The sequence below is a fragment of the Tamlana crocina genome, from assembly GCF_012037625.1.
The window spans coordinates 1-57,671 of sequence record NZ_JAAVJS010000003.1 but is presented as its reverse complement, the minus strand read 5'-3'; the positions used below and the strand labels follow the sequence as shown (position 1 = coordinate 57,671).

At 35.7% G+C, this 57,671-nt stretch carries 33 protein-coding genes (1 of these 33 running past the window's edge); 10 read left to right on the top strand and 23 right to left on the bottom strand.

From position 1 onward, the window contains the following. The 8 genes from HC176_RS02715 to HC176_RS02680 form a co-directional block, all read left to right on the top strand. Positions 1-1,765, top strand: the 3' portion of a protein-coding gene (locus HC176_RS02715; protein ID WP_167916655.1) for a GH92 family glycosyl hydrolase. Its footprint begins 485 nt before the window's first position; the window shows 1,765 of its 2,250 coding nt (coding positions 486-2,250); its start codon lies off the left edge, out of view; the stop codon is at positions 1,763-1,765. A 3-nt stretch (positions 1,766-1,768) separates the two neighbouring features. Then, positions 1,769-3,646, top strand: coding sequence for a sodium:solute symporter family protein (locus tag HC176_RS02710; protein WP_167916654.1), 1,878 nt, complete (start codon positions 1,769-1,771; stop codon positions 3,644-3,646). A 9-nt stretch (positions 3,647-3,655) separates the two neighbouring features. Further along, on the top strand, positions 3,656-4,624 hold the full coding sequence (locus HC176_RS02705; protein ID WP_167916653.1) for a glycoside hydrolase family 130 protein: 969 nt from the start codon (positions 3,656-3,658) through the stop codon (positions 4,622-4,624). Positions 4,625-4,629: 5 nt separating this feature from the next. After that, positions 4,630-5,694, top strand: coding sequence for a carbohydrate-binding family 9-like protein (locus tag HC176_RS02700; protein ID WP_167916652.1), 1,065 nt, complete (start codon positions 4,630-4,632; stop codon positions 5,692-5,694). A gap of 8 nt (positions 5,695-5,702) precedes the next feature. Further along, a complete protein-coding gene (locus HC176_RS02695) occupies positions 5,703-6,788 on the top strand; it encodes a family 10 glycosylhydrolase (RefSeq protein ID WP_167916651.1) in 1,086 nt (361 codons plus the stop codon). Positions 6,789-6,797: 9 nt separating this feature from the next. Next, the gene (locus HC176_RS02690) at positions 6,798-9,077 is read left to right on the top strand and encodes a GH92 family glycosyl hydrolase (RefSeq protein WP_167916650.1); all 2,280 of its coding nucleotides are present in this window, start codon (positions 6,798-6,800) and stop codon (positions 9,075-9,077) included. Positions 9,078-9,144: 67 nt separating this feature from the next. Then, the gene (locus HC176_RS02685) at positions 9,145-10,122 is read left to right on the top strand and encodes an isoaspartyl peptidase/L-asparaginase family protein (RefSeq protein ID WP_167916649.1); all 978 of its coding nucleotides are present in this window, start codon (positions 9,145-9,147) and stop codon (positions 10,120-10,122) included. A gap of 20 nt (positions 10,123-10,142) precedes the next feature. Beyond that, positions 10,143-12,398, top strand: a complete 2,256-nt coding sequence (locus HC176_RS02680) for a GH92 family glycosyl hydrolase (protein WP_167916648.1) — start codon at positions 10,143-10,145, stop codon at positions 12,396-12,398. A gap of 82 nt (positions 12,399-12,480) precedes the next feature. Here HC176_RS02680 and HC176_RS02675 read toward each other — a convergent pair whose 3' ends face one another. From HC176_RS02675 to HC176_RS02570, 22 genes are all read right to left on the bottom strand, one after another. Then, complete coding sequence (locus HC176_RS02675; protein WP_167916647.1) at positions 12,481-13,782, bottom strand: amylo-alpha-1,6-glucosidase; 1,302 nt, start codon at positions 13,780-13,782, stop codon at positions 12,481-12,483. A gap of 36 nt (positions 13,783-13,818) precedes the next feature. After that, on the bottom strand, positions 13,819-14,754 hold the full coding sequence (locus HC176_RS02670; protein WP_167916646.1) for an ROK family protein: 936 nt from the start codon (positions 14,752-14,754) through the stop codon (positions 13,819-13,821). Positions 14,755-14,803: 49 nt separating this feature from the next. Continuing rightward, entirely contained in the window at positions 14,804-18,214 is a 3,411-nt protein-coding gene (locus HC176_RS02665; protein WP_167916645.1) for a glycoside hydrolase family 38 N-terminal domain-containing protein, read from the bottom strand. Between the two features lie 54 nt (positions 18,215-18,268). Beyond that, positions 18,269-19,285: a LacI family DNA-binding transcriptional regulator gene (locus HC176_RS02660; protein ID WP_167916644.1), complete on the bottom strand. Its 1,017-nt coding sequence runs from the start codon at positions 19,283-19,285 to the stop codon at positions 18,269-18,271. A 239-nt stretch (positions 19,286-19,524) separates the two neighbouring features. Next, complete coding sequence (locus HC176_RS02655) at positions 19,525-21,831, bottom strand: hypothetical protein (RefSeq protein WP_167916643.1); 2,307 nt, start codon at positions 21,829-21,831, stop codon at positions 19,525-19,527. 6 nt (positions 21,832-21,837) lie between these two features. Continuing rightward, entirely contained in the window at positions 21,838-23,265 is a 1,428-nt protein-coding gene (locus tag HC176_RS02650) for a glycoside hydrolase family 125 protein (protein WP_167916642.1), read from the bottom strand. Next, on the bottom strand, positions 23,258-24,595 hold the full coding sequence (locus tag HC176_RS02645) for a glucosidase family protein (RefSeq protein ID WP_167916641.1): 1,338 nt from the start codon (positions 24,593-24,595) through the stop codon (positions 23,258-23,260). The genes HC176_RS02650 and HC176_RS02645 overlap by 8 nt, the downstream gene beginning before the upstream one ends. Before the next feature lie 27 nt (positions 24,596-24,622). Further along, positions 24,623-25,396, bottom strand: coding sequence for an SDR family NAD(P)-dependent oxidoreductase (locus tag HC176_RS02640; protein ID WP_167916640.1), 774 nt, complete (start codon positions 25,394-25,396; stop codon positions 24,623-24,625). A gap of 2 nt (positions 25,397-25,398) precedes the next feature. After that, complete coding sequence (locus HC176_RS02635) at positions 25,399-26,775, bottom strand: sugar porter family MFS transporter (RefSeq protein ID WP_167916639.1); 1,377 nt, start codon at positions 26,773-26,775, stop codon at positions 25,399-25,401. A gap of 135 nt (positions 26,776-26,910) precedes the next feature. Beyond that, positions 26,911-27,951 (bottom strand): mannonate dehydratase, encoded by a 1,041-nt coding sequence (locus HC176_RS02630; protein ID WP_167916638.1) that lies wholly within the window; start codon positions 27,949-27,951, stop codon positions 26,911-26,913. A 21-nt stretch (positions 27,952-27,972) separates the two neighbouring features. Then, the gene (locus tag HC176_RS02625; protein ID WP_167916637.1) at positions 27,973-30,150 is read right to left on the bottom strand and encodes a glucosidase family protein; all 2,178 of its coding nucleotides are present in this window, start codon (positions 30,148-30,150) and stop codon (positions 27,973-27,975) included. Between the two features lie 26 nt (positions 30,151-30,176). After that, the gene (locus HC176_RS02620; protein WP_167916636.1) at positions 30,177-34,502 is read right to left on the bottom strand and encodes a glycoside hydrolase family 38 N-terminal domain-containing protein; all 4,326 of its coding nucleotides are present in this window, start codon (positions 34,500-34,502) and stop codon (positions 30,177-30,179) included. 272 nt (positions 34,503-34,774) lie between these two features. Further along, positions 34,775-35,650 carry an AraC family transcriptional regulator gene (locus tag HC176_RS02615; RefSeq protein ID WP_167916635.1) on the bottom strand — a complete coding sequence of 292 codons (876 nt, stop codon included), beginning with the start codon at positions 35,648-35,650 and terminating at the stop codon, positions 34,775-34,777. Positions 35,651-36,084: 434 nt separating this feature from the next. After that, positions 36,085-37,878 (bottom strand): metallophosphoesterase family protein, encoded by a 1,794-nt coding sequence (locus HC176_RS02610; RefSeq protein WP_245234826.1) that lies wholly within the window; start codon positions 37,876-37,878, stop codon positions 36,085-36,087. Positions 37,879-37,885: 7 nt separating this feature from the next. Beyond that, positions 37,886-40,837, bottom strand: coding sequence for a glycosyl hydrolase 115 family protein (locus tag HC176_RS02605; protein WP_167916634.1), 2,952 nt, complete (start codon positions 40,835-40,837; stop codon positions 37,886-37,888). Then, positions 40,830-41,894, bottom strand: coding sequence for a phosphatidylinositol-specific phospholipase C1-like protein (locus tag HC176_RS02600; RefSeq protein WP_167916633.1), 1,065 nt, complete (start codon positions 41,892-41,894; stop codon positions 40,830-40,832). Before HC176_RS02600 ends, HC176_RS02605 begins: the two co-directional genes overlap by 8 nt. A 2-nt stretch (positions 41,895-41,896) precedes the next feature. Then, positions 41,897-43,336, bottom strand: a complete 1,440-nt coding sequence (locus tag HC176_RS02595) for a glycoside hydrolase family 125 protein (RefSeq protein ID WP_167916632.1) — start codon at positions 43,334-43,336, stop codon at positions 41,897-41,899. A gap of 37 nt (positions 43,337-43,373) precedes the next feature. Continuing rightward, the gene (locus HC176_RS02590) at positions 43,374-45,677 is read right to left on the bottom strand and encodes a GH92 family glycosyl hydrolase (RefSeq protein ID WP_167916631.1); all 2,304 of its coding nucleotides are present in this window, start codon (positions 45,675-45,677) and stop codon (positions 43,374-43,376) included. A gap of 4 nt (positions 45,678-45,681) precedes the next feature. Next, positions 45,682-47,310, bottom strand: a complete 1,629-nt coding sequence (locus tag HC176_RS02585) for a glycoside hydrolase family 28 protein (RefSeq protein WP_245234825.1) — start codon at positions 47,308-47,310, stop codon at positions 45,682-45,684. Positions 47,311-47,313: 3 nt separating this feature from the next. Continuing rightward, positions 47,314-49,398: a GH92 family glycosyl hydrolase gene (locus HC176_RS02580; RefSeq protein ID WP_167916630.1), complete on the bottom strand. Its 2,085-nt coding sequence runs from the start codon at positions 49,396-49,398 to the stop codon at positions 47,314-47,316. Positions 49,399-49,495: 97 nt separating this feature from the next. After that, positions 49,496-51,148: a RagB/SusD family nutrient uptake outer membrane protein gene (locus HC176_RS02575; RefSeq protein ID WP_167916629.1), complete on the bottom strand. Its 1,653-nt coding sequence runs from the start codon at positions 51,146-51,148 to the stop codon at positions 49,496-49,498. Positions 51,149-51,161: 13 nt separating this feature from the next. Next, positions 51,162-54,242 (bottom strand): SusC/RagA family TonB-linked outer membrane protein, encoded by a 3,081-nt coding sequence (locus HC176_RS02570; protein ID WP_167916628.1) that lies wholly within the window; start codon positions 54,240-54,242, stop codon positions 51,162-51,164. 273 nt (positions 54,243-54,515) lie between these two features. Here HC176_RS02570 and HC176_RS02565 point away from each other — a divergent pair, with 273 nt between their 5' ends. Next, the gene (locus HC176_RS02565; protein ID WP_167916627.1) at positions 54,516-55,388 is read left to right on the top strand and encodes an inositol oxygenase family protein; all 873 of its coding nucleotides are present in this window, start codon (positions 54,516-54,518) and stop codon (positions 55,386-55,388) included. A 30-nt stretch (positions 55,389-55,418) separates the two neighbouring features. Then, a complete protein-coding gene (locus HC176_RS02560; RefSeq protein ID WP_167916626.1) occupies positions 55,419-56,993 on the top strand; it encodes a solute:sodium symporter family transporter in 1,575 nt (524 codons plus the stop codon). A gap of 134 nt (positions 56,994-57,127) precedes the next feature. Here the strand turns inward: HC176_RS02560 and HC176_RS02555 are convergent, their stop codons facing one another. Further along, positions 57,128-57,364, bottom strand: a complete 237-nt coding sequence (locus HC176_RS02555) for an Arm DNA-binding domain-containing protein (RefSeq protein WP_245234824.1) — start codon at positions 57,362-57,364, stop codon at positions 57,128-57,130. Positions 57,365-57,671: the final 307 nt, after the last annotated feature.

Below are 57,671 nucleotides of genomic sequence, written 5' to 3'. Positions count from 1 at the left end.
ATACCATAAATATACTTTTAAAGAAGGCGATAAACAATCGGTGGTCTTAGATTTAGGGTTCTCCATTAATTGGGATAAGCCCACAGAAACAGCTATTAATATTGAAAATGATAGTACAGTAACTGGCTACAGATTCAGCACAGGATGGGCAAAAAACCAAAAGGTATTTTTTGTTGCTAAATTTTCAAAACCTATTAAAAATTCCAAGCTGTATATTGAAGGTAATTTAACAGAAAACAATACCGCCATAGGCAAAAAAACAGCTACGCAATTGATTTTTGATAGTCAAAATACCAACCAGCTTTATGTTAAAGTAGCGCTATCATCTGTAAGTATTGAAAATGCTAAAAATAATTTTGACTCGGGTAATTTTGATTTTGAAGCTACTAAACGAAATGCAGAGCATATTTGGGAAAGTGCATTACAAAACATAAAAGTAGAAACACCTGTGGATTCCCTAAAAACAATGTTCTATACGGCGTTATACCACAGTCAACTGGCACCTGTAACATTTAGTGATGCCAATGGTGCATTTAGAAAGGAGAACGACAGTATCGCTGTTGCTAATGATTATACCGCATATTCAACCCTATCGTTATGGGATACCTTTAGGGCAGAACACCCCTTACTTACGTTAGTCGCTAGAGATAAGGTTGCCCATTTTATTAATTCTATGCTGGCGTATTATGAAACCCGTAACATTTTACCCGTGTGGACACTATACGGCAACGAAACCAACACCATGACAGGTTATCATTCCATACCTGTTATTGTTGAAGCCTACTTAAAAGGTATTCGGGGTTTTGATGCCGAAACCGCTTATGAAGCCATGAAAACCACGATGATGCAGGATGAAAGAGGGTTAATCCAATACAAAACTTATGGCTACATTCCTTATGAGCTATTAGACGAGTCTGTAACCATTACTTTAGAGTATGCCTACAACGACTGGTGTGTAGCACAAATGGCTAAGGCACTAGGAGAAGATAACGACTATAATTTCTTCATGCAACGTTCTAAAGCATACACATATTTATTTGATAAAGACACTGGCTTTATGCGTGGCAAATCTAAAGATGGTAAGTCGTGGAACACGCCTTTCGACCCCAAACATTCAAATCATAGAGAACATACAGATTATACAGAAGGTAACGCATGGCAACACAGTTGGTTTGTACCTCATGCCGTTGAAGATTTTATTGCTATGCACGGCGGTAACGAAACCTTTACATCTAGGTTAGAACAGCTATTCACAGAAAACTCTGATATTACAGGGGATAATGTTTCTGTTGATATTTCAGGGCTTATAGGTCAGTATGCCCACGGTAATGAGCCTAGTCATCATATTGCTTACATGTTTAATAAAGCCAATAAACCATGGCGTACACAATACTGGGTAAACCATATTTTAAATACACAATATAACACAACACCAAATGGTTTAAGTGGTAATGAAGACTGCGGACAAATGAGTGCATGGTACGTGTTTAGTGCCATGGGATTCTACCCCATGAATCCAGCATCAGGTAACTATGAAATTGGAAGTCCTATTTTCGAGAAAACTACCATTAAATTAAAAGACAATAAAGTATTTATTATTGAAGCTGAAAATGTTTCGAATAAAAACATCTATATACAATCGGCAACCTTAAACGGTAAAGATTTTAATAGCACAATTATCTCTCACAAACAAATTCTAAACGGAGGCACTTTAAAGTTTAAAATGGGTCCAGAACCCAATAAAACCTGGGGTGTAAAAAATTGATTTATGAACGCTATTGATGTAACAATTATTGGAGTATATATTTTATTAACCTTAGGGGTTGGTATATGGATATCAAAAAGAGCATCCAAAGGTCTCGACTCATACTTTTTAGGTGGAAAAAGCATTAAATGGTACTACCTAGGGTTGAGTAATGGCTCTGGAATGTTTGATGTCTCAGGTACCGCTTGGATGGTAGGTATCTTATTTCTGTATGGTGTTAAAAGCTTCATGTTTATGTGGATGTGGCCTATTTTTAACCAAATTTTCGTTATGGTATTTCTGGCCGCCTGGATAAGGCGTTCTAACATTATGACAGGGTCAGAATGGATTTTAACTCGCTTTGGAGATGATAAAGCTGGCAGAGCATCCCATCTTATTGTTGCCATATTCGCCATTATTGCCTCTGTGGGTTTCATTGCCTACTTTTTTGAAGGTGTTGGTAAATTCTTAACAATAATCTTACCGTGGGATTTAAGCTTGATACTCAATGATTCGGTGTTGTTATCATCAGACCAAAGCTACGCACTAATCATTATTTTTCTAACCACAATTTATACCGTAAAAGGCGGTATGTTTTCTGTAGTAGCTACAGAGGTATTACAATACGGTATCATGGTTTTGGCTGGTATTTTAATAGCCACATATACTTTTATTTCAGTATCAGATATACAATTAGAGACTGTTATTTCAAAAGAATGGGGTACCGTGTTTTTTGGCTGGGAACTTGAAGGGTTTTGGAATGGGAAGTACGAAGCTTTTAATAATCTGATAGATACTCAAGGTTATAAAATGTTCGGTGCTTTTATTGGTATGTCACTGTTCAAAGGTTTTTTTGCTAGTATTGCTGGCCCCACACCAAGTTATGATATGCAACGTATACTCTCCACACGGTCTGTTAAAGAGGCCGCTTACATGAGCGGATTTACCAATTTAGTATTATTTATTCCTAGATATTTACTCATTGCAGGCATTGTTATTTTAGGTTTGGTTTTTATTGCACCAGATATGGCTTCATCAAGTACCCTATCTACAAATGATTTGGAAATAATTTTACCTAAAGTGATAAACCATCACGTACCCGTGGGTATTAAAGGTATCCTTCTAGCAGGGCTTTTAGCTGCATTTATGTCTACATTTTCTGCTTTTGTAAATTCCGGACCAGCATATATTGTAAATGACATTTATAAAAAATATTTTAAACCAGAGGCAACGCCCAAACATTATGTAAAAGCAAGCCACTTAGCATCTTTCGGTATTGTAATTTTAGGTGTTATCATGGGCTTTTTTGCAGATTCTATTAACTCTATAACGTTGTGGATTACAAGTGCATTATATGGTGGTTATGTTGCTGCAAACCTATTAAAATGGATTTGGTGGCGTTTTAACGGCTGGGGCTATTTTTGGGGTATGACGGCTGGTCTTATTATTGCAACATTTCAATTTATTATAGAGCAAAATCAAAATAATTTTGAAGTTGGTTCTATAATGTATGAGATAGCCACACTTCCTGTGATTTATGCATTTCCTGTGATATTATTAACATCACTAGTTGGAGCGTTTTTAGGAACATTTTTAACGCCACCAACAAATATGAACACCCTTAAAAGCTTCTATAGCAATGTAAAACCTTGGGGTTGGTGGAATCCAGTTTTTAAAACGATTAAAGAAACTAATCCTATTTTTGAGAAAAATAAAGATTTTCCAATCGATATGTTTAACTGTATCATTGGTATTATTTGGCAATCCAGTATGATATTATTGCCGATTTACTTTATGGTACGAGATTACTCTAACATGTTTTGTGTTTTAGTGCTGTTTGTAGTAACTTCTCTGATTTTAAAATTTACTTGGTTAGATAAAGTAAGGAAGTATAAAAATTAATTGAAAAAGATGAACCTAATTCCTTGGGAAGAAAGACCTAAAGGGTCAAAAGATGTAGTGTGGCGTTATAGCCAAAATCCGATTATTAATCGTGATGCGATTCCAACATCCAACAGCGTTTTTAATAGTGCTGTAGTGCCATATAAAGATGGTTTTGCAGGTGTGTTTAGATGCGATAACAAAGCTGTGCAAATGAATATTTTTGCAGGTTTTAGTGATGATGGCATCAACTGGAAAATTAATGAGAATCCCATAAATTTTGAAGCACACGATAAAGGTCAAATACTTGGAGATTATAAATACGACCCAAGAGTGGTGTTTTTAGAAGACCGTTACTGGATTACATGGTGCGAAGGGCATAATGGCCCTACTATTGGTATTGGGTATACCTTTGATTTTAAAGAATTTTTTCAGTGTGAAAGTGCATTTTTGCCCTTCAATAGAAACGGAGTATTACTCCCTGAAAAAATAGATGGAAAATATGCTATGATGAGTCGCCCAAGCGATAACGGTCACACCCCTTTTGGAGATATCTACATGAGTTACAGCCCCGATATGAAATACTGGGGAGAACATCGGCACATGATGTCGCCTACACCTTTTAAAGATAGTGCGTGGCAGTGTACAAAAATTGGTGCTGGCTCTGTGCCCTTTTTAACCAATGAGGGTTGGCTAATGTTTTATCATGGGGTTATAAATACCTGCAACGGCTTTAGGTATGCCATGGGCTCAGCAATTTTAGATACAAATCAACCACATATCGTAAAGTACAGAACACAACCCTATTTGCTCACACCATCTAAAACCTATGAGCAAGTAGGCGACGTACCCAACGTAATTTTCCCCTGTGCTTCCCTGCAGGACGTAAAGAACGATAAAGTTACCATCTATTACGGAGGTGCAGACACCATTGTAGCCATAGCATTTGGTTACATAAGTGAAATATTGGCATTTACAAAAAACAATAGCATCATATAAAAAGAATGAGATTAATAGCATCAATACTTGCTCTTTTGAAAAAAGGCTTATGGAACATAAGTCTTTTTTTTCTTGGGCTACCAATATATAGTTGCGCACAAGATAATATACCCGCTATTCCCAAAACATATATAGCAAATTTTGTTGATGAACCCTTAAAAATTGACGGCTTGGGGAACGAAACCTCATGGAGAAACGCTCCATATTCCGATGTGTTTATTGACATAAAAGGTGTTGAAACTCCCAAGTACAAAACACAAGTAAAAATGCTTTGGGACAATCATCATATTTATTTTTTTGCTCAGTTAGAAGAGCCTCATGTATGGGGAACGTTAAAAAAAAGAGACACAATAATTTATCATAATAACGATTTTGAAATTTTTATTGACACTGATAATGACACCCATAATTATTACGAATTTGAATTTAACGCCCTTAATACACTCTGGGATTTATTTTTAACAAAACCCTATCGTGATGGAGCCTTAACAATTAACGATTGGGATGCAAAAGGTTTAAAATCCGCTGTTTATATTGATGGCACATTAAACAACCCAAATGATACAGATAAGGGTTGGAGTATTGAAATTGCTATTCCATTGAATGTTTTTAAAACATCCTATTTTGAGACTATTGATTTATCAGATATCTTTTGGAGAATCAATTTTTCAAGAGTACATTGGGATTTTCAACTAGAAGAAGGAGTTTACCAAAGAAAAAAAGATGCTAAAGGCAAACACCTTCCAGAATACAATTGGGTATGGTCGCCACAAGGCGTTATAGCGATGCATCAACCCGAAACATGGGGGTACGCCTATTTTTCAAAAGAAAATAAAAGTTTTACCATTCCTAAGGATGAGCATATCAAGTGGTATTTATCCGAGTTGCATAATGCTTTAAAACACAAAACTATCACTATTGAAGACGTTAGTCAATCAAGGCAAATTCTGAATAAAACGATAACTCCTCACTACGACAATCATAAAACAGGCTACAATATTTGGGTGGAAAGCCCTTTTTCAAATACAACCATCATTATTAATCAACATGGTAAAATCATGGTAAAATAGTGTTCCATATGAAATCAATATATCAATTACTCATCATCATTTTCATAGTAACAGTATCTTGTTCAAAAGAAAAAAAAGGCATCAATACTGCGCAAACCGAAAGCACACCACCACCTTTTAAATATTGGGTTTGGTATGGTGCTGGAGCTAATGTTGCAGATAGTATTCATATTAAACAATTCAAAAAATATGCGAGTTCAGGCATTAATGCTGTGCTTATTGATACCAGGGCAGATGCCGATTATTTATCTAAAGTAGCGCCATTAGCCATCAAAGAAGGTTTAGAGGTACACGCATGGATGTTTACCATGAACAGACCCGGAGATACCACTGCATTAAAACACCCCGATTGGTATATGGTAAGCCGTAGTGGAAAATCATGCTTTGACGACCGCCCATATGTAGACTATTACCAATGGTTATCCCCAAGTCATCCAGAAGCGCGCCAACATATTTGGAATTTAGTGGAAGGTTTAGCCAAGGTTGAAGGTATTAAAAGCGTACATTTAGATTATATACGATATCCAGATGTTTTTCTTCCTGTGGGCTTGTTACCAAAATATAATTTGGTGCAAAACGAAGAATTACCAGACTTTGATTTTGATTATTCTATGGCTTCCGTAGATAAGTTTAAAAAACTATTTGGAAAAGATATAACCCAAGCTGAAGTCCCCGCTATAGATATTGAATGGAAACAATTTAGACTCAACGAAATTAAAGCTGTAGTTGATGGTGCTTACGATATTGCCCATAAACACGGTAAAGACCTAACCGCCGCTGTATTTCCTTATCCTGAAATGGCAGACCACATGGTGCGCCAACGTTGGGACAAATGGAATATTGATGCAGTAATGCCGATGATTTACAATAATTTTTATAACGAAGGGTTAGATTGGATAGAATTCGCCACAAAGCAAGGACTTACCGATTTAAAAGCAAAACAAACCAAATTACATACAGGCCTATATTTACCTGAAATGACCGATAATGAATTGGCAAAAGCAATAGCCATTGCAAAACAATCAGGAGCATCTGGAGTCGCTTTTTTTGATATTCAAGAATCGCATTTTGAAGTTATTAAAGCGTCGCATTAACACATGTCCATGAATAAGCGTTATGTATACATATTACTATTGATTATCACGTTTTCTTGTAAACCTAAAACAGATGTAAAAGAAAGCACCAAACCTTTGGTAGAATATGTGAACCCGTTTATTGGTACCGATGGTCCAGGAAATACATACCCGGGAGCTAGCGAACCATTTGGTATGGTGCAGTTAAGTCCAGATATAGGTGTTCCGGGTTGGGATAGAATCGCTGGATATTTTTACCAAGATTCCATTATTACTGGGTTTTCTCACACGCATTTATCGGGTACTGGAGCAGGTGATTTATACGATATTCTGGTTATGCCAACCAATAGCAGATTCAATAAGCGTATAGAAGCTAATAATTTCAAACCCTATTCCACATTCAGTCATCAAAAAGAAAAAGCATTCCCGGGATATTATGAAGTCGATTTGTTGGATTATGGCATAAAAGCAGAATTAACAGCCACAAAACGAGTAGGCATTCATCGGTACACCTTTCCTAAAGATGGCGATAGCCAAATACACATCGATTTGGGATATTCCTTGAACTGGGATAAACCCACGGAAACGTATATTGAAAAAGTGAACGATACGACGATTCAAGGCTATCGCATGTCAACAGGCTGGGCAAGAAACCAAAAAATATATTTTCAAATGCAGTTTTCAAGGCCTTTTGATAGTCACAATTACTACAAAAACGACACCCTGAAAATTTACCCAATAAAAGGCAATACCAAAATGGTATTAAAATATCAAACCCTAGAAAATGACCAAATCATTATCAAAACAGGATTGTCTTCTACAAGTTGTGAGGCTGCAGCCTATGCTATAAAAATGGAAACTACTGGCTTTGATTTTGATTATCAACAGGAAAAAACCACATTAGTCTGGGAAAATGAATTAAAAAAAATAGTTATAGAAACACCCGATGAAGACAAAAAGAGCATATTCTATACTATGATGTACCAAAATATGCTTACCCCAAATTTGTTTAGCGACTATGGAGGAACTTACAAAACCGCTAATAATGAAAATGGACAGTTAAAACCAGGTATCAACCCCATTTCTAAAGCTGAAGGGTTTAATAGATACGATACGTTTTCCTTATGGGACACTTTTAGAGGAGCACATCCATTGCATACCATTTTACAACCAAAATTGGTACCGTATTTTATAAAATCGTTATTGGCACATTATAAAGAAACAGGAGAATTGCCCGTATGGTCTATGCAAGGTAGTGAAACCAATATGATGATTGGTTATCACGCAGTTCCTGTAATTGTCGATGCCTATTTTAAAGGATTTGATTTTGACGCACAACTCGCTTACCAAGCCTGTAAAGAAAGCGCTATGGTTTCCGATAGACAGATTGATGTTTACATGCAAAAAGGCTATATACCCGTTGATAAACACCATGAAAACTGGTCAGTTTCAAAAACCATGGAATATGCTTATGATGATTGGTGTATTGCCATGTTCGCACAATCATTAGGTAAACTTGAAGATTACAACTATTTCTTAGAACGTTCTAAAAATTGGCAAAATCTACATAACGCAACCAACTCTTGGATGCAACCTAAAGATGAAAAGGGCAATTTTATCACACCTTTTGTTCCCAAGGAATACAGTCCCTACTTTTGCGAAAGCAATGCGTGGCATTATTACTGGTTTGTACCCCATGATGTAGAAACTTTAATTGCAAAAACAGGTGGCAAAGAACGTTTTGAACAAAAACTAGACTCTATGTTCACTTATCATCCCAAACCGACCGATAAATTACCTCTGTTCAGTACGGGAATGATAGGTCAATATGCACATGGCAACGAACCCAGTCATCATGTAGCCTATTTGTATAATTTTATAGATAAGCCCTCCAAAGCGCAGAAATATATACGTCAAATTTTAGAAACGCAATACAAAAATGAACCGAATGGACATTGTGGCAATGAAGATTGCGGACAAATGTCGGCATGGTATATCTTCAACGCTTTAGGATTTTACCCTGTTAATCCTGTCCAAAATGCCTATGCCTTAGGGTCGCCACTTTTTGATTCGGCAACCATTGCGCTATCAGATAATAAACAGTTTAAGGTTGTTGTAAAAAACAATTCAAAAGATAATGTTTATGTTAAATCGGTTTGGCTTAATGGAGAAATTCTAAACAGAGATTACATTACCCATAAGGAAATTTTGGCAGGCGGTACACTTAAATTTGAAATGAGCAACACTCCAAGTTTAAATAAAATCACAAATAAGCTAAATTCAGCCAAAGTTTATGGCAATTTCCCTTGATAATGCATTAAAATCTCATGTACCAAAAAATACCATATAAGTATTTTTTACTAAATAAAAATTAAACATGCAATTTTCAAAAAAAACACTAATTATTAGCACGATTTTTAGCTATATAGGGTGTCAAAACTCTAGTTCTAAAGAAGCGGTTAAACATGAAATAATAAAGCCTGTTGTTATCTCTACATGGAACCACGGCTTGGTAGCAAACGAAGCTACATGGGAACTATTGGTAAATGGCGGAAATGCTCTAGATGCTGTTGAAGCTGGCGTAAAAACAGCAGAAGCAAACCCAGAAGTTCAAACTGTGGGTTTAGGAGGTTTTCCTGATAGAGAAGGAAAAGTAACTCTAGATGCTTGTATTATGGATCATAATAATAATTGCGGTTCTGTAGCATTTCTTCAACATATAAAACACCCCATCTCTGTGGCGAGAATGGTAATGGAAAAAACACCTCATGTTATGTTGGTTGGAGAAGGTGCGCTACAATTTGCTTTAGAACAAGGATTTAAAAAAGAAAATTTATTAACAGAAAAATCTAAGAAAGCTTATGAAGCATGGTTGGAAAATTCTCAATACAAACCCACAATTAATATAGAAAATCATGACACTATTAGTTTGTTGGCATTAGATGAAAATGGCAACCTTTCAGGAGCCTGTACAACAAGTGGCGCAGCATGGAAAATGCACGGACGCGTAGGAGATTCTCCAATAATTGGAGCTGGTCTATTTTTAGATAACGAAGTGGGTGCTGCCGCTGCTACAGGTATGGGAGAAGCTATGATGAAAACTGCCGGAAGTGCTATGGTAGTAGAATTAATGCGACAAGGAAAATCGCCAGAAGAAGCCTGTAAAGAAGTTGTAAAACGCATTTATAAAATCTATCAAAACACTCCAGATTTAGAATGGTTGCAAGTAGGATTTATAGCTTTAAACAAAAATGGAGAATATGGCTCGTATTGTTTAAGACCTGGTTTTAATTACGCAGTACAAACTAAATCGTTAAAAAATCAATTAATAGACGGTAAATACCTTTTACCTTAGAGTTAAAAAAATAAAGAAATATGCTACAGTTTAAATTACTTAAAAATCTTACACTAGTACTATTTATAACTTTAACTGCTTGCAAAAATAATCCAAAACAAGATGTAGAGCAAAAGACTGAAAATACATCAAAAGATTTTACTCAATTTGTCAACCCATTTATTGGCACTTCAAACTTCGGCACAACCAACCCTGGTCCCATTGCTGTACGTGGAATGGTAAACGTATCTCCTTTTAATGTGGCTGGTCCGCAAAATTTGCCATTAGAAAAAGATAGCCGTTGGTTATCCACACCTTATGTACACGAAAATACCTTTTTAACAGGGTTTAGCCATGTCAATCTCAGTGGTGTGGGGTGTCCTGATTTAGGTGTTATTTTAGCAATGCCAACCACAGGAAATTTAGAAACCAACCACTTAAATTATGGGTCTACATATTCAAAAGAGTCGGCCTCAGTCGGGTATTATACCAATACACTAGACAAATACAATATTAAGGTTGAAACTACTGCAACCACACGAGTTGGTGTGAGCAAATATCACTTTCCCGCAGGAAATGCCAATATCCTTTTAAATTTAGGTTTAGGCTTAACTAATGAAGAAGGTGCCATGGTAAAAGTAGTTTCTCCTTATGAAATTGAGGGTATGCGCTCTGTGGGTAGTTTTTGTTATTACAAACCCGAAGAAGCATATCCCATTTACTTTGTGGCACGTTTTTCAAAACCAGCAGATACTTTTGGTGTATGGAAAACCCCTAGAAGTCATGATGGCGTAGAAGGCAAATGGATGGGGTATAACGGAAAGAATCGTTTAAAAGAAAATTATACCAAAGAAGTTGTTGGCGATAGTATTGGGGCATATATGCGTTACAATTTTAAAACGCCTACAGTGGTAGAAATGAAAGTTGGTGTGTCTTATGTCAGTATCGAAAACGCCAGAGAAAATCTAGAGAAAGAAACAGCAAATAAAACGTTTGATGCTGTTTTAGCTAACACCAAAAATGATTGGAATCAACACTTATCCAGAATTGAAGTTGAAGGTGGTACTGAGGATGACAAAACGATTTTTTATACCGCTTTGTATCATACATTAATTCATCCTAATACTTTAAATGACAGTAATGGCGAATACCCCAAAATGAGAACAAGAGAAACTTTAAAAACCGATGGCACACGCTATACTACCTTTTCTTTTTGGGATACCTATAGGAATCTACACCAGTTAATGAGTTTGGTATATCCCGAACAGCAATCCAACATGATAAAAAGCATGTTGCAGATTTACGACGAATCAGGATGGTTACCTAAATGGGAACTTAATGCTACCGAAACCACCACCATGGTTGGCGACCCTGCAGGAATTATAATTGCTGATACGTACCTAAAAGGCATTACCGATTTTAATATTGAAAAAGCATACGAAGCTATGAAAAAGAGTGCTACTCAAATTAAAAATAATACTTTAAGGCCTGGACTAAAAGATTATATTGAAAAAGGGTATTTAACAACTAATACTACACATAGTGGCTCCGTTTCTACTACTCAAGAATATAATATTTCAGATTTTGCCATTGCACAATTAGCTAAAGCCCTAGGTAAACAAGAAGATTACAAGGTATTTTCTGAAAGAGCCTTATCTTACAGAAAGCTATATAGCGACAAGTTTAAATTATTAAGACCAAAAAATGAAGATGGCAGCTGGTTAACACCCTATAACCCAGAACATGGAGCTAATTTTGTTGAAAATGTTGGTTTTATAGAAGGTAATGCATGGCAATATACCTTTATGGTATCACATGACACAAAGGGTTTAATTAACCTCATGGGAGGCGAACATAAGTTTGCAACCCAACTGGAAAATGTATTTACAAAAAAACACTTTGATATGGCCAATGAGCCCGATATAGGATATCCTTATCTATTCAAATACATTAAAGGACAAGAGTACAAAACAGATGCATTGGTACAAGAACTTCTAAATACATATTTTAAAAACACACCAGATGGATTACCAGGAAATGATGATACAGGTACCATGAGTGCATGGGCAGTATTTTCTATGATGGGAATTTACCCTGTAACTCCCAGTGAACCTAGCTATGTTATTTTCCCTTCAACATTTGATAAGGTTACCATTCATTTAAACAACATGTATTATCAGAATTCTAAACTTATTCTATCAAAAGAACAATCTGGGGGTAGAAATCAAATATTTGTAAATGGCAATACTTACAATCATCATTTTATTTTACATGACGAATTAACAAAATCTAACTAATTATAAAACATATACCCCAAGCCAAAATCTACAATTGGGGTATATTTTTCTTCGTGTGCACCCTATAGTTCTAAGCAATGTTTTATTCTATAGGTTTATTATTTGCATAATTTTCTAGCATCTGTATAGCTTTGTAAAGTACACCTGCAGAACCACGGAATGTACCAGACCCTTCAGGTGTATTTTTTATAGTATACCATTCGTAAAAGCCATCATTATCTTTAACCCGTTTTACCATAGGTTGTAATTGCTGATAAGCTTCTTCTATATATCCATTTTTAATAAGTTGCTGAATCATTCGGGCACCAAACCAAGTCCAATCTCCGCCGTTTTGGTAACTGTAAGGAAACATGCCTTTATTTTCGAAAGAGCCCTCGGGATAAGCCGGGTATAATGTTAAACCTATAGAGCCTGCTCCTGATGCGTTTACATTGGAAATCATTTTATCTAAAGACACTTTTATTTGCTCTTTTGAAAGTAGTCCTGCTTCTATGGCTAGGGCTGTACCTCCGTGATAGTAAATGTTATTTTCATTAAAATCCTCTGAAAAAGGCGAACCATCTAAATATACATGCGGTATAAACTTTTGGTTTTTATCATCCCATAAATATTTCATGGTATTTTGTGCAATATCCTGCCTTATAGGTTGCCACTTTTGTTTTATATGTGGCGCCAAAGCCATCATATTATCTAGCGCAACAAGCATCATAGCGTTATCGTAAATATCTATAGCGTATTTGGTGTCTTTGGTAATGTAAACACCCCAAGGATGGCAGTGCTGCACATCTCCCCAATCTGCCGTAGTAGCACCCCAAATTAGTCCGTATTTATCACTCCAACGGTGGTTTAATAAAAACTCCATAGCCCATTCCATTCGCTGTATTATGGTTTTACCGCCTATGGTTTCATTTAAAAATGCAGTATCGCCTGTTTTCTTTACATACTTATAAACAGCTTGAACTAGAGAGGATTCATGGTCGGTTTCAACGTCATTTTTTTGACCTGCATAATTGGGTTCTAAATCTGTAAAAATATAGGTGTAACCATCTTTGGTTTGTACGGCTTTTTCTTTTGGTATAAATCCATCAACGATGTTGCCATCTTCTCTTTGAAGCCTAAAAAATACACGTAAATTTTCCTTTAGGGCTTCTTTAGGGAATACTTCGGCCGATAGTTCTATAAATGTATTATAATCGCGTATCCAAACCTCGCCATAACTATCTCCAGCATTAAATCCGGTTTTAACTACTTTAAGCGCTTTTTCTTTAGTATAGGCAAAGTATTCATTTGTTTTAATTTGTTCTTTTAGTACGGTGTTTTCTTTTTTAGTATTTGCACAATTACAAATAAGTACAGATAATACTATTAACTTTAAATATTTCATATATCATTAAATTTATTTTAGTATTGAATTTAGTAACTACATTTTTTGTAAAACAGGAAGTATAGTGTTATACAGTTGGTCATCTATTAATACGGCACTCCCCATGAATGCCGATTTTTCCTTTAAATCTGACACTACAATTTCTACACTTATACCCTCACCTTTAAAGTAAGACTGCATAGCCTCTCCAAATAAAGGGTAAGCTCTAGAAATATTACCTCCTAAAACTATTATATCAATATTTGATTTTTTTATCCATGGAGTTAGGAAAACCCCCATTTTAGTACCAAAATCAGTAAACAGTTCTTTAGCGTAAGGGTTTGTTGCGCACAACCCTACAATCTCTTTTACACCACCACATTTATGCCCTGTTTTTTGTTTAAATCTGTTAATTAAACCACGAGTAGAAAAATAATCGTCTGCCAATTCATTTTCAAATGGCACATGCCATAAGCATCCATCTTGCGGTACCTCTTCTCCTTCTGAAACAGGCACTCCGCTTTTTATAAAAGCAGAGCCAAAACCTGTGCCTAAGGTTACAGACAACATAGATTTGTAGCTTTTAGCCTTACCAAATTTAGCTTCTCCAAGAGCGAATGCTGTGGCATCATTTATAAACCTAATTTCAATTGGATGGGATAGATTCAAAAATTCCAATAGTCGTTCCCTAACATTCATACCGTAAGTATGTTCATATTTGCCATTTTGCCCCGTAAAGCAAGAAATGCCGTTTACATAATCAAAAGGCCCAGGCATTGCAAAACCTATACCTGCTACATATTTTGAACCAATTTTATCAATAGATTTTTTAATAACATTGCCCCATGATTTGATAACTTCATTTATAGAACCATGGCTATTCACATGACTTTCTGCATAACTATCTAACAGTAATTGTCTACTTTCTAAATTGAATCCCATACAACTTATATGACTTCCTCCAACGTCAACTCCTATTGCTATATTTTTCATTCTAACTTTATTATAATATCTTTAAAAAAATGTTTTAAGCGCTTATTTTTTATTTTGTCTTTAAAAGAATAAATCGTGTTTCAAAATGTTCCACTAAAAAAGGTGCGGTTAATTTCTTAATTATTTCTCCTAAACTGTTTACTAGGTAAACCTCGTTTATTCCAGAGTTTTCAAGAATTTTATTGATATCTAAAATAGCATGATCACCTTCGGTTTCGCGTAGGTGTAAAATAACACCATCGTTGTTTTCTGTTGGGCGTGCATGTACTAATAGTAAATTGTCCACCAAACCGAGGTCAATCAGTGATTCTGATATTTGATTGTTCTTCGATTTTTCTTTACCGCTATTTGCTTTGCTTACAAATGGTACGCGATTACCCCAGCCAAATTTGGTAGCAAAGGTGTTTGATTTGTTCTCTGATGAGGTTATTTGATATCTCCAGTTTAACTCTCCAAACTGGCTTGCCCTAAAGTTAGTTACCCAATAATTGTTAAGTACCCAAGAGTAAATATGGCCTTTATTTTTTACGGGGTTTTTATAGTAATATCGTCCTGTATTTATACCGCCAAACTGCACCAGTGGTGTGTCTTCGCTACAAAACAGGATTTGTGAATCGTCTGATTTTACAGAGGCATAATTTTGAATGGTATTCCAGTCTGAAGCAGAACCTGCTAATTGGTCTATGCCAGGACGAACTGGCCCTCCTTGGGCTTCAAAAACCAATTGCGCATTTTCATTCGCAAACGGAAACGCAACATATAAACCTTCTGGTTCAATGATATCAAGTTTTTTCATGTTGTATAGAAACTCAATCTCTTTTTTATGATGGTGCAGTCGAATTTCTAAAGTGATGCCAGAGGATTCTTCGGCACATTCTGGAAGTTGTGCTTTGCATATAATAGATTTCCAGATGTTACCATCTGTGATTTTTTCAATTTTGAAGCTCGAAAACTTGTAGTGTTTTTCATTTAGCGATTTAAAAACAGTGTCTCTTCTTGTGGCTGTTAATCGCTCTAGGTCTCTTCTATTTTTAATTCTTTCGTAAACCATAGAACCTAAAGTGTGTTTGCTTTGCGTATCGAGGAGTTCTTTATGTAAGGTCTTATCATAAATGCTAATAATGCCTTTTTTAACTTCGTCAATTTGAATCTTATAAAAAGAATTTTCAACGGTGGTTGTTACAGGTAATTTTAAATCTTTTGAAGTTGCTTTTTCATCAGCTACTTGAATTGTATATGTAGCATATCCCAATGGAGGCACATCTTTAACCCAAAGTGCCCAGTATGTACCCTCGGCACGTTGTCTGATAATCTGAGTTGGGATTTCATTTCCGTTACTATCAACAATGCTCGTTTTCTTATCTAGAGGTAAGATGTCGTAATCTATAAAGACTTCGGCTATACCACTTCTAGACCAATTTAAGGTATTGAAAACTGTTACTGATGGTGCTTTGGGGATTTTTACATGGGGTTGAATTAACCCAATAGCTTTTTCTCTTAATAAATTTGATTGTTGATTGGCAGACCATATATAAGAAGATTTTTGGCTCCATTGATCCATCGTGTTTTTATTATAAGGGTCTCTAATGCTCTCTGCTGCCCCGAAGGTATGCTCACTATAAAGTAATAAGTTATCATAACAGTTTCTTACCTCATCATGTATTTGTTTAGGAATATCCCCTCCTGAAGCTTGTACCATTGATAACAGTCCCATAGTTGCTAGCATTTGTGAATAGCTATTACGTAGCACTTTGGTTTCTTTCATGGCAGAACCAAAACCATCGGTCCACCAATCTGGCCATGATACCTTCTTTGTTTCTATATCATCGGGATGGTTTTTCTCGATGTGTACCATAAATTCACTAGCTAATGCAGATTTTAGCTTTGGCCATTCATAAGTGTCGTTCCACTTTTTAATGATATCGCAAGCTTTTGTTGAAGGTGGAGAATTATCTGTAGTATAACCAGAAAATTGAAAGGCTACTCTATCAAAAGGATAATTTTTTTCTTCAAGTCCATCTAAGTATTTAGAGAGGTTATTTCCAAAAACATCCATTTCTCCAGAAACAAGCGCTAGAGCATTTCCGTGCATATAATGTTCACTTCTGTAGGCTAAGAGTCTTTTTCCAGAAGGCGATTCCCACCAAAAGGATGTAGGTTTACTGAAAGGTAATCTAGCCCGATGTGCATGAACCCCCATAGTTAGGTATTTTACTCCCGTACCTTCATACATATCTGGCATACACCAACCAATACCATTTACATCATTTTGCATTGCTGTTGTTACGTCTATACCTTTAGCTTTAAATTTTTTAAGGGCTTGTAATTGAATAGCCAAAGCGGTTTCATCTATAGTTTCAGAGTAATTTAAAAACATCCCTGTAACCTCAATTCTGCCTTCCTTAACTCGTTGTATCAGTCGGTCTACTTGTTCTTTTGGCCTACTATTAATATATTCTCTCACGGTCCAAGCTACTTCACAGGTCCAACGAAATTGTGCTTCTTTTGGATAATGGTCTGTTTGGTCACAATAATCCAAGGCGTCATCAATATATCTAAGATGTTCAGCTAAAATTTCAGATTGTTGACGGGTGTAACCAATGTCGGTATGACTGTGTTGTACCAAATAAATTGTCCATTCTTTAATTGGGTTCAATGCAACAGAAATTTGTTCTTTGCTGTTTCCATATTCAATTTCTGCCTCAATCGTTTTTGGTTTTTCAACTTTTGGAATTAAAAAATCTATTTCATTTAAACCTGTGTTTAGTTTTACTTTTTTCGATTCACCTTCAACCAAAACGTTAGCATTAATAGGTTTTCCTAAATGCACCAAACTAAAGCGAATGACACTAAAAAGCTTATCAGCTTCCTTTTTTATGACCTTCAATTGATGTGCATTAAAGTTATTTTTCGGTGAAATTTTATACGTCATATACCAAGCGTTGCTATTGTTGGGTACACCTCCAATTTTCAATTTTACAGGAGCTCCTAGAGTTACTATTGATGTCGGCATTGTAAGTACGGCATAGCCCATTTCATCTCTATTTGAATCTACCATAGATTGAATGAAGTTGAGTGACACACCGTTATCACCATGAATGGTTCTGTTCTTTTCCTCTGTGGTACCAGGATTTTTAAAGGTTAATACTTTTTTATCGTTTATTGATAAATCGAAAGCTTCGGGGTTATGAGTAACATCCATGCCATAGACCCAAATGAAGGATACGGTTTTACCTGTATGATTTTTAGGAACGACAACGGTTTCCCATTCCATAGGGCCAACATCTTTGGTGGCTCTTGTTAGATAACACGGGTCGTTGTAGGAGTGTGGGGAAGGGTACGCAAAATTTACCCCAGAAACAGCTTTGCCATAACCACTTAAATATTTTGACTGTGCCGAAATATCTAAACTGATACCTGCAAATAGGATAATGGCGCATAAAAATTTTAATAGTTTCATGATGTTTTTATTTATTGTTTAGTTAACCGGTTAAGCAATTTTTTAAATAAAAAATTAAATGCTTCCACAAGATTGCTTAATATCCAGTTTGGTTTTCATTATTATATTTTTTGTTGCTACCACTTGGTTTTCAATAGCATCTAATAACAAGTCTACAGCGGTATCTCCCATTTCTATTATGGGAAAATCAACCGATGTTAGGGGTGGGTCGAACAAATCGAAACCTCTATCTTTTCCAAAACTTACTACGGCTACTTCTTTGGGAACATTTATGTTGTTTTGTTTTAATAAGCGTAAACCTTCTTCGGCCAAATAGTGTGTAGCAAATACAATACCTTCTACTTTTTCTTGATGTACCAATTCGTATATTGCCACTTTAAGGCTGGCTTCAATGTTACCGTAAGTTACATGTTTAACAAGATTCGGGTTATAGGCAACACCTTTATTTTCATGTGCTTGTTTATACCCTTTTAAGCGGTCTTTTATTGAATGGAGTTCTAAAGAAATGGATATATAACCAATACGTGTTTTACCATTATCCATGAGTAGCTCTACGGCTGAAATTACACCATCCTTATCTTCTAATGCTACAACATTGGTTTCTATATCGGTGTATTTTCTACCTACAATTACAAAGGGAAAGTTCCCTTTTTTTAATTTTAAAATATCGTCGTGGTTTTTTTCACTAGATACTATTATAAGACCATCTACCTGCCTATCTAGCATAGACTGTATGATTTTTGATTCTCTTTCTGGGGATTCGCCTGTACTACTAAACACCACATTATAACCCAGTTTTTCTGCTTTTTTTTCAATGCGTCTGGCTATTTGAGCAAAAAAGCTATCGGATATATTAGGCACAATTAAGCCTATCATGTTACTTTTCCCTAAACTTAGGCTTCTTGCTAATTGATTGGGTTTGTAGCTGTGCGCTTGGGCATACTGTTTTATTCTATCTTGTGTTTCCTTGCTAACCCTTTTTTCATCGCCTCTATCGTTCATTACATAAGACACTGTTGTCTTAGACAGATTTAATGCAATTGCGATATCTTTGAGAGAAATACTTTTCAAGTGAATATATTAGTTTAACCGGTTAAGCAAATATATATATACTTTTTTATAATAATTGAATTTTTAAGAGGATAAAACTAATTTTAAACGCATTATAACTCTAAAAACCACTACTATAATCATCATGTACCAAAATAGTTAAAACATGTAAAAGTTTAATTTTTTTCTTTATCAATTCTACCCTATTATTAATGTAGGCTACTAATAGATATTTTAAATTTTATTGAAACCAGGATGCATTAGTGTTTTTCTTTTATCATCCTAGGTTTATTCTCTATAAATTCAATACGATAATAGTTGTTCTTGTAAAATACGTGGTGCAAGGTTGCCTTACCTTTAATTGGCCAAGTATCGTAATTTTGAAGTGGCGCATTGTGTATTTCTGGATAGAAGCCAAAGAAGTTTTTAAGCATGACCTGAGATATCCCTATGCCTGATGAACTTTCTCGGTTATTCCATCCGCGGTCTGCTATACGTACTTTTGCGGTTTTATTTAATTTGTCATCCCCCCACAGTTCTCTTGCTTGTGCCCAACAGCCTTCGTGAGTAACGGGTTCTATAGCTCTGTAAAATGCTAATGCATCAGTACCGTAGTCCATATTACTCATGGCATCCATAACTTCTGGAATCCAACCATCAAAACTACCTAAAGGCCCATGGTCTGGCCTGTCTGAATCTTTGGCCGCTATATCTTTTAAAGACTGTGCTCGCATCCATGAATCTGTTCTTAATTCTGTATTAAGAAACCCCATCATTTCATTTCGAATATCCAAACTCACATCGTTAGCTAGATATTTTCCGAAGTAAATAAAATCTAGTACATGACGTACTTCTACTGTTTTATTGTTAGGATATAAGCTATTCCAAACACCTTTTCCTGCGTATAATTTAAGAATACTTTGCGTCATAGCTTTTGCCTGTTTCTCTAGTGTTTTGGCTTTAGCAACATTGTTCTTTTGATAATGTAGCTTTGCGGTTTCTCGCATCATCCATACATAGCCAATATTAAACGATGGTACGATATGTACGTAGGTTGGTACGCATTCTAACAAATTTGCTGGGTTAGCACCAAAATCGGCAAGATTGTACAATTCGCTTTCATACCCTTTTTTACCATAATTTGATAGGTTTTGCCAGTTTAGAGCATAAGATTCCAAATGCTCCATAACTGTTTTTGTTCCTATTTTTTCATCTAAAAACTTGTAATCTCCCGTGGTCACTATATACGCACGTATAATTCTGAACAAACACCAATAATTAGCAGAATAGCCATTACCTACGCCTTTGCCTCCAAAATTGTCTTTTCCATAATACAAATTAGGATTTATTTCTATCCAAGACTTAATGTGCTCTTTCATCATTTCTGGATCTACCACTGCCCAAAGTTCAGACCAAATGGCAATGTCCCAGAAGAAAGTTGTTGTCGCTCCCCATCTAGGGCCTCCTGTTAAATACACACGTTTGTGTTCTGGTAGGTTGGTGTTTAATAAATAAAGAAGCGTTATAGCTCCTGTGTAATAAACTCTTTTTACCTTTTCATCATTGGTTTCTAAAACAGGAAAGCACCCAGAGACAAGACTATTGTTTGGTTTAAATAAATTTTGCCATTTATCTTCCCATTTTGTTTTTACTGATGCAAATGCAGTATCAAAGGTGTTTTGCCAGTTTTGTGTTTGGGTTTTGAGGGTTTCTAAGTTATTATTGTAGGATAAAAAATATTTGATGGTTTTTGATTTTCCTGAGGCTAGTGTTACATTCCATTTGGCTTTCCCTCCACAATTTCTAACGGATAGACTATCGGGTTTGGTAACCAAAGAAAATGCAGAAATTGCTGGAGTGTTTTTATCTTGTATATAAATATTTTGCGCTTCTTTATGTGTACTAAAATGTGGGGAGTTAAGAATAGCGTTGTCCTTAGGCCAATTTGTTTCTTGCTCTGTGTGATTTAAAGTTATGTGCTTTCGCATATCTTCTATGGCTTGGTTACGATACTCAGACCTTTTTCCGTCCCAGTCTGGGTATGGGTACCACCAATTCCAGTTACCATCTTCATATTGGCTTATATAACCTATCATATCTAAATCTATCTGGACACTTTTCTGCTCGTTGCTTTTGTTTGTGATGTCTATCTCCCACATTATGGCATTATCTTCCACTAGCATTCGTGTGGAGCTGTGTATTTCAAGGCCATTTACAGTAGCTTTTCTTAACGCTTGATAGGGTTGCCAACGAAAGTGTGATGCTTCGGGTGTTATACCGTTAATTTTTAGCGTACCTGTGTGATGTCCGCCAGAAAATGGAGCAGACACAAACCAACTTATCGATGTTAAGTCTCGATTAAGTAGTGCTTGCCCTCTAAAATTGCGTATAGAAGGCTCTATTGCCATAGTATCTGATGCTATCCATTTCCCTGAAATCTCATCAATTGTTGGAATGTTAGTTGCAACAGATACATCGCTTCTTGCCTGTGTTTCACATGAGATTAAACTCATATTTAAACCTATTAAAATAATTAAAACTACTATAGTTTTTAGGTAGTATTTCATAATTTTCTAACTAAGTAATTTAGGGTATTTTTCAAGTAGAATTAATATCATCTCCCCAAAATACGTGTTTACCCATGAAAACCAAGGACGAGTAAAATCTTCGGGGTGGTCTGGTAAATACGATTCATGAATAAAACCTGTACCTGCGTTACTTCGCTTTATTTGTTCTACACAGAACATTATTTCTTCTTTGTCATCTGTTGTTAATGCTCTGGAAATTGTACTTAATGGCCAAATACGTTTTGGTGGTTCAAAATAATGGGTACTTCCATTACCTTCGGTAAATTTTCCTTTTACAAATTTAGGATTCCACTCACTAAGCAACCATTTTCTGGTATTTTGATATACTGGGTCGTTTATATCGCAAGCCTCTATGTAAGGTAAGGACATTAAATTTGGTATTGTGGACTCTTCCAACAGTAATTGGCTTCCAAAGCCATCTACTTCAAAAGCATACATTTTGCCAAAAACCTTGTGTTCTATTATGGCATATTCCTTAATGGCACTGTCTATTTGGTCTGCCACTTTTAAGCAACGCTCTGCATAGGTGGTATTATTTAAAATGGTCTTGAACATTTCGGCTAGGTGCTTTAATTCTACCACGGCCATTAAATTATCTGGCACATAAAATGGGAATACGCAGGCATCGTCTTGACGGTGTGTGGCATGTATCATTCCAATTTTTCTGGTAGGCCTTCCGTAACCATTATTTGCAATAACCTCATTGGCTTGTGTGGTTTCTCGCATAAAGGTGTAAGGCCCAAGATTATCAAAACGTTGTTGTTCTAATAGTGTTTGGTAGATAAGTTTCATGGCGTTTTCCCAATTGGCATCAAAAGGCGCAGTATCTCCTGTGGTTTTCCAATATTTGTAAGCCAACCTGATAACGAAAAGAAGCGAATTGATTTCCCATTTGCGTTCATGCAGTTCGTCCTTCATGTCGGTTAGGTCATCCTTCCATTGACTAACCTCACTTTTATCTTTTTTAAACGCATTGGCATAAGGGTCTACCAAAACACAGTCTGCCTGCCAGTTTATTAGCCCCACAATCATCTTACGCAATTTTTCATCTTTATTGGCAAAAGGGACGTACGGCCATACTTGGCAGGTAGAATCTCTTAACCACATGGCATTTATATCTCCTGTAATGATATGGCTTAATGACCTGCCTTTTTCTTCTTTATAAAATACAGTAGTATCTAGGGTATTTGGGAAACAATTCTCGAACAACCATGCCAACTCTGGGTCTTTAAGTTGTTTTTTTACTTTTTTTATAACCTCTTCAATAGCTTTACTGGTAAACAGTCTCTCTTTTTTTGGCGGTCTTTTCGATACAAAATCTTTAAAGGTTGTTTGCGAAAGAGTAAATTGCGGAGTTAATGCCAGCCCCATGGAGCCCAATGCAGTTTGTTTTGCAAATACCCTTCTATTCATTGTTTTTTTTAATTTTTAAAGCTTCAGCTTTCATTAAATTAATAGCCTTACCCAAAGCACCTGCAGCACCAAGAAAGGTGTTAGAGCCATGAGGCTGGTGGTCTATTACCGAATACCATTCATAGAACCCTTCGTTTTTGATGACGCGGTCTAAAAATGGATTGATTTCTTGATAGGCCAATTCTAAATGCCCTGTCTTAATCATAGTTTCAATGGTTCTTCCGCCCCACCATGTCCAGTCTGCGGCATTAACATATATATAAGGTTTTGTGTCTTTATTAGCAAAACTCTTGTAAGGGTATGGTGGATAATTAATTATAGCCACGGTCATAGCGCCAGACAAATCTTTTATGGCTAACATTTTTTTGTAGCAGCTTTCTATCTCTTCTTCAGTTAAAAAACCTGCTTGAATTCCGTAAACCGTTCCGCCTAAATAATAGATTTCATCTTCATCAAATCCCGAAAAAGGCGAGTCTTCTATATATTTATGGGGAAAGAATTTTTGACGTTTTTCATCCCACAAGTGTTTTCTAACGTTTTTTGTAATAAACTCCTTTTCATTTGTCCAAAATTTATGTTTTTCTTGGTCTTCCTTAATCCATTTTAAATATTCGTTTATGGCTAGTACATAAATGGCATTATCATAGACATCTACACACCAATGTGTATCTTCTGTTGTAAAAACACCCCAAATGGTTTCGGGTTGTACATCGGTCCAATCTATAGTAGTAGCACCTTTTATAAGTCCAAATTTTTCGGAGTACATATTTTCTTTAAGAAAGTTCAAAGCCATTTCACATCTTTCTAAAATGGTTTTCCCATTTTTGTTTAGCTGAAGAATGTCTTTATCGCCTGTAACTTTTATGTATCTTGCTAGTGCCAAAATTAACGACGCTTCTTGGTCGGTTTCTACTGTATTTTTGTGGCCTTTATAATTTGGTGCAGTCTTAGAGTATCTATACTCATAACCTCCATCGTTTTTTAATTCGGTATAACCATCAATGATATTTCCGTCTTCCCCTTGAAAATCAAAAAACAACAACAACCGCTCTTTGATAACTTCTTGAGGATTGACTTCTAAGGCAACTTCAATGAATGTAGCAAAATCTCTCACCCATGTTTCTGCATAATTGCTGCCTGCCTGAAATCGCCCGTCTTTTGGTTTTAAGGTTTTTTTTGCCTTTAACAGAACAGAATCTAAGCGTGTATCGGCTAAAATAGTTTCAGCCAGTTGTAGCTTTGGGTCTTTTTCTATTTTAGTTTCATTCTTATGTTTTGTACAAGAAGTAACAAAAAGTAAAAATGTAATTGCTATTATAAATCTATTCATGATTCAAAAGTTTAGTTCTTATCTATTTTATTCAAAATATCTTGGTAAAGTGGATAATCCACCATCTATTTTAATATCATCTCCATTGATGAAGGCCGCCTCATCAGAGGCTAGGAATACTGCCGTCATTGCTACTTCTTCGGGTTTGCCACAACGTAGCATTGAAGCTTGGTTTATGGAAGCTTTTAAAAATTCTTCGCCTTCTGTTTTAACTCTTTCTGCAAGCATAGGTGTTAAAATAGTGCCTGGGGAAATACTGTTAAACCGAATGTTTTTGTTTCCAAATTGACCTGCCAGTTGGTTCGTCATAGAGAGTAAACCTCCTTTAGCCGCGGCATAGGCCGTCCAATCATCCCAACTTCTATGGGCTTGGGTAGATGATATGTTTATAACACTACCGCATTTGGCGGAAATCATGTGAGGTAAACAGGCCCGAATACAACGAAATGCTCCCTTTAAATTGATGTTCATTAGGGTATCCCAATCGTCATCCGTCATTTTAGTAACTTTTCCTGGTATTGCTACGGCGGCATTGTTTACCAGTACGTCTATTTTACCAAAGGTATTGATGCAGGTTTCAACTAGGGTTTGTACTGCTTTGGTGTTGCCTATATCACAATGCATGTATATTACTGTATTGTTACCGTTTGCTAGCCGTTCTGCCTCTTTTTGACATTTTTCATCGTTTATATCTGCCATTAAAACACGGGCACCTTCTTGAACGAAAGCCTCACTTATAGCGAGTCCTATACCATCTGCGGCACCTGTTATAATAGCTACTTTATCTTTTAATCTAGACATTTTTATTTTTTATTAAGCCAAAATTCTTCTATTGCTTCTAGGGATTTTCCCTTGGTTTCGGGTAAAATTTTAATAACTATCCATACCGACGGGATGGTACATAGGGCGAAAAGCCAAAATGTGCCATAGGGTTTTAAATTTTCAAGCAACCACGGTACTAACTGACCTATTGCTGTTGCGCCAATCCAAAGGGCAAAGGTTGCGATAGACATGGCAAACCCCCTGATATTGGTTGGATAAATCTCTGATAATAATACCCAAACCACTGGGCCAAATGAAAACGCAAAACACGCTACAAATGCCAGTATAAAACCAATAAGTAGGTACGGACTATTTACATCTAAATAAAACAAAATACCTATAGCGATGAGTGAAATTAAAATTCCAGAAATGCCAAAGAGTAATAGTTTTTTACGCCCAAACTGATCTATTTTCCATATAGCAATTAGTGTAAAAAGTACGTTTACTATACCTATAATTACTTGTCCTCCTAATGCATCTCCCAGTTGCAATCCAGCTTCTTCTAACAGCCTAGGCCCGTAATAGATAACAGCATTTATACCGCAGAGTTGCGTGGATACCGCTAAAATCACCCCAACTATCAAAGCTGTTTTAAAACCTCCTTTAAATATTGAGCTTATTTTAACTGTGGTTTTATTGGTGTTGTTAAATAGCTCCAGTTCGTTTTTTGTTTCATTTTTGCCTACTATTTTAACTAGTATGCTTTCGGCTTTATTTACTTTACCCTTACTTAAGAACCAACGCGGACTTTTTGGTATAAAAAACAAAAGCACTAAAAATAAAAAAGCTGGAATGGTTTCGCTACCTAACATGATACGCCAGACTTCTGAAACAAACACTTTTTGTAGACCTTCAGAGGCGTCTGCAAGTCCATTGGATTCACTAATATCTAAAAACCATGCATTGGTAAAATAGGCTACCAAAATCCCCAGAGTAATGGCAAATTGGTATAAGGACACCAAACTCCCTCTGATTTTTGCTGGTGCAATCTCTGAAATGTATAATGGAGATAAGATGGATGCTAAACCAACGCCGATACCACCTATTAATCGGAAGGCGATAAGCATTTGAAAACCTTGAGATATCATACAGCCAAATGCCGATATGCCAAATAAAATTGCTGATGTTATTAGCATTTCTTTTCTACCGTATTTATCACTTGAAACACCAGCTATTAGGGTACCAGTAATGGTACCTACCAGAGCACTACTAACATACCACCCTTGTAGAACTGCATCCAATTGAAACTGCTTGGTCACTAAACTAATGGTACCAGAAATAACTGCGGTATCAAAACCAAACAGAAAGCCTCCTAAGGATGCTATAAATGCTAATTTATAAACAATGGCTTTATTCATTCAAAAAACTTCTATTTTAAACTTAATTAAACAAGAACAACTTTTTTTTCAAACATCCGTGTTTTTTTAGACGAATAACCTTTATACGTTCGCAAACAACAGTAATAAATGGCTTTTCTTTCTAAAACACTTGTTCTATTGATTTAAGGTAGCAATAATACCTTTTATGTAACCAATAGTAAAAGCTCTACCACGTTCTTCCCAAGACACATCGCCAATCATTTTTGGCACGTGCCCTGGCATAATCATTCCTTTATAGCCAACTTCTTTAAGTTTTTTTAGCATCTTAACAGGATCATAATACCCAGGCATATCCACAAACACTTCATTTAATTTGGTATCATTTACCAATGAGTTAGATACCGTTTGAAAGTGCACATAAATTAACTTATCCTGTTTAGCAAAATACTCGGTAACCTCATCTATGTTTGCTCCCATGGCAGAAAAATTACCTAGACAATATTGTAATCCGTGATTTTCACTTTCTACCATAGACATAGCTTTTTTATAGGCTTCAAAACTTCTAAAAAGTTGTGGCACGCCTGCCAAACTTGGTACGGGTGGGTCGTTGGGATGAAGTGCCAGAGTTACCCCTGCTTCTTCGGCCACTGGTAATACCCCTTCAAGAAAATACTGGTAGTAGTCCCACATTTCTTCTTCTGAAAATATGCGTCCGTGAGACAGTGGCGCTCTTTTAAAATCATCAAGGTCTATGCTCATAGATTGGGCTCCACCTCGAATTGGAAAGGTTGTTGATGAGCGCCAAACGCCTGTTGGAGTCCATCCATAACCTAGAACGGGAATGCCTGCAGCACCCATATTTGCTATGGTTTCTTGTACATGCTTTAGCTGTTCTTCCCTACCAGGTTGCCCCATCATTATTTTGTCGTAGAAGGAAAACGGCATGTTTTCCAGAGCCAAAAATCGAATACCTGCATTTTCAACGGTTTTGCGAAGCATTAAGAGGTCTTTATATTCCCATTGGTGATCTCCTGGAAGAGGCAATTTATCAAAATTGGTATCGATAAGATTGTTCCTGTACATATTCAGGATAATTTCATCTACCCCTAATTGCTTAATTAAAGTTAGTTTTTCTTCGGTTGGGTGCATAAAAGACCCGAATCCTGGGCGCATTGGCAAATCTTTCCACTGCCCCGTTTTTATAAGTCGTTCCATATTAATTTAACGCTACACGTATTATTTTTTTATTGAATAAGTTTCGCCATAAAACTTTGTAGTTTCCAGTTGACCATTTTTATAAACAGAAAATGTTTTTCGTTCTAGCTGAATGCTATAACTATTATTGTTCCATTGCACATTTTCTAGTAAAGCTTCACCAATATCCTCGTGGTTATAGGGTTTTATGGATAAACTGTTTTCCTGAATGTTTACTCCAAAAGTGCCAAAAATAATAGCCTCCATTCCAGCTCCGGCCGCAATTTGTAATGGCATTGATGAGCGGTCTGCCTCAGGAGCATCAATACGTGGGTTTTGCGGGAGGTATGGAAAATGATCTATGTACCGCATGTTGCGTTTTAAAACATCCCATCCTTTACCTGCAAATCCTTTTTGGTATAGATTTCGTGAAATACGCCCTGGCATACCTGCATATTGGCCACCGCCTCCCCAGTCTGAATCGATTAAATCCCAGTGAACACTATCACGACGAGCTATAGAATACACCCCATATTTCCCTAAAAATTCACCTTCTTGTAAATGACTAACTAATTTGTAAGCTTGATGATCTGGTAAATAATCGGTGCCTAATAAATCGAAAAGGTGGTAAGTCCAAATGGTGCCTTTGGTGCCATCGGGATAATAATTATCAAACCACCCCAATTCTTCATTCCACATATACTCATCAACCAAACCTTTCAGTTTTTCAGCGTCTTTAAAAAATCTCTTTTCTAATTTACTTTCATTTCTTTTCTTCGCCCAATCTGCCATGGTGTATAACAAATCAATAGTTAGTGTATTGGTAATAGGCACTGCATGATTATAACCATCGGTTCGTATTTCAATAATTTTTTCGGTATTATAACCAACATCAATCAATCCTAAGTCATTGGTGTAATTGGTCTGTAATTCATCAACCCAAGCTTGCATCCATTGCCAAACGGTTTTGCCAGCAGCTTTTTCATCAAAAATGCTAAAATCATTAGTATGCCTTAAATAGGCTTCAATCATAATTTGAAGTGCAAAAGGCTCCTGAATGTAGAGTATTTCCCAATGTGCTCCATTCCAACCTACATAGGTTTTTTTGAGTTGTACTTGCTCAAAATCTGTGATGATGGCGCCTTTTAAACTTTCGGGGTCTAACATGGCAAGAACATCAGAGGAATATGAATTATCCCAGCTAATGGTATATGGCCAAGTACCTACTGCCCAAAATACATCAGTTATATAATTTGGGTTTTCGTAACGACTCATCATTACAGATAGTAAACAACGGTAATAATACTCTTGTAGTTGTTTGTTAGAACTCGTTAAAACTGGCATTTGTTTGTAAGCCCAAGCTAGCATATCGCGGGTCTTTTTATCTGCCTTTTCCATACGCTCCTTAATGTCAGCTTGATACACTTTGGGAGCGCCATTTTGCGGTTCGTAAAACTTAACCGCAAAATAATAGGTGGCTGTTTCACCAGGAGCAATACTAATTTCAAACCCTTTTTCGCTTGTTTCTTTTATGGAAGAAGAAACACGGGCATGGGCCATATCACTGCCTATGGTATAGGTATCAATTTGCTTCGATTTTGTATCCCCCTGTTTAAAGTGACATACCATATGTTCTGCTACCTGATTAGGTATGATGGTCATGTTTAAATCTTTGGAATTACGATTGGTTAATTTAAGTTTAATAAAAACCTCATCGTCTTCAAAAGACACACTGGTCCAGCTTTTTGCAGAAAAACTCACCCATTTTTGGTTATACTCTTTATGAAAAGTACCTGTTCGCACATATTGGTTGGGTTGCCATTTTTCATCTTGCGTTACCATGATTGATGGCGAATTAGGACGAAAATTACACCCAAGAGGATCAGGTGCAGCCCCATCATCAATCCATGATTTCCATTGAATCGGCACATCATCATTAATTATTCTATCTGTACCTTTGTCATAGAAATTCAGATTGAAATTGTAGCGGGTAGATTCTATTGGCAAAAACCATACGTTGGTAAACTGAGTAACACTGTACTGTCGTGGTGATACAAAACCACGGTAATTGACTAGCAGCACTTGCTCATCGTCAAAAGTCATATCTTCCCTGTCCATAGCATAGTATTCAGGGTCTGCAGGGGTTAATTGTTTTTGAGCCCATGCGTTCTGGTATAAAACGCTAAGCAACACAACTATTAAAATTTTTAAGTGCTTCATATTAATTATTATTTCTTTGTTACAAATTACATTCCTAATATATCAGATCGAAGAATTGACTCTCCTTTCTGATCTAATATCAATAATTCATTTACCCTTACCAGTCCCGCCTGATCTGCTACTCCTCCTTTAACCGGTAGTTTGTCTTTATCAAAGTAAAGCATCACACCATCAGCCAATAACGGCTCATCAAATGTTACATGAAATTTATTTCGCGTTTTCTCGTCTGGTGTATTGGTAAATTTCACCTCTTTTACATTCTCACCATTACGCACAAATACACGGAATTGGTCATGAATTGGGAAAATATCGCCATTATCAGAAATAAAAGTCAATCCACTAACTGTTTTTAATTCTCCCAAGTTAACGCCCAACCAAACATCTTTTGGTTCTTCTTTGGTATTACCAAATTGTTTTGAAACCCAACCACTGTAATAACTACCATCGGTTGCTTTTAGTGAATTAAAATGACCATTATAATCGGACTGACTAATATTTTGGTTAACGTTTACGAAACGACGGTATCTATAAGCCAATTCTTTGGTGTTTGCCTTATAAACCTCTACATTAATTACACTGGCTTCTGTAATTTCGAATGGCGCAGAATACTTTTTAGCTTTGGTTGTATTTGTTCTGGTTTCAGTAGAATAATACATATCGTATCCCGGTTCACTGCATTGAATGGTCACTTTAGCTTTTGGCCTGAAAGTTTTAAATTCTTTCGTTGCAATGTATTCATGCTTAATTTCTACAGGTACTTTTTCCATATAAACATATGCCGCATCAGAATACTCTCCTACATTGCCACCATTATCAACTGCAGCCACTTTGTAGTAATAGGCTGTATTTACTTTAGCCGTTTTATCCTCGAACATCTGTCTGTTTAATTCAGAATTACTGTAGGTATAATGAAAGCTGAATGTACCTTCTGAAGGAACAAGAGTGTTAATCAAATTGCTTTTGTTGGGAACAAAATCGGCAGATTCACCTCTGTGAATAAGATATTTATCTACGTCTTTTTCAAAATTGGAATAAAACCAAAGGTTAATAAAATCTTCGGGAGCTAATGGCGAAACATGTACGGTGTAAACACCTTGTACTTTATTTGGTTTGGCATCGGCCTCCTCTGTTTTTAGTGTAGTACATTTAATTACCTGTGAAGCAACACCACGGTTATTAAATTTATCAACAGGCTCAACTTTGTAGTAATAGGTAGTATTAGGCTCTACTCTTTTATGTCTTCCTCCAGCATAGTCCAATACCGTTTTATCCAAATACGAAGTTCTTTCTGAATACCCTAAATAATTAAGCGCATTCAATTTAAAATCTGGGGTTTTGCTACGATATATATTGTAAAAACCAGAATTATCACTCTCCCAACTAAGTTTTACTTCTTCGTTTGAAACAGCCAATGCAGTTACATTACTAACAACAGGTTTTTCAGCAGGTTCGCTTAACAAGCGAATGGTTTTTATACCATGCCCGTTGATATTAAATTCTACTTCGTTATTAGAAACTGCTATTTCTTCTTCATCATTTTCCAACAAATTTAAAACAACTGCTTTACTAATGTCTTGATTTAAATTGAGTTTCATTTTAACTTTCGAATCTTTGCCCGCCAGTTCAAAAAGACGAACAACCAATCCATTGCCGTTAGCTTCTGCCTTTTTAAGGGTACTAATCACAACATTATCTTTATCGGTAGATAAGAATGATTTTTTAGACGGAAGTTTACCCTCTTTATTTTTTTCAATGTACTGCGAAATAATTGGGTTTGAAGTTTCCCAAGCAAACTGGTATGCCTTTCCTCCTTTCCAGTCTCCAGAATGACTGCGAATAGAAAAGGTATAATTTTTAATACCTGGCTGATCTACCTTTACGTTGGTTTGGAAGAAGTTGTTCATCAAGTACAAAAACATGTTGCTGTTTTTTGGTTTAACAATCTCTTCTTTAGGACGACGCCCGTCATTGTTCCAATATACTGGACGAGGATAGCCATAGTTGATACAGTTAGTTTCGATGGTAGAAAGGGTTACACCAAAGTTATCGTTAGAAGCATCTGCAAAATGTTGAATAGCATAAAAAGCAGACTCTGATGCTTCAAATTGCAAATCTTTGTTACCAGGCTGAGTAACTGCTCCAGACAATTCATGGTGGTGTTGATAGTCTGGCACCAAAACAGGTATTGCACAAAAAGCAGCCTCTTTCATGTAACGGTTCCAACCACCAGTAAGCGCTTCTCCATTCGATAATTTATCTACCTCTAGAGCAAAGTCGATTTTCTTTGTTTTATGATGAACGTAAACTACCAGTTCAACTTTACCTGTTAAATAAGCATCTTGACTAATATGAATCTCATCCAAAACGTCTCCTTTAAAGTGCTTTATGCCAGTAAATTTCGTCTTCTTCCATTCGCCACTAAAGTGGTCGTAGTGAATGTATTCTCCAAGGGCATATGGAGAGGTTTTATCAATAATGTTTTTATCTAACTGTTTATCAATTACATCAGAAATAATGTTTTTTGTTCTGTCAATCGAAATTTGATAAAAGTCATTTTCTATAGAATTTGCCTCACTAATTGATGAACTACTGTACCCTGCTTTTTTAGTTTTCTTAATAGTGTAAGACTTATACCCCATCGAAGGAATATTTTCGGCATAAAAAGCAAATCTGCCATCCATCAATTTTTGTACCTGTATTGGCTTTTTTGTATCAGCATCGATAATCTGAAATTGCTCAAACGGTACCTCACTAGCTTTAAAATAAACCAACTCATCTCGCTTCCAGTTTAGAGGATTGTAAACTACCAACGCACTTTTTTTCGATTGAATTTGCGAACCAATTTTTTGAAGAGAAACACTTAATGCCTGCTTGTTTATATCAATGGCTTCGTCTACCAATTTTTCGTGCATTACATTTTCGGTTTCGTAATATTTATGATTTCCCCCGTCAATAGCACCATTGGTATGCTCGTGATACATTATAATACGGTTATAAGCTTGAAATAATTCCTTTTCTGGATATTCACCACCCAATGTCATAGCTATACTGGCCAGTTTTTCGGTGGTAGGAATTTCAGAACTAGCTTTACGCGCTCTTGCCAACAGGTTGGCATCAATAATTTCCTGATCGTTCCAACTATCGGGTGCATCTTTAGCTGTTTCCTGAATCATGCCTGGTTTCAACTGCTGAGCAATATCATCGAAATAGGAGCTTAATACAGAACATCTAAATTTAGGATATTCGTATTTTGAATTCCACTCTTTAATGTTATTGGCATTCTGCATAGATGGGATGGCAAAGTCGTGACTATCGTAAGCCAGAATGCAATCGAACTTCCAGTCTAAATCGACATGGCGGTTAATTAAATACGAAACACCATCTAAATCCCATTTGGCAATTTTATTGGGAGAATAGTATGAATCGGCTTTACATAATGGAGCTTTCTCATTATCCCCATCGGTACTCAACCATCTAAAAACAGGTTGATCCATCATATCCTGCAAGTTGTTAGGGTGGTTACTACCATGCATAAAATAAGGAATATCCGCTTCTTTAAGATATAAAGGCCATGTACGGCTAACGCCTGTGACATCATTTATCAAAGCCACTTTAGCGGGGTCAATATCCAGCATATCTTGCACATAGCGGTTAGGAGTGTAAAAACTACGTGCCATCATTTCGTACCCCACCATTTGCGTAGAGATGGTGTTATGGTTTGCAATAATCTCAATACGCCCTTCCTGTATTCTGCGTTCAAACTCATTAATCTTTTCTGGTGTTTGCTTAGCCATCCAGCGAATGAGTGCTTCACTAGTTTCTACATTCCATCGGAATTGGCTGTTTTTATCCCAACCATCAGTATTGCGGCAATAAACAAGGGCTGTATCTATTTCGCTTTCCCGAACCGCTTTTCTTAGGTTTTGGTAGTAGGTGATGAAGCCTAAATCATGATGTGAAACAGCAGCATAATAAACCTTCCACTTTTTTTGTGGCTCCCAAGCAAGTGTTTTTTGCGCTATGATTTTACCTCTGCTATTTAACAGTTCTAAGTTAACTTTAGTTGCCTTATTTATATCAGCAATCATAATATCATGTATCGAACTGCCTTTTTCCAGAGTGCCTAAATCTTGGTAATAAGCCTCTAAGCCTTCTACCTCAATTTTTAGTTTTATTGGAGTTTTGTTTGTTTTATTGTCAATACTAAGTTTTACTAACTGTTTAAGAGCTTCTCCTTTTTCTACTTTAGGAAAGAATGGTGTTGGTTTTACATCAGTTATTTCAATTTTGGAGTTTTGAGCACTTAATGAAAAGCTTAAAACTAGAACAACTAAGATGAAAAGATTTCTCATAATTTTCATTTAAAATTTATACTTATAAAGATTAGTTTTAAAAACCAAACAAAAATATCTGAGTTTAACAATACATTTGAATTAGCTAGAGCGCCAATTCATTAGCATTATATGAAAGGAACAAATAGTTTAGTGGTTTTTAATTGGCTGAATAATAAATTTTATTCTTTGTAAAATTAAGCACAATAAGAATATAATCATGATATTAAAATCACTAATAATGAGTCAATATTAACATTGATTTTAGTCAGTTGTTGGGGATTCTATTTTAACTAAGCATTGACTTTTAAAAATTGACTTGGAGTGAGCCCATTATTTATAGCTTTAAACTTTTTGTTGAAGTGTTGAATGGTGGGAAACCCTGAGCGTAGTGCTATGGTGTTTATAGATTCTTTTTTAGACTCTAATAAAAGCCGCTTTGCATAATTAATGCGATATTCATTTAAGAAATCAAAAAATGTTTTTCCAGTTTTTTGTTTAAATAAACGACAAAAAGATGGTTTGGTTAAACATGCTAAATCTGCCATTTCCTGTAGCGTGATTTTATCTTTAAAATGTGTTTCAATGTGGTTAAACACCCTATTTACCAATCCGTGGTCTTTTCTTGTTAATTGTGGTAAATACCCTGGGCTTGCTAATAGCTTATAACCTTCGGCTTCTGTTAATTTAAATAATAAGTTAAATACAGATATCCATCTTCTAAGTCCTGTTTTGTCGTTAATTTCCAAAAACAAAGGTTTAATTTCCGCACTTGTTTTTTGGGAAAATGAGATACCTCTTTGTGCTAGTGCAAAGAGCTTAATTAACGGTTGTAATTCTTGAGCATTTTTAAACATATTGTCTATCATATCTGGAGGAAATTGGAGGGTAATGCGTATGCTTCTATTTAAATTTTTGTTTTTAGCAGCAGTCTCTATACTATTATTTACCCACATATGTGGTAAATTGGAACCTACCAAAACTAAATCGCCAGCTTTAAATCTAGATGTATTATCCCCGATATATCTTACCCCTTCACTTTCTAATATTAATGTTAATTCTAGCTCAGGGTGAAAATGCCACGGCATATCAAAATTAGGCTTATCTAAATATGTACATCTAAAAGGAGTTTCCTCATCGAAAAGAATTTTGTAAAATGATGCTTTCATTCTTTGAGTATTAACGTTTTTTAAAACATATATAAAACTAAGTATAGTTATGTTATTATTGACACAATATAAAATATTTAACGTTTTAGGCTTTAGTTAAAAAGAGTTGCCATAAAGGCTCTACACGTAATATTAAGACTAGTCTACTTAAGTGATATGTCTTTAAAAAGGATAAATTAGCATAATAGCAACGAGTTTTTCATATTGAACTTATTTTAACATTTAGTTTATTGAATTAAAAGTCAAATAAATTGAAAAGGATTAAATTTACTTATCATCAAAAATTCTAATCAGCAAACCTTTGTTAGAGACAACTATGTTGTTGCTACTTCCTTTAACACCTTGAAAACAGAACTAGAATTACATCTATTTAAAAGCGTAGCATAAGCCTTAAAATATGCTCGACTTTTGTAGCTTGTCTAGCAGAACAATACCTATTTTATTTTTTTGATTTCAATCTTACTATTACTAAAATCAACACTAAAATTAGTACTTGGAGCTCCATTTAAAAACCTTTTGAAGATTATACAGAATTGTAAAAAGTCATTTTCTATTTCTGACGGCTCATTAACCTCTTTAAAATGAATTAAGTACGAATTCATAATACTTCTATAGTTTTCAATATTTTTTTCTCCAATATCGTCAAATGCCAATGCATCTGCAGAACGTAAGCGGTACAAATCGAACAACATATCAAAACCTGTCCAGTCATCAAAATCTTTTAAAGCTGTTTCTTCTATTGACACAAATTCAGCAACACTTTTCTTATTTAGGCCTAGTAAAAATTGGGTAAACGGCATGTTCCAATCATTTTCCAAAAACCTACTATTGATAAGTCCTTTTAAATGACTTTGTGTATAGTCTTTATAGTTTTTGGCCGCTAAAATAGTAGAATCCCATAATGCTTTCTTATCATTATTTTTTAAAAAGGCATGTTCTTGTTTGTAGAGTGGGAATAGTTCCTTAAATCTAGGAACGGAATCTATTACTATAGTTTCAATTTCAATCTCGTTAGATGAAAATGTTGCTATTTTATACGCAGGGATATAAGCGGCCAAGGAAGGTATTTGTACATTTACCAAAGTACCCGACTCAATGGCTGCAACGCCAGTATCATTTATATGCATGTGTCCACCAAAATGTACTTTTACGCCAGCTTCAATAAGTGCTCTAGCAACCTCTTCTTTGGGAACACGATGGAGTTGCATTTTATCTTCTCCCAACAGCATTCGTATATTTTCTGAGGCTCCGTCGTTAAATTCTACCGTTGGGTAATGACTAAACACCACTAACTTTTTATTAAGTCTTTTTGCGCGTTCAGTAATGGTTTTCACCCACTTAAAAAGGTGTTTTTTATGTGTTAACACATTATTATAGCCAATACTGGCGCTACTGTAGTTGGTAGTATCCTTAGGCACATACACATTGGCATCAATGGCTAAAAACCACAGCCCATTTGTAGGTTCTACCAAATAACTTACGTCTGGAATTTTGCTTCCAAAAGGTGGTATTTTATAATTTCTATTTGATAAATCGGCTTGTTTTAGAGCATCACTAAATTGATAATTGTCGTAACTATAATTAGTAAACGGAGTTTCCCAGTACACATCGCTTTGTTTTGGATAAAAACCAAAATCTTTTAACTCATTTAGAATGTCTTCGTAACCTAATTTTGAAATATCTTTTGTAATAACAGGTGCTAATGCATTGGAATCTATTGCTTTGTATATCTCTTCTGAACTAAATATAGGTTGCTGTTTTCCGTCTTCGCCTATAAAATCATGCTTGCCAGCTTCTTGGTAAAATGGACGCACAGGGTCGTGATTACCCGTAGTTAAAATAAAATTGATATTATGTTCTTCTGAATACTTTTCTAAAATACGTTTTAAGCCCTTGATATTCACCATTTGCCCATCATCACTAAAATCTCCCGGTAACACCACGTATTTAATATTTTTGGATGCTATATCATCTAGAGCCGATAAAAAGGCGAAGTAGTTCTCATTAAATAACCGTGTAGATTGTAACTGAGACTGCATAGTTCTGGCTAAGGTATATTTACCTGTTTGCGGATTTAAAACACCCTTATAATCACTATCAGAAAAACTACCGTAGATGTCTTGCAAATGCACATCGGCCATAAAAGCCACTTTATAACTTTTATCATCCCTTTCTTTTTTACAAGAAAGACACAACAATAGCATTAATATGACGATACTTCTGTACAATATTTTGCTATTTTAGTTTAGTTTCTAGAGGAAAGGCATACGAGGTTTTCCAACCGCCTAAATCTATCAAAATCTGGTCTAACATTACTCCGGGGTCTACCATCCAAATTTTTAATTTGTGCATTCCTGCCGTGTTTACTATTTGCTTAACGGATTTAACCGATGCGTTTTTTAACACATTTTGTTTCCAAGTTTCACTTCTTCCAAAGGTTTGAAAATTGACTATTACAGGTTCTGCATCATCTATTGCTACTGCACAACGTACACCTGAATCATTATTAAAAGCATGAGTAGGCACAGCCTGCAAAAACACATCTACCTCTCCAAAATTAAAGGTATAAAAATCATATTCCAAAACAGGACTATTTTGTTTTATAGCCTCAACACGAGTTTCAGAAGTTGCGCTTCGCGGAAGAGCTACACTAACATTCCCTGTATAGCCTAGACCTTTAAAGGTAGTCCATTCAGCTTCTTTTCCGTTGGCTTTTCTAGTATAATTTTCAGCATTTATCGATACAAAACCTTTGTCTTCAACAAAACCTTTATAATCTTCTAAATCCTTAAACTTTGGATTGAAGACTGAAACACCAAGCGTTGTAGTTTTGATTTTAGTTATTACATCTATAGCCGAATTCACTTTATAACTTGGTGGTATTAGCTGGTAATCGTGCCCTAACGGAGCTTCCTTTTTATTTTCGCCTTGTGGCACTTTATCCCAATCTATAGTAACCCAAATACGCTCTTCTAATTGGTTTTCATCTAATTTCCCGGAGGTTTTAGAAAGTACAATCCAATCGGCTTTAGGTTGTAATTCCCACTCCAATTCGCCTTGTCCTTTTAAGAACACATCTATATAGTACTTATTTTTAGTATAAGCGTTAAATACTGGAAAAACATCGGCATAGGAATTTATAATCTCATCATTGACCTCCATTTGATACCCCTCTATGGCTATCCCCAAAGTGTTATGTTTTTCTGTTAAAGGAATGGACGCTGTAGGTTCTGCAAACACAGGTAAGTGCCTAGGCGACATGCTCATGATGTGCTTCCATTTACCATTTTGAAGGGTGTTATTAAAATAATTCGTTTCCTTTTGAATGGTTTTGTAAGCCTCTAAAGATTTTGTTGCAAACTCCTTAGCGCTCTCTCTTCCTTGCGATGCCACAAAAGCATTTTTATAACTGTACAACCATTTTAAATTTAAGTTTGATGCGCCAACAATTGGGTAATAAACTAGCTGATAAAATGCATCTGTTCTGTAACTGGGAATAGTTTGCTTTAACTGTTTTACTTGGTGAATCAGGTTTTCGTGCGCTTCAATTCTCTTAAAAACCTCATCGCCATAATGATATTGTGTTAACTCGGTTTTACCCGATTTAGTAACGGGTTCTACTTGACTCCAAGCCATAAATTCTGGTCGGCGCTGAAATGCTAATCGGTTATAATCAAACATTAAATTAGTAATAGCTTCTGCATTGCTATTTCCAAATTCTCTTGCGCTCCAATTTATATGATGTGCTCTGACGGCATCGTCATTTTTAAAACTATCTATATCCCAAGCCATATCCAAAAACAGCTCGATATTATATTCGTGAGGTTTGATGTCGCCACAATTTAAAATCCAAATATTTTGAGACCCAAACTCGTATGCTTTGGTCATTTCTTCCCACATTAAAACAGGGTTCGTTGAGTTTAACCATAAATAATCATGTGGCCTACCCCAGTAGGACGTGTGATAATAAACACCTGCTCCTCCGCTTCGTTTTTGCTCCTCAGCATTACTTAATTGACGTATATAACCGTAATTATCGTCGGTCCAAACCAAACTGACATCTTCAGGTAAATCCAATCCGCTTTGGTAGTAATGCAACACCTCTTTATATGGCACAAAAGCCTGTGGTTTTGTAACACCTTTTTTAGAATTTGCTTTTAAAATCTCGCGTTGGTCAGTAATGACCTTTTCTAATAGTTTTACTTGCGAATCGGTATCATCTTCACCAACAATCATAGGAGAATCGTGTTCTCCACGCATGCCAACCGTATAAATCCCCTCAAAATTTGCGGTTTCTTTAGCTCGTTTTTTAAATAAGGATTTTATCGATTCTGAATTGGTATCGTATCGATAATCGCCCATAGTATCATGATTCCATTCTGCATTGATGTTGCATAACATAGGTTCTGCATGCGATGTGCCAATAACAATAGCGTAATTATCGGCTACTATTTTATTTTGTGGATAGTGGTAAAATGCCTTAGTACATTTGTGCATTCCCGGCCAAATGGTATTGGCACGCAGGCGCAACAATAATTCAAATACTTTGGCATAGGTTTTTGGGCCTATATCTCCCGTTTCTGGCTCGTAGTTTAGTGCCGACCACCGTTGCAAGCCCCAATCTTCATCGTTTAAAAACAGGCCTCTGTATTTTACTGATGGCGCACCGTAAATTTTATTCTCTATGTTTAAAACTATATTTTGCTTTTTTTCTGGCGTTACATCTGCCCACCATTCCCAAGGCGACACGCCTATCATTCTGGAAATTTCTAAAAGTCCGTAAGCCGTTCCTCGTCGGTCTGAACCGATAATGACTAATGCCTTTTTTATACCTTTTGAAGGGTTTTCAATGACTTGAATCGTATAAGCTTCCCATTTTCCTTCAATTTGAGAGACATCAATAGCATGTTTTTTAATGAGTTGATTGATTAGTTTACTCTTCCCCAAAGTTCCTGCGATGATTTGGAAGTGCGCTTGCTTTTGCTGTTTTAAAACTGTTTTCCCTGAAACTTTTTGGATATCGCTGGCCAAAATACCGGAAGCAATATCGACGACTTTTGCATCTTTTTTGTCAATGATGACAGAGGCTACTTCTCCATTTTGCACTATTGGAAATTGAATATCTTTTTGCCCCCAAAGAGAAGAACAAATTATTAGAAATATGAATCTTATATAGCGTTTATTCATTTTTGATGTCTTTAAAACGTTCGTAAGTACCGCCCTCAAATTTTACTTCAAAAGTAGATTTGAACAATCTTGAAGGTTGATAATAATCGGTTGAAATAACTTGCGCTCCCGAAGCTTTTGCTTTTTCAAATTTGGTATAATCGTTTGTTCTAGCTTCTTTAGTTCCTGCATCGGCACGTGTACGAACCATATAGCCTTTTGCCACCAACTGCTTTATATAATCAAAATCAGAAATAGGATTATTTACAATTCTAAACGCCGATTCTGGGTTACCCTCTTTACTATTCACAAAAAACACGCGGTTTTTCAGCGTATTATCGCCATTCATGTACAGGCTGTTTTTATAAGCCTTTTCATCTAAAACAAACAGGAATTTCCCTTTGCAATCTTCCAGTTTTGGCCAACCTTGTTTTAAAACAGCTTCTTCTAAAGTGCCATGGTTTCCTCTTACATCATCGGGTCTTATCAAATCGTTTTTTGAAAACACCGAAAGCACTTCTGCATCCAGCTCTTGATACGCTTTCGCTGAAAAGGGAATTGGTTTGGTTAAGTCTGGTATTACCTTGTCCTTAGTATTCATTAAAATTATGATGGGTAGGTGTGCAGGATTGTTATCCGACCATTTTTTCATGGCTTTTAACGCCTCTTTGAATAACAAATGATGACTTCGGAAATCGATATCTTGAATATGAAATAGTTTAAACCCTGGTTGTTTTAATTGTTCTGCTACGTCATATGGCATTAGTGTTTCTCCAGATTTTTTTACAATACCTAAGCCTTTTGGTTTTGAAAAATGACCGCCTTCGGGGTCATAAAACACATCGAGCTCTAAATTTCGCAAACCCAGATTTAACTGTTCTACTATGGAAACATGTTCATATTCCAACGACTTCGCCCTGTTAGAATCTATTGAAGCTATATAATTTAAGAGCGGTTTTTCAATTGCTATTTTATAAGAATTATGGCTCCCAATTACCTGAATATCATTTAGCTTTATGGGTTGCTCTTTTGAACATCCAAAACTTAGAAGCACAACAAGTAGAACAAGGTGCTTCATATTTAAATAGATTTAAGAAGTTCTGGTTTTTCGTTGTATAATTTTAAAATTAACTCGCCAAAAAGGGTGTTTGCCCATGCAAACCAAGAGCGTGAAAATTTAGAGGCATCATCTTTATGAAAAGTTTCGTGCATGAACCCTTTGCCATCGTGCGTATTCATGAGTTGTTTTACACACCAAACAATTTCAGAATCGCTATCGCTGGTCATGGCTCGTAAAATAATTCCCATTGGCCAAATGGTGTCTAAACCTGCATGCGGACCGCCTTGTCCTTCGCCCGCTTTTCCTTTAAAATAATAAGGGTTGTCGTCGCTTAACAGATAAGCTCTCGTATTCTTATATGCCTCTATATCATAATACTGTTCGCTCATTAAATACTTCATGGCGATTAAAGATGGAATATTGGGGTCGTCTATAAAGACTTTGTTTCCAAAACCATCTACCTCATACGCATACACTTTGCCATAATTTAAATGTTCCGAAATGGCATATTTATTTATCGCATTTAGCACTTCATCTGAAAAGGATTTACATGTTTCTGAAAACACTTTATCGCCAAGAACATCATTATAAATCTTGCTTAACTGTGCTAGAGACTCCACCGCAAATAAATTAGATGGAATTAAAAACGGATACATGGTACCATCATCTGAAGGTCTAAAAGCAGAACATATTAACCCTACTGGTTTTATTGCCCTGCCTTTTCCGCTAAACGGTGCTGTAACATTTTTATTTCGTCTAACACGTTCAAAATAATAAGGCGTTTCTCCTTGTTTTCGCTGCTCTGTTCTTAAGGTATTTACAGTTAATCTCATGGCTTTGTCCCAATCTTCATCAAAAATTGAGGTATCCCCAGTTTCTTTATAATATCCGTAAGATAAACGAATAGCGTAGCACAAAGAGTCTATCTCCCACTTACGCTCATGAACTCCTGGCTTAGGTGTTGGCTTATCATCTTTCCATTTGGTCTCTCTCGCAACATCTTTATAAAATGCATTGGCATAAGGGTCTAGCAAAATGCATTTGGTTTGCCTGTTGATTAAACCTTTGAAAAGGTTTTTTAGTTTTTCATCATCATTAACCAAAGGTAAGTAAGGCCACACTTGAGCTGTAGAATCGCGCAACCACATGGCATTAATATCTCCCGTAATAATAAAGGTGTCTGGTTTGTTATTAATGACTTCAAAATCTACCGTAGTATCTAAAGTGTTAGGAAAACAGTTTTCGAACATCCACGCTAACTCTTCGCTACGTATTCCTTTTTTTACTTTTTTTATAACCTTCTCAACTTCATTACTTACAAAAGTTCTATTTGCAAGTAGCGGCCTATTGGACTTAAAGTCTTGAATACTTTTTGTAAAACTAAAAGCCGAACCACTTAAAGCTGTAAATCCTACTGTTGCCAAGGCACTTTGTTTTATAAATTTTCTTCTGCTAGTCATTTCTTTTCTTTATAATTTACGAGAAAACTATGGTTTATTACTCGTTTTTATCCTGCATTATAAACTGAAATATTCCTCCGGTTGTTAGGTCTTTATGAGACACTTTAAAATCCGTTAAAAGATTATCATTAAAGGTAGCCTTTTTAACCAAAACATTAGAATCACTATTATTTATCATTCTAATTTCTAAAGTTTCACCCGAATAATAGTCTGGATGCAGTTGAATAGTAACTTTATCAAAAATAGGGCTACCAATTTGATACTCTGGATTTTCCTCAGTACCTCCATTGACTTGAAACAGGCCTATCTTCAATAAAACGGCTAAACTCCCCATTAAACCTTGGTCTTCATCACCATTATATCCAGTTGAAGGGGATAAACCGCCAAAAACTTTAGAAGCAACTTTTCTTGACCAATATTGGGTTAAATCTGGTCTGCCTAATTTATTGAAAATAAAGGCTGTTTGAATAGAGGGTTGGTTACCATAATTTATTGGGATTTTACGATATTCTGGGTGCAATTCTGAAGCATGCGATGTTCCCGAGGTAAAGTTTAATTGTTCAGCTTGTTCAAATTGTTTATTTAATTTTTCAACAGCCTCTTTTTTGCCACCCATAAGTTCAGCAAGTCCATCATAATCGTGTGGCACAAACCAAGTAGATTGTGCGCCATTGGATTCTATAAAACCTTCTTCGTATGTGTACGGACTATAATTGGCTTGCCATTTTCCATCCACATTTTTGGCTTGCATCCACCCTTCTTCATTTAAAAGCGTTGCATAATTTTTAGAACGCCTCAAGAAGTAGTTATAATCTTCAGACTTATTTAGTTTTAAAGCCAATTGAGCTAATGTCCAGTCTTGATAAGCGTATTCTAAAGTTAAACCAGCACCATCTTGATGCCCGCCAAACTTTCCTTTCGGGTTAGGATGTGGCACAAAGCCTTTTTCCATGTAAAAGTCAAGTCCGCCACCAATATTGGTTTTATGTTCATAACCCGCTTTTTCCATGATACCACCTTCTAAATGGTTTTTCTTCAAAGCATCATAAATATCTTCTAGATTTTCCTTTAAAATACCTTTTTGAATCGCGCTGACAAAAAACGGTGTGGCCGGTGCGCCTGTCATAACGTAGGTGTAATTTCCACCTGATGGCCCTCTGGGAACCAAGCCGCCATCTTTGTAATATTGAAGAAATGACATAGCAAACTCCTCATAAATATCGGGGTATGCTAATCCCCAAAGTGTATTTAGTGTCCACTGCGCTCCCCAAAGTGCATCAGAATTGTAATGATTAAATTTTGGTTTTCCCGATGTATTTAATGGCAATTGCCCAATCTTAAATTCAGCACCTGTATTATCTGGATATGCACCATTTACATCATTAATAATACGTCTACCTTGAAGCGCATGCCATAAATCTGTATAAAAACGTCTTTGTTGTTTTTCGGTATTGCCTTCAACCTTTATTCGACTTAATAACGAATTCCAATGGTCTTTAGAATCTTGAACAACGGTTTCAAAATCCCAATGTGGCAGCTCTGTTTTTAAATTTAACTGAGCATTATCTTCTGAAGTATATGAAATAGCCACTTTCATTAGCAAAGGCTCTTTTAAATTGTTAAAATGCATTAAATAGTTCCCGGTTTCTTCATCTTTTTGTAAAGTATTTACAGATGCATTGAGTTCTATTTTAAAAAATATCTTTAGTGCTTTTGGTCTTCTGTGGGTTGGTGTTGCCACTACCGAACCAGCAAATTCCTTATCATTAATTTGACGCAGCTCTCCATTGGCATTATCTGACGGACCGAGCACAGTATTTAAATTAAAAAGAACCGCACTTTTGGTGTTTTCTGGAAAGGTATATTTATGAAAACCTACACGTGTAGTACTAGTTAATTCTGTTTTGACATGGTAACGTTCTACTTCTAAACTATGATAACCAGGAGTTACGACTTCGTTACCATGACTGAATTTTGAATAAAAATCTTTGAAAACGGTCTTAGTATTATCGTCAGAAAGCGTAACCGGCATCACCGATACGCCCGATATTTGCCAACCATGTATATGGCTAAAGCCTTTAATGGTATCGGTTATATAACGATAACCACTGCCCCAAGCACCGTCAATTTCATTATCAGGACTAAGGTTTACCATCCCAAACGGACGACATGCCGATGAAAAGAAAAACCAACGTGAGTTTTCTGTATCTAATTGTGGATATACCAAACTAGCATAATCTGTTGGTTTGTTTTTATCAACATTAGCTATTTCTTTCTTGTCGCTTTTACAAGAAAAAGTTACCAACAAAACTGAGGCAATTGCAACTATATTATTTTTCATATGCTTATTTAATTGTAAAACTGTTTTCTTTAATTTCTTCACTTAAAATAAAATTCTTATGTTCCTTGAAAACAAATTGTTTGTGTGTTGCTTTTGGTACATTTACAGCATTTAAGTGTGCTCCTTTTACATTATGAAAGACAAAAGCGGGTCTAAAATCGGGATTTTCTAATTGTAATTTTACATTTTTAAAAGTGATATTGTTAGCATGTTTTACATAAAATGCCCACGCTGGTAATTCACCAAACATCGAAAACTCTGGATAGTCTTTTATTTTTTCGGGAACCTGTTCTAATCGGCTTAACGGCACATAGGCCATCCCTTTTGTAGCTCTTCCTGGATAAGTAATCTCTACATTTTCAATAGACACATTTTCAATACTATGTCCTGGTATACCAACAATGGAAGAAGGAAAAGGATTGTGAAAGAAATCTACCTCTGGCCCTCTTAAATCATAATCAATATCGGGTCTTCCAAAAGGTACTTCAACCTTGATGTCTGTTAAATGAATATTTTTAACACTTCCGGGGGCTTTTCCGCCTCTATGCCCAAGACGAATAAAAATAGCATTCCCGGTGTTTTTAGCTGTAATGTTAGATACTTTAATATTCTCAATATCACCACCATCAACACTTTCAATAGCTATGGCAGATCTAAAGGTATCAAAAACCTCAATATTTTCAATAGTTACATTTTTAAACCCCCCGTAGGATGCCGTTCCAAACTTTACGGCACTAGCACTACTTTTAATATTGCAATTGGCTATGTAAATGCTATCATTATAAAAATCTGGGAAATACGATTTTAAACAGATGCCATCATCTGCCGAATTTACATTACAATTTGTGATTTGGACATTCTTACAATCGGTAATATCCATACCGTCATTATTCCAATAAGCTCTGTTAACTATTTTTAAGTTATCTAATTTTAATTTTTCACATAACTCGAATGACAATCCCCAACAGGATCCATTTTGAAGGTTTAAGTCTAATATACCTACATTTTTACACATAGAAAATCTTAACAACTTAGGTCTTGCCGTTTCGTTGGGACGCATGCGCCTGTAGTTATATTTTGGATCTATGCGTTCTCCTGAATGATGCAAACTATCTACCGCCAGTGCTAATTTTCTGCCTTGACCATCTATTTTACCTTCGCCATAAATTTTAAAATTATTGGCTTTGTAAGCGACCAAAAAGGCCATATTAGAGTAATCATCGCGCTTTGGTGATTCTGGACGTTCTGGCATGGGAACATCCGAATAATGATACGGATTTGTACTTCCTAATAAAACAGCATTTTCTTTTAAGTAAATACTTACATTAGATTTCATTACCAACCCTCCCGAAAGGTATTGCCCTTTAGGAAATACTAGGGTACCGCCTTTATTTTCATGGACCCGATCTATCAGTGTCTGTATGGCTATTGTATTTAAAGTTATACCATCTCCAACCACATCAAAATCTGTTACCAAATATTCCTTGTTATTTGTTTTCTTATGGTATATTTTTTTTACTTCAGCATCTACTGGTTCTGTTTTTGTTTCGGCAACATCTTTACAAGCTCCAAAAAGAAACATCATTACAAAAATGCAAAAAACCGAAGCATGACAACTTAATCTATATTTCATAATTTAATTTTGTTTTCCCCATTGTTTATTGGGCTTATCACCTAATTCAAAATGCAAAACACCTCCTTTAGAAATAGTATTGAAATCTATAATACTAGAATTAACTATTTTGTTGTTCCATGTTACTTTTTGAATGTATATATTGTTTAAACCTTTTTTTAATGTGGTAATTTCTAAAGGTTTACTATTAGTTTTTATTGTTATTTTATTAAACTGTGGTGCAGTTAAAGCCACCTCTGTACTACCTGGGAATATAGGATACATACCCATTGACGACCAAAGAAACCAAGACGACATGGTACCGGCATCATCATCCATTTCTTTAATAAAACCATCTGGTGTTGCCGTAAAAATCTTTTTTACAATTGGTGTTTTAAATTTTTCATGGGTGCCGTACCAATTGTTAGTTTTCTCGTTTAATAATTTATGAATTAAGGCTTGAGTTTTCCATGGTGAATTGGTGTAATTGTATAAATATGGTACTTGAATATCGGGCTGATTGCCTATATTAAACAACTCGTTATTGAAAAAATAATCCAACTGCTTTTCAAATTCATCTTTTCCTCCCATCATCGTTTGAATGCCTTGAATATCAAACGGCACAAACCACCTGTACTGCCACAGAGTACCTTCGTATAAACCATCGCCATGCATGATATCAGAATTATCATCCATCACTAAGAATTTATCTTTCCAGAGGGTTTTGTATTCAAAAGCTTGATTTTTATATTCCTGTGCGTCTTCGTTCTTCTCAAGTATGTGAGCTATTTGTGAAAGTGCCCATAAATCGAAGCTTGACTCTAATACATTATCAGGAGATTTAAAAGGCAAATGTTTTGCTTCTTCCTTTAATTCGTCATAAACTTCATTTAAATCAAACGGTAGGACGCCTTTTCTGTAAGCATCGAGCAAAATAACCATACTGTGCTCTGTTCTAATTGTAAGGAAAGGCTCTTTTTCTGTTGCCCAATCTGGTTTGCCTTGCTTATACAAGTGTTTTAAAGACAACAACATGTCTTGATATTTTTCTGGGTACAGCAACGAAAATAAAGGTAACTTCGTTCTAAATGTGTCCCAAATAGACCATCCGTGATAATACGGTGTATTTGATTTATATAGCTCTCCATCACTGCCTCTATACCCGCCATTGTCATCATTTATTATAAATGGTGATTGTGTGGCATGGTACAAATGCGTATAAAACAATTGCTTTAAAGAGTCATTTTTAGTTTCAATCTTAACGGTATTTAAAAGACTATTCCAAGCATCAAATGCTTGTGTTTTCACTTTATTGAATTGTAAAGCGTTTGTATTTTTCAAATTATTAATGGCGCTGTTTTCATCAACTACAGATAAAGCGCAGCGCAATAAAATATCTTGATTTTTTTTGGTTGAAAATTCAAGAATCAATTTAGAACCACTTTTAGTTATTTGCGAAGTTTCTTGATTGGAATGGATTGCAAAATAAAATGTATAAGCACCTTTACGGCAAACATTAACGCTGGTAATTTTACCGCTAATAATGCCATTATTAATTTTGTATTCATCAGATATATGTCCTGCATAAGAACTTGCCAAATCTATTGTAAAACCAGACTTTTCTGATTTTGGAAATGTGTATTGATGAAAGGCTACTTGTCTAGTTGCTGAAAGTTGGGTTTTTATACCATTGTGAAGAGTAACTGAGTAATACCCTGCTTGGGCTACTTCATTTTCTTTTGAAAAAGTTACCGAATTTGGAATTGAATCGTTACCCGAAATTACATAAGGCAAAATTCTTAAGTTTCCGCCTACGCCTCTACACCCAACACCCGAAAATCGGGTATTTGAAAAGCCTAGTATTTCATTGGCCGTATAATCATAACCAGAATGTGCCATTGGGCTAGTGTCTGGAGCTGGTTTTACCATACCAAAAGGTACCGCAGCAGCAACATCTGTTTGTCCGTGGTCATTTGCAGTATTAATAAAAGGGTTAATATAACTGGCATTATCCACTTTCTCTAATCCACCAGACTGTTTTTGTTGCTTATTGCAACAAAAAAGTGACAACATTATTACAGGAAAAGATAAATAGAAGAAATTCTTCATAAATAGGCAATTAAAAATAAAGGCAGGAGGCTAAACCACCTGCCTTTCAACTAAACAACTAAACTAACTCAAAAAGACACTTTTGAATTACATTAAACTAGAACTTAGGGTTTTGCTCTAAACTTCCATCTGAAAGTTCTATTTCCTGAGAAGGAATTGGTCTAACAGTATGTTTTTCTGGATCAAACGAACCATGATCTATAAAATGTGGGTTATACATGGCAACACGCTCCTGCAATTTACCAGTACGTTTTAAAACATTCCATCTGTTGGATTCACCTGCTAATTCTAATGCACGCTCGTTTAAAATATCATCAATAGTTAAACTTGTGTAATAATTGGCCACTCCTGTAGCGCGCTCTCTTACTTTATTGATGTGCGGTAAGGCAGCAGTAACATTACTCGCCCCTAAATAGGCCTCGGCAGCAATTAAATGAGTTTCTGCTACACGAAATACAAAAACATCTCTGTACCCGTTACCATCTTGAGCGCGTTCATCAAACTTTGCAAAAATTGGAAAGTTTACATTATTTAAATTATTTGAATACTGGTAAAGTGCTCCTGGAACATCCTCGGCCACATCAAAACCATAATCTGATGGTTGGAACACCCAATAACGATTTAAGCGATCTTCTAACTCTGCTTCGGGTAAAGCTGTTTTTGGATAATATACAACCGTATCACCAACGGTTATATTTTCCACACCGTTTTCAGAAGCGGGCGAATTTACAGTTGCGTACAGGACTCTGTGTAAAGTAACTTCATCCCTTGAGTCATTAGCATCAAATAAACTATAGAAAAAATCGGTTGGCATCCCTGAAAATGAAGGTTCTCCATAGGGTGTTGTTGTACGGGAAATTCCTGCATAATTATGAGGCACGTTCATGAAAATCCCGTTTTTGTTATTACTTCTGTTGTTTACTCCTTCCGCTCCATATTGAATTGAAAACAATATTTCAGGATTATTTTGATTATCAAAATCAAATACCTGTGCATAGGTTTGGCTTCTTATATCATAATTACCTATTGCAGTTTCTGCAAGTTGCGCTGCCGTTTCAAAATCTTGGGTTGTCCCAAAATCTTTATACCCTTTTGTTAAATATACCTCAGCCAATAGGTGTTGTGCTGCACGCTTGGAAAAACGCCCAAATTCGGCTGGAGACGTCTCTAACACAGGTATCGCTTCTTCTAAATCTTTTATAATTTGCTTAAAAGTGTCTTCTTCTGAAGAACGAACGTAATCGTATCTAATTTCTGAAACCTCATCTAAATAAACCACAACTCCGCCGTATTGTTGCACTAAATTAAAATACGCCAAGGCTCTTAGTGCTTTGGCTTGCGCTATTCCTAAATCTCTTTGTCCAATTAATGCAGACTCCCATGAAATTTGATTTTCGTACCTATTTATGGCGATATTTGCGGCACTTATTACCGAATAATTACCATACCATGGCCCAGCTGCATCTCCAGACGCCATGTTGCTGTACTCATTTAAATTATTTATACTGAAAAGTTGACCATTTTGAGTAAATAAATCAGTACCTAAAAAGGCTTCGGCATAATACTTATAAGGCTGTCTTGTTGCCGTATACACCGAATTAACCAATTCTATTGCATTATCTGAAGTATAATAGTTTTCAGCTGTTACTGCTGATTTATTTTCTTCTTCAAGATAACTTTCGCATGCTACCAGACTTATTGACAAGCCCATAGCCATAACTATATATTTTAACTTATTTTGAATTTTCATTTTATTTTTTTTTTTAGAATCTAACATTTATACCAAAAATTGCTGTTTTGACAGAGTAAGCCATTCCGTAGGAATTTTGCAGACCTGTTTCTGGATCTGGCCCTTCGTAATCGGTAAATATGAACGGGTTCTTTATGTTCAAAGATAATTTTAAAGAGCTTAAATGTAATTTATTGGCTAATGTAGATGGGAATGAATACCCTAAACCGATGTTACCTACTTTTACAAAAGACATATCTTCAAAAAACCACTCATTAGCTTGCCCGTTAGAAAGTGCAGCTCCTGGTAATGGGTATTTAGCACCTTGATTGTTTGGTGTCCAATAGTCTAAATCAATCTTATTGAATCTAGCATTGTCAGGATTGTGCGTTGCAAAGTTTTGATAAAACTCAGAATGTCCGAACACACCTTGTCTTGTATAAATCATGACGTTCAAATCCCAGTTTTTGTAGGTAAAGTTGTTTGTCATACCTCCAATCCAATCTGGAGCGTGGTTTCCTATTACAACTCTATCCTGCTCATTAATCAAGTTGTCGTCATTTTGATCCTTAAACTTATACATACCAGGTACAGCATTATAAACAGCAGCCTCTGCTGCCTCATCCATTTGCCAAATGCCTAGTTTTTCATAAGAATACATAGCATCAATAGGTTGCCCTACCTGTAAAACACCATGTCTTCCATAAGGTTGTTTATCTATATCTCCATCTAATGCCAACAACTCATTTTCGTTTCGGGCATAGTTTATACTTGTTTGCCATCTAAAATCACCCGTATCTACATTCACGGTTGTTAAGGATAATTCTATCCCTTTATTTCTAACCGATCCAAAATTCCCTACAGTACCAGAAAACGAGGTAAGCCCCATAAGGTTTCTATTTAAAATAGCATCCACAGTTTTCTTATTATAATATTCTGCTTCTGCTCTAACTCTACCCTTTAAAAAACTGGCATTAACACCTACGTTAAATTCTTTTGAACGTTCCCAAGTCAACTCGTCGTTAATTAAGTTACCTAAAGTATTACCTAAGGCATAGGTACCTCCAAATTGATAATCTAATTGGCGAAGCGTGGCTTGAGAGGCGTATGCTCCAACAGAGTTGTAGTTGCCAGACTCACCATAACTTACTCTAAACTTTAAATTAGAAATCCAATTAATATCTTTCATAAAGTTTTCTTCTGAAACTTTCCAAGCTAATGCCGCTGATGGGAAAAACGCCCATTTATGACCTTCGGCTAATTTGGATGCCCCATCATACCTTCCTGTAAAGGTTAACAGGTATTTATCAAAAAGGCTGTAATTAACTCTTGCCGCAAAGGAAGAAACGGTTTCTTTTCTAAAACTAGTTCCATAACTTCTTACATCGGAACCGGCCTGCGTATTATAAAATCCAAACAAATCTGAGCTTAAATTTCTGGTTTGTATACCAGAACCTTCAACGTCTTCATAACTTATTGCTGCAATCAAAGTGGCGTTTAGGTTATGATTTTCATTAAAATTAAAGTTAAAATCGGCAGTATTATCCCAGTTGTAACTCCTCGTGAAGCCTGAATTGTAAATAGACCTAGTCCTAGCTTGGTCATTTCTAGCTGCTTTGGTCAGCAAACCTCTGTACTCGCCACCACGAGCAGCTCCAAAAGAAGGCGCAAAATTGGTTTTAAGTTTTAACCATTTTACGGGTTCATACTCTAGGAAAGCATTTGCAATAAAACTGGTATTCCTTTGGTTAGTAGTCCATGAACCATTTACCTCATAAAGTGGGTTTATGAACCTTACATCTTGTGCATCTGGCAACAATTTTATAGTCCCGTCTTCATTATAAGGTTCTACAGTAGGGGCTAACCTCATAGAACTTCTAAAAAGTTCTAATGAACCTCCTTCTCTCTCGGTAGTAGTAAAATATCCTTTTACTCCAAGCGTCACATTATTTTTAAACTTTTTTGTTAAAGATACCGATACATTGGAACGCTCGAAATCTTCAATTCCCATTATTCCTTTATCACTCGTATAACCTAAAGTGGCATTGTAAACTAATCCATCTGCCCCACCAGAAACACCTAGCGTGTGTGAGGTTTGCAATTGCATATCATGACGAAGTAATTTTCTCCAATTGGTGTAATTTCTGTTTGCTACATTAGCACGTTCGCTATCACCAATAAATTCGTTGTCTGTATCAATTGTTAAATTATTGAAGTCTTCAACAGTAGCAGTACCATCGGCCCATTCTCCAACCCATTGCTCTCCTCTTAGAACATCACTTACAAAAGCAACATACTCATCTCCATTAAACATGTCTGGCTCGTTTACCACATTATTTACACCAAAAGTGGCATCATATGTTACTTGGGTTTTACCTTCAATACCAGATTTTGTAGTAACAATTACCACCCCATTGGCACCACGCGAACCATAAATAGCCGTTGCCGAAGCATCTTTTAAAACATCTATTTTTTCAATATCTGCTGGATTAAGAAAGCTAAGATCACCAACAAAGATGCCATCAACTACATATAATGGCCTTGACAAATCCAACCCCAAATCATCACTCACACCATCGTTTCCTACGTTAGCATTTCTAATTACGGTATTTCCACGAATTTTAATAGACAATGGCGACCCTGGTTTTGAGTTTACACGCCTAACATCCACACCTGCTAACTGTCCTTGAACAGCTTCAGCTACATCTGTTTTTCTAGCTTCGGTAATAGCTTCAGAATCCAAAGAAACTACGGCTCCAGTGGCATCACTTTTCTTAACAGAACCGTAACCAACAACCACAACCTCATCTAAACTTTGAGTATCTTCACTCAACTTAATACTATAAGAGCTAGACCCATCTAAATTCACTTCTTTAGTTGTAAAACCAACGTACGATACAGTAATCACACCATTAATATTTGACACTTTTAGAGTGAAGTTACCATCAAAATCAGTTACTGCTCCGTTGCTTGTGCCTTTTTCAAGCACATTAGCTCCAGGTAATGGCATGCCTTGGTTATCTAGAACCACTCCCGAAATTTGATTTGATTGCGCCCGTGAGGTCAAAGAAAAACCAAAGAGCAAAACCAATAATAGTAATTTTGTTTGTTTCATTATTTTGAAAGTTTAGTTAATAAAAATTTTGTTAAAACTACATTTTTAATATTCTAGTCTCCTAGAAAATCAATTCAAAAGCATGTAATTTTCACTACACAATACTTAAATTATATAACAGTAAGCAAAGACAATTACCTTCTGCGTTTTTTTTAAACCTCTCTTCCTTAATTCTTTTTTTTATCACCTAATTTTACATACAATTGAATAGATTTTACATGCTTAACTTCCATTTTACAGGTTAACTTTGGATTTACCACTAAAGCAAAAAAAATGGACACTCAAGAAAACTACAAAAACCCATTAAAAGATATTGATGATTGGGAAGAAAATCTTAAGGAAAGATACCCCGCCCCTGACACTCTTAAAAAAGAAAAAGAAGCCTTTAGGAATTATGTTGATTCTGAACGCGCTGAAACTGTTCGGGAATTTTACAGATTAAATCACATCAACCAAACCTATGATTTCGTTTGTAAAAAGGAAGAGGAGTTCTTAAAGTTTAACAAAAAGGAGATGTCGCTTTGGGGAGCTATAGATTTTTTAAATACGCTAGTAGATGATAGCGACCCAGATATTGACTTGGACCAATTACAACACCTATTACAAACCTCTGAAGCAATACGTGCCGATGGCCACCCAGATTGGTTTGTACTTACTGGTTTTTTACATGATGTTGGTAAGGTACTGTGCTTATTTGGCGAACCACAATGGGCCGTAGTTGGAGACACATTCCCTGTTGGATGTAAGTTTTCAGATAAAATAGTACATCCTGAGTTTTTTACTGATAACCCAGACAATTCAAATCCAAAATATAACACAAAATATGGGGTCTATAGCCCAAACTGTGGGTTAAACCATGTTAAAATGAGTTGGGGACACGACGAATATCTATACCAAATAATGAAAGACTACCTTCCAGAACCCGCACTGTACATAATAAGATATCACTCATTTTACGCCCAGCATCGTGAAGAAGCCTATTCTCATTTAATGAACAGTAAGGACATTGAAATGTTTGAATGGGTTAAAAAATTTAACCCTTACGATCTGTATACAAAAGCTCCTGTTAAACCAGATGTTAAAGCGTTGAAACCTTATTATGAAGACTTGGTAAACAAATACCTGCCAGAGACACTAAAGTTTTAAAAACAACTCTTTTAAACAACTTTTTTTAACATGCTATATACGTACTTAGGCTTTTTTGGCTTTACTTTATTTGTTATTTTTTATACTTCCTACAAACTAAGAAAAGACAAATTTACAACTTCCCAAGGATACTTTTTAGCTGGAAAAAGCTTAACCGGACCTATCATTGCTGGTTCTATGATATTGACCAATATCTCTACCGAGCACTTAATAGGAATGAACGGAAGCTCATATAGAAATGGCATCATTATCATTGCTTGGGAAGTTACCTCGGCGATTGCCCTAGTTATAGCCGCAATATATTTTATCCCTAAGTTTATAAAAATGGGATTAACAACTATTCCTGAGTTTTTAGAAAGACGATTTGATAGTTCGATTAGGTCTATTGTGGCATTTTTATTAATGTCATCCTTCGTCATAACACTATTACCCATAGTGCTTTACTCTGGAGCCATAAACATTGAAAGTGTTTTTGATTTTTCTGAAATGTTCAACCTTTCTAAAAACGAATCCTTAATTTACACTATATTGGCAATTGGAATCATTGGCTCTCTATATGCCATTTTTGGTGGGTTGAAAGCCGTGGCTTATTCAGATTCTTTAAACGGTATTGGGCTTATGTTAGGAGGCTTATTGATTCCTGCAATAGCATTGTACCAGATAGGTCAGGGAAATATTTTGGACGGTTTGAGCTCTGTCTATAACTTTGCTCCAGATAAGTTTGATATTATAGGCAAACCAGATTCAGTACTTCCTTTTTCAGTATTATTTACTGGTTTAATGATTAATCAATTATATTTCTGGGGAATGAACCAAGCCATTATTCAACGCGCTTTCGGTGCCAAAAACTTAATTGAAGCTCAAAAAGGTCTTATTTACACAGGTGTTTTAAAACTTTTTATCCCAGCAATAATTGTGCTTCCTGGGTTAATTGCCTATTATTACTTTCAAGACGATTACTACAACACGCCAGACTTAATTTACCCCATGCTTGTAAAAAAGGTACTCCCTTCATACCTATACGGTTTTTTTGCTGCAGTAATACTTGGTGCCGTTCTAAGCACTTTTAACAGCGTTTTAAACTCTGCCAGCACTATATTTTGTCTAGACATTTACAAAAAATTAATCAATAAAAATGCTACAGACTCAAAACTTGTAAAATATGGTAAAATATCGTCGGTGGTATTGGCCATTATAGCTATTTCTGTAGCCCCTTTAGTGGCTTACGCTCCAGATGGTCTATACCAATTATTGCAGCAACTTAACGGGATATTTTTTATACCTATTTCTTCAATAATTATTGCGGGTATATTCTTTAAACAGATAAACACCAATGGCGCCAAAGCTGGATTGTTTTTTGGCTTTATATTCTATATTCTTACCACCTTTATTTTAAATATAGATATTCATTTTGTCCATTTATGGGGGATTGAGTTTGTCTTAAACTTTTTAATCATGTTTTTTGTTTCCCATTATTCAGTTGGCCTGCAAGAACATTCTTTTTCTAAAGAGAATATTTCTAACGAAAAACAATGGGCTAACGTCAAGATATATGGGGCAATGCTTATACTAATTACAATATCATTTTACTTTTTTCTATCTTAACAACCATTTGTCTCTCATAATAAGCTTAAATACACGTTGCAAATGTATTCCCTATTATTAATAAGGCTAACTTAATTATTTTTCATGCTTTATTCCTGCATTAATCTATAAAGTTTTACAAGTTCATCGTGAGCTTAATAGATTCTATTTTTAACCTGGTCTAAATATCTGTTGAGTAGCCGTGATTCTTGTTTATTCTCTCTTGCTCTTCCTTTGTTAGAATTCCATTCGGAAAGTATTACTTTTCGTTGCAGACTAATATTTGCACGTTTACCATTTACAGCAACTCTTCCAAAAACTGAAACTTGATTGTTTTTTATGCGTGTAGCATTAACCCAAAATGACAGGGTAAAGGTGGTTTGTGATTGCATAGTTGTCGTCTTTTTGTTAAACATTTATTCAAGACGAAATCCAAACTAACTACTTCTATTACAGTATTTTTAAACACCTATTCGGTTAACACTTTTTTACTTTGCAAACTGTTAACCGAATTGTTAACCGAATTAAACTATATTAATTCAATTCTTACAATAGCCCAAAAACCATAAAACGGATCAGTCCTAAAAGTTGGGGAGTTAAATAGTTTTATCTTTGGGGAAAATTAAATTTGTGGAAATTTCTAAAGAATTACTATCCTTATTGCTACCTGATTTTTTGGTAGACCATTTTAGTTTTATA

Coding starts and splice junctions, on each gene's coding strand:
- HC176_RS02710 (WP_167916654.1), top strand. CDS start 1,769: ATGAACGCTATTGATGTAACAATTATTGGAGTATATATTTTATTAACC.
- HC176_RS02705 (WP_167916653.1), top strand. CDS start 3,656: ATGAACCTAATTCCTTGGGAAGAAAGACCTAAAGGGTCAAAAGATGTA.
- HC176_RS02700 (WP_167916652.1), top strand. CDS start 4,630: ATGAGATTAATAGCATCAATACTTGCTCTTTTGAAAAAAGGCTTATGG.
- HC176_RS02695 (WP_167916651.1), top strand. CDS start 5,703: ATGAAATCAATATATCAATTACTCATCATCATTTTCATAGTAACAGTA.
- HC176_RS02690 (WP_167916650.1), top strand. CDS start 6,798: ATGAATAAGCGTTATGTATACATATTACTATTGATTATCACGTTTTCT.
- HC176_RS02685 (WP_167916649.1), top strand. CDS start 9,145: ATGCAATTTTCAAAAAAAACACTAATTATTAGCACGATTTTTAGCTAT.
- HC176_RS02680 (WP_167916648.1), top strand. CDS start 10,143: ATGCTACAGTTTAAATTACTTAAAAATCTTACACTAGTACTATTTATA.
- HC176_RS02675 (WP_167916647.1), bottom strand. CDS start 13,782: ATGAAATATTTAAAGTTAATAGTATTATCTGTACTTATTTGTAATTGT.
- HC176_RS02670 (WP_167916646.1), bottom strand. CDS start 14,754: ATGAAAAATATAGCAATAGGAGTTGACGTTGGAGGAAGTCATATAAGT.
- HC176_RS02665 (WP_167916645.1), bottom strand. CDS start 18,214: ATGAAACTATTAAAATTTTTATGCGCCATTATCCTATTTGCAGGTATC.
- HC176_RS02655 (WP_167916643.1), bottom strand. CDS start 21,831: ATGAAATACTACCTAAAAACTATAGTAGTTTTAATTATTTTAATAGGT.
- HC176_RS02650 (WP_167916642.1), bottom strand. CDS start 23,265: ATGAATAGAAGGGTATTTGCAAAACAAACTGCATTGGGCTCCATGGGG.
- HC176_RS02645 (WP_167916641.1), bottom strand. CDS start 24,595: ATGAATAGATTTATAATAGCAATTACATTTTTACTTTTTGTTACTTCT.
- HC176_RS02640 (WP_167916640.1), bottom strand. CDS start 25,396: ATGTCTAGATTAAAAGATAAAGTAGCTATTATAACAGGTGCCGCAGAT.
- HC176_RS02635 (WP_167916639.1), bottom strand. CDS start 26,775: ATGAATAAAGCCATTGTTTATAAATTAGCATTTATAGCATCCTTAGGA.
- HC176_RS02630 (WP_167916638.1), bottom strand. CDS start 27,951: ATGGAACGACTTATAAAAACGGGGCAGTGGAAAGATTTGCCAATGCGC.
- HC176_RS02625 (WP_167916637.1), bottom strand. CDS start 30,150: ATGAAGCACTTAAAAATTTTAATAGTTGTGTTGCTTAGCGTTTTATAC.
- HC176_RS02620 (WP_167916636.1), bottom strand. CDS start 34,502: ATGAGAAATCTTTTCATCTTAGTTGTTCTAGTTTTAAGCTTTTCATTA.
- HC176_RS02615 (WP_167916635.1), bottom strand. CDS start 35,650: ATGAAAGCATCATTTTACAAAATTCTTTTCGATGAGGAAACTCCTTTT.
- HC176_RS02605 (WP_167916634.1), bottom strand. CDS start 40,837: ATGAATAAACGCTATATAAGATTCATATTTCTAATAATTTGTTCTTCT.
- HC176_RS02600 (WP_167916633.1), bottom strand. CDS start 41,894: ATGAAGCACCTTGTTCTACTTGTTGTGCTTCTAAGTTTTGGATGTTCA.
- HC176_RS02595 (WP_167916632.1), bottom strand. CDS start 43,336: ATGACTAGCAGAAGAAAATTTATAAAACAAAGTGCCTTGGCAACAGTA.
- HC176_RS02590 (WP_167916631.1), bottom strand. CDS start 45,677: ATGAAAAATAATATAGTTGCAATTGCCTCAGTTTTGTTGGTAACTTTT.
- HC176_RS02585 (WP_245234825.1), bottom strand. CDS start 47,310: ATGAAATATAGATTAAGTTGTCATGCTTCGGTTTTTTGCATTTTTGTA.
- HC176_RS02580 (WP_167916630.1), bottom strand. CDS start 49,398: ATGAAGAATTTCTTCTATTTATCTTTTCCTGTAATAATGTTGTCACTT.
- HC176_RS02575 (WP_167916629.1), bottom strand. CDS start 51,148: ATGAAAATTCAAAATAAGTTAAAATATATAGTTATGGCTATGGGCTTG.
- HC176_RS02570 (WP_167916628.1), bottom strand. CDS start 54,242: ATGAAACAAACAAAATTACTATTATTGGTTTTGCTCTTTGGTTTTTCT.
- HC176_RS02565 (WP_167916627.1), top strand. CDS start 54,516: ATGGACACTCAAGAAAACTACAAAAACCCATTAAAAGATATTGATGAT.
- HC176_RS02560 (WP_167916626.1), top strand. CDS start 55,419: ATGCTATATACGTACTTAGGCTTTTTTGGCTTTACTTTATTTGTTATT.
- HC176_RS02555 (WP_245234824.1), bottom strand. CDS start 57,364: ATGCAATCACAAACCACCTTTACCCTGTCATTTTGGGTTAATGCTACA.